At 37.4% G+C, this 57,671-nt stretch carries 56 protein-coding genes (2 of these 56 running past the window's edge); 50 read left to right on the top strand and 6 right to left on the bottom strand.

What is annotated here, in order from left to right:
* From PGP85_RS14055 to PGP85_RS13970, 18 genes are all read left to right on the top strand, one after another.
* Window positions 1-180 carry the 3' portion of a LicD family protein gene (locus PGP85_RS14055; RefSeq protein ID WP_090402065.1) on the top strand. The gene continues 693 nt to the left of window position 1, outside the view, so only the last 180 of its 873 coding nucleotides appear in the window; its start codon lies off the left edge, out of view; it ends in the stop codon at window positions 178-180.
* Window positions 181-882: an IspD/TarI family cytidylyltransferase gene (locus tag PGP85_RS14050; protein ID WP_090402067.1), complete on the top strand. Its 702-nt coding sequence runs from the start codon at window positions 181-183 to the stop codon at window positions 880-882.
* 10 nt (window positions 883-892) lie between these two features.
* Window positions 893-1,948 (top strand): NAD-dependent epimerase/dehydratase family protein, encoded by a 1,056-nt coding sequence (locus tag PGP85_RS14045; protein WP_408639899.1) that lies wholly within the window; start codon window positions 893-895, stop codon window positions 1,946-1,948.
* Window positions 1,948-2,925 (top strand): glycosyltransferase family 2 protein, encoded by a 978-nt coding sequence (locus tag PGP85_RS14040; protein ID WP_270328109.1) that lies wholly within the window; start codon window positions 1,948-1,950, stop codon window positions 2,923-2,925. The genes PGP85_RS14045 and PGP85_RS14040 overlap by 1 nt, the downstream gene beginning before the upstream one ends.
* 25 nt (window positions 2,926-2,950) lie before the next feature.
* On the top strand, window positions 2,951-4,489 hold the full coding sequence (locus tag PGP85_RS14035; RefSeq protein WP_270328107.1) for a lipopolysaccharide biosynthesis protein: 1,539 nt from the start codon (window positions 2,951-2,953) through the stop codon (window positions 4,487-4,489).
* 55 nt (window positions 4,490-4,544) lie between these two features.
* A complete protein-coding gene (locus PGP85_RS14030; RefSeq protein WP_270328105.1) occupies window positions 4,545-5,624 on the top strand; it encodes a glycosyltransferase in 1,080 nt (359 codons plus the stop codon).
* Between the two features lie 15 nt (window positions 5,625-5,639).
* Window positions 5,640-7,016, top strand: a complete 1,377-nt coding sequence (locus PGP85_RS14025; RefSeq protein WP_270328102.1) for an O-antigen ligase family protein — start codon at window positions 5,640-5,642, stop codon at window positions 7,014-7,016.
* Between the two features lie 47 nt (window positions 7,017-7,063).
* The gene (locus PGP85_RS14020; RefSeq protein ID WP_270328100.1) at window positions 7,064-8,011 is read left to right on the top strand and encodes an NAD-dependent epimerase/dehydratase family protein; all 948 of its coding nucleotides are present in this window, start codon (window positions 7,064-7,066) and stop codon (window positions 8,009-8,011) included.
* A gap of 145 nt (window positions 8,012-8,156) precedes the next feature.
* Window positions 8,157-9,089: a glycosyltransferase family 2 protein gene (locus PGP85_RS14015; protein ID WP_270328099.1), complete on the top strand. Its 933-nt coding sequence runs from the start codon at window positions 8,157-8,159 to the stop codon at window positions 9,087-9,089.
* Window positions 9,090-9,249: 160 nt separating this feature from the next.
* Window positions 9,250-11,082: a DUF6020 family protein gene (locus PGP85_RS14010; RefSeq protein WP_270328097.1), complete on the top strand. Its 1,833-nt coding sequence runs from the start codon at window positions 9,250-9,252 to the stop codon at window positions 11,080-11,082.
* 819 nt (window positions 11,083-11,901) lie between these two features.
* Entirely contained in the window at window positions 11,902-13,044 is a 1,143-nt protein-coding gene (mltG, locus tag PGP85_RS14005) for an endolytic transglycosylase MltG (RefSeq protein ID WP_167545852.1), read from the top strand.
* Window positions 13,045-13,139: 95 nt separating this feature from the next.
* Window positions 13,140-13,619, top strand: coding sequence for a transcription elongation factor GreA (gene greA, locus PGP85_RS14000; RefSeq protein ID WP_010740431.1), 480 nt, complete (start codon window positions 13,140-13,142; stop codon window positions 13,617-13,619).
* Between the two features lie 174 nt (window positions 13,620-13,793).
* Window positions 13,794-14,516, top strand: coding sequence for a cell wall-active antibiotics response protein LiaF (liaF, locus tag PGP85_RS13995; RefSeq protein ID WP_010740430.1), 723 nt, complete (start codon window positions 13,794-13,796; stop codon window positions 14,514-14,516).
* Window positions 14,513-15,607: a sensor histidine kinase gene (locus PGP85_RS13990; protein WP_270328095.1), complete on the top strand. Its 1,095-nt coding sequence runs from the start codon at window positions 14,513-14,515 to the stop codon at window positions 15,605-15,607. The genes liaF and PGP85_RS13990 overlap by 4 nt, the downstream gene beginning before the upstream one ends.
* A 66-nt stretch (window positions 15,608-15,673) precedes the next feature.
* Window positions 15,674-16,306, top strand: a complete 633-nt coding sequence (locus PGP85_RS13985; RefSeq protein WP_010740428.1) for a response regulator transcription factor — start codon at window positions 15,674-15,676, stop codon at window positions 16,304-16,306.
* Between the two features lie 110 nt (window positions 16,307-16,416).
* Entirely contained in the window at window positions 16,417-17,082 is a 666-nt protein-coding gene (locus PGP85_RS13980) for a potassium channel family protein (RefSeq protein ID WP_090402091.1), read from the top strand.
* 11 nt (window positions 17,083-17,093) lie between these two features.
* Window positions 17,094-17,387, top strand: a complete 294-nt coding sequence (locus PGP85_RS13975) for a HesB/YadR/YfhF family protein (RefSeq protein ID WP_270328093.1) — start codon at window positions 17,094-17,096, stop codon at window positions 17,385-17,387.
* Between the two features lie 11 nt (window positions 17,388-17,398).
* Window positions 17,399-18,331 carry a glycosyltransferase family 2 protein gene (locus tag PGP85_RS13970; protein WP_270328091.1) on the top strand — a complete coding sequence of 311 codons (933 nt, stop codon included), beginning with the start codon at window positions 17,399-17,401 and terminating at the stop codon, window positions 18,329-18,331.
* A 12-nt stretch (window positions 18,332-18,343) separates the two neighbouring features.
* On the opposite strand, the gene PGP85_RS13965 is transcribed toward PGP85_RS13970, so the two are convergent.
* Window positions 18,344-19,291, bottom strand: coding sequence for a phosphoglycerate dehydrogenase (locus tag PGP85_RS13965; protein WP_270328089.1), 948 nt, complete (start codon window positions 19,289-19,291; stop codon window positions 18,344-18,346).
* A gap of 89 nt (window positions 19,292-19,380) precedes the next feature.
* Window positions 19,381-20,196, bottom strand: a complete 816-nt coding sequence (locus tag PGP85_RS13960) for a DUF1189 domain-containing protein (protein WP_010740423.1) — start codon at window positions 20,194-20,196, stop codon at window positions 19,381-19,383.
* A 161-nt stretch (window positions 20,197-20,357) separates the two neighbouring features.
* Between PGP85_RS13960 and PGP85_RS13955 the strand changes: the two genes are divergently transcribed.
* The 3 genes from PGP85_RS13955 (at window position 20,358) to PGP85_RS13945 (ending at window position 22,992) form a co-directional block, all read left to right on the top strand.
* Window positions 20,358-20,825 (top strand): GtrA family protein, encoded by a 468-nt coding sequence (locus tag PGP85_RS13955; RefSeq protein ID WP_010740422.1) that lies wholly within the window; start codon window positions 20,358-20,360, stop codon window positions 20,823-20,825.
* A gap of 72 nt (window positions 20,826-20,897) precedes the next feature.
* Window positions 20,898-21,506 (top strand): superoxide dismutase, encoded by a 609-nt coding sequence (locus PGP85_RS13950; protein ID WP_010740421.1) that lies wholly within the window; start codon window positions 20,898-20,900, stop codon window positions 21,504-21,506.
* A 244-nt stretch (window positions 21,507-21,750) separates the two neighbouring features.
* Window positions 21,751-22,992, top strand: a complete 1,242-nt coding sequence (locus PGP85_RS13945) for an LCP family glycopolymer transferase (protein WP_090402104.1) — start codon at window positions 21,751-21,753, stop codon at window positions 22,990-22,992.
* 38 nt (window positions 22,993-23,030) lie between these two features.
* Here PGP85_RS13945 and rlmD read toward each other — a convergent pair whose 3' ends face one another.
* Window positions 23,031-24,404: a 23S rRNA (uracil(1939)-C(5))-methyltransferase RlmD gene (gene rlmD / locus PGP85_RS13940; protein ID WP_270328085.1), complete on the bottom strand. Its 1,374-nt coding sequence runs from the start codon at window positions 24,402-24,404 to the stop codon at window positions 23,031-23,033.
* Window positions 24,405-24,544: 140 nt separating this feature from the next.
* Between rlmD and recX the strand changes: the two genes are divergently transcribed.
* The 4 genes from recX (at window position 24,545) to PGP85_RS13920 (ending at window position 29,170) form a co-directional block, all read left to right on the top strand.
* Window positions 24,545-25,342, top strand: coding sequence for a recombination regulator RecX (recX, locus tag PGP85_RS13935; protein WP_090402108.1), 798 nt, complete (start codon window positions 24,545-24,547; stop codon window positions 25,340-25,342).
* The gene (gene mutY / locus PGP85_RS13930; protein ID WP_270328080.1) at window positions 25,335-26,486 is read left to right on the top strand and encodes an A/G-specific adenine glycosylase; all 1,152 of its coding nucleotides are present in this window, start codon (window positions 25,335-25,337) and stop codon (window positions 26,484-26,486) included. Before recX ends, mutY begins: the two co-directional genes overlap by 8 nt.
* 97 nt (window positions 26,487-26,583) lie before the next feature.
* Window positions 26,584-27,117 (top strand): nucleoside tri-diphosphate phosphatase, encoded by a 534-nt coding sequence (gene ntdP, locus PGP85_RS13925; RefSeq protein WP_010740416.1) that lies wholly within the window; start codon window positions 26,584-26,586, stop codon window positions 27,115-27,117.
* Between the two features lie 307 nt (window positions 27,118-27,424).
* Window positions 27,425-29,170: a DUF6056 family protein gene (locus PGP85_RS13920; RefSeq protein WP_270328078.1), complete on the top strand. Its 1,746-nt coding sequence runs from the start codon at window positions 27,425-27,427 to the stop codon at window positions 29,168-29,170.
* Window positions 29,171-29,296: 126 nt separating this feature from the next.
* Here the strand turns inward: PGP85_RS13920 and PGP85_RS13915 are convergent, their stop codons facing one another.
* On the bottom strand, window positions 29,297-29,731 hold the full coding sequence (locus PGP85_RS13915) for a GNAT family N-acetyltransferase (protein ID WP_270328076.1): 435 nt from the start codon (window positions 29,729-29,731) through the stop codon (window positions 29,297-29,299).
* Between the two features lie 76 nt (window positions 29,732-29,807).
* Between PGP85_RS13915 and PGP85_RS13910 the strand changes: the two genes are divergently transcribed.
* The 4 genes from PGP85_RS13910 to PGP85_RS13895 all read left to right on the top strand — a co-directional run bounded on the left by PGP85_RS13910 (window position 29,808) and on the right by PGP85_RS13895 (window position 36,113).
* The gene (locus PGP85_RS13910) at window positions 29,808-30,932 is read left to right on the top strand and encodes an AI-2E family transporter (RefSeq protein WP_010740414.1); all 1,125 of its coding nucleotides are present in this window, start codon (window positions 29,808-29,810) and stop codon (window positions 30,930-30,932) included.
* Window positions 30,933-31,045: 113 nt separating this feature from the next.
* On the top strand, window positions 31,046-32,422 hold the full coding sequence (locus PGP85_RS13905; RefSeq protein WP_090402114.1) for a hemolysin family protein: 1,377 nt from the start codon (window positions 31,046-31,048) through the stop codon (window positions 32,420-32,422).
* 306 nt (window positions 32,423-32,728) lie between these two features.
* Window positions 32,729-34,306 carry a peptide chain release factor 3 gene (locus PGP85_RS13900; protein WP_270328075.1) on the top strand — a complete coding sequence of 526 codons (1,578 nt, stop codon included), beginning with the start codon at window positions 32,729-32,731 and terminating at the stop codon, window positions 34,304-34,306.
* Window positions 34,307-34,328: 22 nt separating this feature from the next.
* On the top strand, window positions 34,329-36,113 hold the full coding sequence (locus PGP85_RS13895; RefSeq protein ID WP_270328074.1) for a hypothetical protein: 1,785 nt from the start codon (window positions 34,329-34,331) through the stop codon (window positions 36,111-36,113).
* Between the two features lie 15 nt (window positions 36,114-36,128).
* On the opposite strand, the gene PGP85_RS13890 is transcribed toward PGP85_RS13895, so the two are convergent.
* Window positions 36,129-36,425: a DUF1827 family protein gene (locus PGP85_RS13890; protein ID WP_010740410.1), complete on the bottom strand. Its 297-nt coding sequence runs from the start codon at window positions 36,423-36,425 to the stop codon at window positions 36,129-36,131.
* Window positions 36,426-36,577: 152 nt separating this feature from the next.
* Window positions 36,578-38,800 (bottom strand): ATP-dependent Clp protease ATP-binding subunit, encoded by a 2,223-nt coding sequence (locus PGP85_RS13885; protein WP_090402119.1) that lies wholly within the window; start codon window positions 38,798-38,800, stop codon window positions 36,578-36,580.
* A 436-nt stretch (window positions 38,801-39,236) separates the two neighbouring features.
* Here PGP85_RS13885 and PGP85_RS13880 point away from each other — a divergent pair, with 436 nt between their 5' ends.
* The 21 genes from PGP85_RS13880 to PGP85_RS13780 form a co-directional block, all read left to right on the top strand.
* Window positions 39,237-39,503 (top strand): phosphocarrier protein HPr, encoded by a 267-nt coding sequence (locus tag PGP85_RS13880; RefSeq protein ID WP_010740408.1) that lies wholly within the window; start codon window positions 39,237-39,239, stop codon window positions 39,501-39,503.
* Window positions 39,503-41,230: a phosphoenolpyruvate--protein phosphotransferase gene (ptsP, locus tag PGP85_RS13875; RefSeq protein WP_010740407.1), complete on the top strand. Its 1,728-nt coding sequence runs from the start codon at window positions 39,503-39,505 to the stop codon at window positions 41,228-41,230. Before PGP85_RS13880 ends, ptsP begins: the two co-directional genes overlap by 1 nt.
* A 169-nt stretch (window positions 41,231-41,399) precedes the next feature.
* Entirely contained in the window at window positions 41,400-42,443 is a 1,044-nt protein-coding gene (locus PGP85_RS13870; protein WP_178981997.1) for a glycosyltransferase, read from the top strand.
* 15 nt (window positions 42,444-42,458) lie between these two features.
* Window positions 42,459-43,697, top strand: coding sequence for a glycosyltransferase family 4 protein (locus PGP85_RS13865; protein ID WP_270328072.1), 1,239 nt, complete (start codon window positions 42,459-42,461; stop codon window positions 43,695-43,697).
* A 48-nt stretch (window positions 43,698-43,745) separates the two neighbouring features.
* Entirely contained in the window at window positions 43,746-44,627 is an 882-nt protein-coding gene (locus tag PGP85_RS13860; protein ID WP_270328070.1) for an NAD(P)-dependent oxidoreductase, read from the top strand.
* Window positions 44,628-44,731: 104 nt separating this feature from the next.
* Window positions 44,732-44,962 (top strand): YkuJ family protein, encoded by a 231-nt coding sequence (locus tag PGP85_RS13855; protein WP_010740403.1) that lies wholly within the window; start codon window positions 44,732-44,734, stop codon window positions 44,960-44,962.
* Window positions 44,963-45,125: 163 nt separating this feature from the next.
* A complete protein-coding gene (locus PGP85_RS13850) occupies window positions 45,126-46,289 on the top strand; it encodes an SAM-dependent methyltransferase (RefSeq protein WP_090402129.1) in 1,164 nt (387 codons plus the stop codon).
* 198 nt (window positions 46,290-46,487) lie between these two features.
* Window positions 46,488-46,928: a fatty acid biosynthesis transcriptional regulator FabT gene (fabT, locus tag PGP85_RS13845; protein WP_010740401.1), complete on the top strand. Its 441-nt coding sequence runs from the start codon at window positions 46,488-46,490 to the stop codon at window positions 46,926-46,928.
* Window positions 46,925-47,887, top strand: coding sequence for a beta-ketoacyl-ACP synthase III (locus PGP85_RS13840; protein ID WP_010740400.1), 963 nt, complete (start codon window positions 46,925-46,927; stop codon window positions 47,885-47,887). Before fabT ends, PGP85_RS13840 begins: the two co-directional genes overlap by 4 nt.
* Before the next feature lie 51 nt (window positions 47,888-47,938).
* Window positions 47,939-48,166 carry an acyl carrier protein gene (locus PGP85_RS13835; RefSeq protein ID WP_010740399.1) on the top strand — a complete coding sequence of 76 codons (228 nt, stop codon included), beginning with the start codon at window positions 47,939-47,941 and terminating at the stop codon, window positions 48,164-48,166.
* A 64-nt stretch (window positions 48,167-48,230) separates the two neighbouring features.
* A complete protein-coding gene (gene fabD, locus PGP85_RS13830; protein WP_270328065.1) occupies window positions 48,231-49,175 on the top strand; it encodes an ACP S-malonyltransferase in 945 nt (314 codons plus the stop codon).
* On the top strand, window positions 49,159-49,890 hold the full coding sequence (gene fabG, locus PGP85_RS13825) for a 3-oxoacyl-[acyl-carrier-protein] reductase (RefSeq protein WP_010740397.1): 732 nt from the start codon (window positions 49,159-49,161) through the stop codon (window positions 49,888-49,890). The genes fabD and fabG overlap by 17 nt, the downstream gene beginning before the upstream one ends.
* Window positions 49,891-49,907: 17 nt before the next feature.
* Window positions 49,908-51,134: a beta-ketoacyl-ACP synthase II gene (gene fabF, locus PGP85_RS13820; protein ID WP_010740396.1), complete on the top strand. Its 1,227-nt coding sequence runs from the start codon at window positions 49,908-49,910 to the stop codon at window positions 51,132-51,134.
* A 3-nt stretch (window positions 51,135-51,137) separates the two neighbouring features.
* Window positions 51,138-51,614, top strand: a complete 477-nt coding sequence (gene accB, locus PGP85_RS13815; RefSeq protein ID WP_090402137.1) for an acetyl-CoA carboxylase biotin carboxyl carrier protein — start codon at window positions 51,138-51,140, stop codon at window positions 51,612-51,614.
* A gap of 15 nt (window positions 51,615-51,629) precedes the next feature.
* Window positions 51,630-52,052, top strand: coding sequence for a 3-hydroxyacyl-ACP dehydratase FabZ (fabZ, locus tag PGP85_RS13810; protein ID WP_270328060.1), 423 nt, complete (start codon window positions 51,630-51,632; stop codon window positions 52,050-52,052).
* 6 nt (window positions 52,053-52,058) lie between these two features.
* The gene (locus PGP85_RS13805; RefSeq protein ID WP_270328058.1) at window positions 52,059-53,423 is read left to right on the top strand and encodes an acetyl-CoA carboxylase biotin carboxylase subunit; all 1,365 of its coding nucleotides are present in this window, start codon (window positions 52,059-52,061) and stop codon (window positions 53,421-53,423) included.
* Window positions 53,424-53,434: 11 nt separating this feature from the next.
* On the top strand, window positions 53,435-54,301 hold the full coding sequence (gene accD, locus PGP85_RS13800) for an acetyl-CoA carboxylase, carboxyltransferase subunit beta (protein ID WP_270328056.1): 867 nt from the start codon (window positions 53,435-53,437) through the stop codon (window positions 54,299-54,301).
* Window positions 54,301-55,086: an acetyl-CoA carboxylase carboxyl transferase subunit alpha gene (locus tag PGP85_RS13795; protein ID WP_178982017.1), complete on the top strand. Its 786-nt coding sequence runs from the start codon at window positions 54,301-54,303 to the stop codon at window positions 55,084-55,086. Before accD ends, PGP85_RS13795 begins: the two co-directional genes overlap by 1 nt.
* A gap of 136 nt (window positions 55,087-55,222) precedes the next feature.
* On the top strand, window positions 55,223-56,029 hold the full coding sequence (locus tag PGP85_RS13790; protein ID WP_178982019.1) for a transporter substrate-binding domain-containing protein: 807 nt from the start codon (window positions 55,223-55,225) through the stop codon (window positions 56,027-56,029).
* 153 nt (window positions 56,030-56,182) lie between these two features.
* Window positions 56,183-57,022, top strand: a complete 840-nt coding sequence (locus tag PGP85_RS13785) for a transporter substrate-binding domain-containing protein (protein WP_090402147.1) — start codon at window positions 56,183-56,185, stop codon at window positions 57,020-57,022.
* Window positions 57,023-57,034: 12 nt separating this feature from the next.
* A protein-coding gene (locus PGP85_RS13780; protein ID WP_010740388.1) for an amino acid ABC transporter permease crosses the window boundary here: on the top strand, window positions 57,035-57,671 show its 5' portion. 53 nt of this gene lie beyond the right edge of the window; only the first 637 of its 690 coding nucleotides appear in the window; its start codon is at window positions 57,035-57,037; its stop codon lies off the right edge, out of view.

The following is a 57,671-nucleotide window of genomic DNA, read 5'->3' as shown; positions in this document are numbered from 1 at the left end:
ACAGAATTACCGATACCAATTGGTTATGATAACTATCTATCGAATGTTTTTGGAGATTATATGAAGTTGCCTCCGGAAAAACAGCGAGTGACGCATCATGAAACGGTATTTATCGATCCGGATAACTCATATAAAAAATATAAAGGTATTTACTATTTGACTAATAAGGAGGATAAATAAGTGATTACAGCATTAATTATTGCCGGTGGTGTAGGGAAAAGAATGGGGCAGGATATCCCTAAACAATTTATAACAATTGAAGGAAAGCCTATTATTATTTATACGTTAGAGTCATTTGAGCATCATCCTCTAGTAGATCGCGTTTTAGTTGTGTGTAAATCTGGTTGGGAAGAAACCTTATGGGGATATATTAAAGAGTATGATCTGAAAAAGGTTCAATGGATCATTTCTGGCGGGTCTAAGGGACAAGAGTCTATCAACAACGGAGTTCAATTCCTTAAGGACCATTCTGACGAAAACGATACAATTATTATTCATGATGGTATTCGTCCATTGGTAGACGAGATTGTTTTATCTGATGTAATCGTAAAGTGTCAAGAGCATGGAAATGGTGTTACTTCATTACCTTATAATGAACAGATTTTCCTGAAAGATACAGAAGAGACAACGAAGCAATATATCGATCGAAATACTTTACGGCGAGTTTCTACTCCGCAAGCATATCAGTTTGGGAAACTAAGTTGGGCTTATGACAAAGCAGTCAAAGAAGATATTGGGATGACAGATTCTTCTTATACAAATACTATGATGGTTGAACTTGGAGAGACATTATATTTTGCGGCTGGTTCAGATAAGAACATTAAACTAACAACGCAGGATGATTTAGAACTCTTCAAAGCATATTTGAAAATGAAGGATTAGAGGTGAAAGTGTGTTATTGGACAATGAAATCTATTTAGCTGAGTTAGATAAGATTAATCACGCGAAAAACGAGTGGATTAAGATTGATAACCATTCCTTCTTGATTATTGGTGCGACTGGAATGATTGGTTCGTATATGATCGATGTTTTGATGAATCGAAATAAGAATTACAATTCTAATATTCATGTCTATGCGATGGGAAGAAGCATAGAACGTATGGAAAAACGCTTCTCCATGTATTTAAACAATACTTGTTTTCATATGGTTGAAGGTGACGTAACTCAGCCGATTAATCCTAACGAAGAAGTGGATTATATTTTTCACGGAGCTAGTAATACACATCCAAGAGCATATTCCTCAGATCCAATCGGTACTATTATGACCAACTTAATGGGAACACAGCAGGTATTGGATTTTGCAGTTAATACTAATCCAAAGCGAATAGCATTTCTTTCAACCGTTGAAATCTATGGTGAAAATAGGGGAGACGTTGAGAAATTTACAGAAGATTACTGTGGCTACATTGATTGCAATACTTTAAGAGCTGGTTATCCGGAGGGGAAACGAGCCAGTGAAAGTCTGTGCCAAGCATACATTGCTAAGTATGATTTAGATATTGTTATCCCTCGTATTTGTCGTACCTTTGGACCTACTATGTTGCTAAATGATTCAAAGGCTTCATCTCAATTTATTTTGAATGCTGTGAATAATGAGGATATCGTTTTAAAAAGTGAAGGAAATCAATACTTCTCTTATGCATATGTTGGAGATGTGGTATATGCATTACTTTACTTACTCGCAAACGGAAAAAATGGGGATGCGTACAATATCGCTGTTCCAGAATTTGATTTGCATTTAAAAGATTTAGCCAAAGGATTAGCTAATCTCAACAAGAAGGAAGTAATTTTTGATTTACCTGATGAAGAGGAAAGTAAAGGATTTTCGACGGCTAGTCAGGCAGTTTTGGATTCGGTAAAAATTGAATCCATAGGCTGGAAACCACTATTCGACTTGAATGAAGCATTAAAAAATACAGTAGAGTTAATCAGAAATGAGCGAGTTTAATGTGTGAGATTAGTATTATTGTTCCAGTCTATAATGTAGAACAATATTTAGAGAAATGTGTTGATTCCATCCTGAATCAAACTTTTAAAGATTTTGAATTGATTTTAGTTGATGACGGATCTCCTGATAACTCGGGAGCAATTTGTGATCAATATGCTGAGAAGGACTCTCGTGTTAGAGTAATCCATAAAGAGAATGGTGGACTGAGTGACGCGAGAAATGCCGGAATTGAAGCAGCTAGAGGAAAATATTTAGGTTTTATTGATAGTGATGACTATATCGCAGAAGATATGTATGAACTTCTTTATAAAAATATTATTAGGGAAAATGCAGATTTGTCAATTTGTGGAATCTATGATGTTTATAAAGAAAATGCACCAAAAATTTTACCTGAGTTCAGGAAGGTTTGTACTAAGGGTGAAATGATAAAAATGATTTTAGAAGCTAAGTTGGTTTCTGTTCATGCAGTAAATAAATTATACAAACGGGATATTTTTAAAACGATTAGGTATCCAGTTGGAATCATTACAGAAGATGCAGCAATAATTTTTCAAGTATTAGATCGTTGCAAAAAAATAATAGTTGATACTAATCAAAAATATTTTTATTTTCATAGAGATGAAAGTATATCTAGTAAAAAATTTTCTATCAGTGATTTAGATACTATCGAAGTTTGGAAGATTAATGAAGAATGGATATCAAAAAATTATCCTTTATTTAAAAACGAAGTACATACTCGTGTATGTTGGGCAAATTTTATTGTTCTTGATAAATTGGTACTTTCAGATAAAACGGAAGAAGCCAAAAATATTTCAAAAAGTATTCGAAAGTTTTTACTCAATAATTTTTCATTTATTATGAGTAATGACCGATTAACAAAGGGGAGAAAGATATCATTAATATTTTTATTGTTTGGAACAACAATGTACAAACTTCCTGTAAAGTATCAGTATAATTTACTGAAGATCAAGAATTAAAAAAGAAAGTGGATAATAATTTTTTATGAAAAAGAGCAGATTAGAATATTCAATCCTTAATTCATCTATATCGATGTTCATTTATATATTAAGACTATTAATACAATTTGCGGCTAGAAGTTTTTTTATTCATTATCTAGGTGCTGAGTATCTGGGACTTAATGGACTATTTAGTAATATCTTGAGTTTCCTTTCTTTAGCCGAATTAGGTATAGGCACTTCGATTGTCTTTTCTTTATACAAACCATTGGCAGAAAATGATGAGAAGCATATAGTATCACTCATGAGGCTGTATAAAAAAGCCTATGAGATGATAGGGATAGCAATAGGTATTATCGGACTAATTATTATCCCACTTCTCCCGTTCATAATAAAGGATAGCAATAATATAGAAATGACAAACGTTTATCTTTATTATATTCTATTTTTGATGAATTCTGTTGTGAGTTACTTTTTTACATATAAACGTTCTTTAATTATTGCGGATCAAAAAAACTATTTGGTGGCATTGAACGATTTTGTTTTTCTATTTGTACTAAATGTTATCCAAATCATCTGTTTATACTTGTTTAAGAATTTCACTATTTTCTTGGTCACTCAGATTGTATTCACACTGATCGGAAATATCAGTATTTCAATTATTACAGATAGAAAATACCCATTTTTAAAAAAGGTTTCCCCAGATAAAATCGAACCTGAATTAAAGCAAGAGATAAAGAAGAATGTTATAGGAAATATGTCCTCAAAACTTGGTGGGGTTATTGTGATGGGGACTGATAATATTCTAATTTCGGGTTTTGTAGGTTTAACGGCGGTTGGGATATACTCTAATTATTCATTAATAATAGTCAGTATACAGAACTTATGTAAACAGATTACAAATTCAATTACTGCAAGTTTAGGCAATTTTGCTATCTCGGGTGAGCGGGAGCGAGCGTTTGATCTATTCAAACGCCACCTGTTTGTCAATCATTCCCTGATATATTTTTCATCAATTATTTTACTTATCGTAATTAACCCATTTATTAGTATTTGGATAGGTTCAGAGTATGTGTTATCTGATGTAACTATTTTTTTGATAATTTTCAATTATGTAATACAAGTATACAGAAATACAAATTTCATTTTTATAGAGTCTTTTGGTCTATACTGGGAGCAAAGATACAAACCAGTAATTGAGGCTATGATGAATCTAGTTTTATCGCTAATTTTTTTAATGGGTTTTGATTTAGGTATTAATGGAGTGCTGTTAGGGACGATTTTTTCATCTTTAGGATTTGTTGTGTGGTACGAAGGGTTCGTAATATTCAAGAATGCTTTGAATCGGCCCTTCAAATCATTTGTCGTGTTATTTGTAAGGTATATTTTAGAGCTTTTGTGTAGTGGACTAATCGTTAAGAAGATAATGATGATATTTTTTAGCAGAAACAATGGTGTTTTGTTTCTTATTTTTGAAGTTTTTATAACTGGACTGATATCCCTAATCATATATATTTTTTTGTATAGAAAACGAACAGAGTTCCAATTTGTATTATCGGTAGGAAAAAAAATCTTAAAAAGGTAGTGGTTTTTTGAATATAGGAATTGTCAGCCCCTCGTTTGGTCAGGGGGGGGCTAATATGGTTGCATCAATTGTGGGAAAAGAACTCTCAAAAACAAATACTGTTTATTTTTTGCCTTTTTTAGAGGACGATAATTTTTTGAGCTTGGATCAAAAAAAAATGATACCGATTAATGCTAATCGTTCTATTTTTGAAAAAATGTGGATTAAATCAAGAAAGACTATAGAGTTTCTGTTTAATGATAAATCTTTTACACCAAGCAAATATACCAAAAAGGAGTTGAAAAGCCTAATATCAATAATAAAAGAAAAAGAAATTGATATTTTAATTTTAAACTCATATATTTCTGTCGCATTTTTCTCTACGTCGATAAAAAAAATATTTCCCAATATCAAGATCATTTCATGGATGCATGAGGATACGGATTATTGCTTTAATGATATTACTAAAAATTATCATCTTGCTTTTATAGCTGCTATCAAATCATCTGATTCTATCGTATGTCTCTCGCAAAAAGCTTATGAGGTATACAAACAAATTAATCCGAATTCATTTATAATATATAATCCCATGGTATTAAATTCTGATAGAAAAGCAAATTTAAAGGAAAATGTAATTTCGTTTACTTCTCGTCTAGATATAAAAATAAAGGGATTGGATTTTTTGGTAGATGTAGCTAAAGGAATATCTGATGGTTGGACTATTAGGGTTGCGGGGCAGGGAACACCTGAAGAAGAAGAAGAATTTTTTAGACTAATAAATAAAAATGGGGTTTCAACTAAGATAGAATATGTAGGACCTTTATCAGGTGATGAATTGAAAGCACACTACTTGTCCAGCTCCATATTCTTATCTACTTCTAGAACTGAAGCGTTACCTTTAGTCATTATAGAGGCTTTATCATATGGCCTTCCAGTAGTTAGTTTTGATCACTCTGGTGCAATTGAGTTATTAAATCAAGGTGAAAATGGGATACTAGTAAGTGATTTCGATACAGATGAGATGGCTGATAAAGTAAATTCTTTGATTGAAAATTTTGATCTCAGAGAGTCATATCAAAAAAAAGCTTTGAAAAAGGCCAAATCGTTTGAAATGTCTAACATCTTAGAAAAGTGGAATATTGTATTAAATAGTTAGAAAGAAGTGTTATTTGTGAGAAAACTCAATTTAAGTATGATAAAACAGTTTTATTTTTTTACATTGTTGGCAGGTCTTCTATTACGTTCTATAAATATTTATAGTCTTATGCCTTCTAAATATGACGGTATGTTTTTTACCTTTCTGGCTCTGTGGGGTGGTATTTTATTAGGAATTGATTTTTTTAGTAATTTAAAGAAAAAAAGGTTCCCTTACGATAAATTATTAATTTTATTTTCGACAGTTATTTTGCTTTCAAGTATATTTAATAGACAATATGGGATTATTCCAAATATAAAACTACTTATTTGGAGCTGCATTTACTATTTCTTAGCTTATGAGTTTGCAAAGGAACACTTTAAAGATAATCGTTTTTTTAAAAGTATTGATTTTACTTTAATTATTACATGGTTTGTTCTTACATTTTCATCATTAGTTATGTTCTTTCTGAATTTTGGATTTGAAAAATTTTATTCTCCAAGAGACAGGATTCGAGTAGGCTTCTTAGAGTCTAGATTATTTGGTTTATATGGAGATCCAAACTATGCTGCAACGGGTGCAGTGATAGTTATCATATTGTCGCTATATTATATTTTTAAAATAAAAAGGACCAGTCTTAGAGTCTTTTTGATTGCTAACATTTTCATTCAATTCATCTACATCGTATTAAGCGGATCTAGAACTGGTGAGGTAGTTGGTTATATTTTATTTTCACTTTCAGTATTTATATTTGTATTAGATAACAAAAGATTTGAGAATAATAAAATTGTTGGCGTCTTCTTGGGGATTGCAGTTGCTATAGCTGGTATTTTTTCATTGCACATATTAATAGATTTTACTAAAGATTTATTTAATAATATTCTAAACATACTGAGTCTTCATGAGATGAATGGAAAAATTATTTCTAATTCTCAATCAAATACAAGTTTAGTAAGAAAAGATGTTGCTGAAAGTGATGATGTTTCCAATTTAAGATTTTCTATTTGGAAAAGTGCTTTAGATATTTTCAAATCTAGTTGGCTAGTAGGAACGTCCCCTAAAAATATGATCCCTTATGCTAGGGAACATTTGCCATCAACGTTTATCGCACAGAATGGGTTTATTGTTCATAATTCGTATCTTAATGTACTTGCCTCTACTGGTATTTTAGGAGGACTCACTTTTTTTAGCTTTTGTATTAGGAGCTTTTTTGAAGTTGTTAAGAGTATAAATTGGAAAGAAGCTATGAGTAGTAGTTACAAATATATCTATTTTCTAGTCGTTTTTGCTTATGCGTTATTTGGATGTATTAATAGTGAATTTGTTTTGGAGCATACAATAGGTAGTCTTATTTTCTGGTTGTTTCTTGGAAGACTGATTGGAAGTTATAAAAATATACCTAAAATTAAATAGTATTTTTTTGACAAATATGAGCACGTAAATTTTTTAGGAGGATTAATATGAACTATCTCATTACAGGAGGCGCAGGTTTTATAGGGTCTACGCTAGCAAATCACTTATCTAAGGAAAATTCAGTAATCGTAGTGGATGATTTGTCTATGGGAAAAGAAGAGAATTTAGATAGCAATTCAAATCTCAAATTTATCAATGGTTCAGTTACAGACGAATCATTAATGGAAGAAGTTCTTTCAAATAATACGTTTGACTACATTTTCCATTTAGCAGCAATTGCTAGTGTGGCTGATTCGGTTGAGCGTCCCGTGGAGACGCATCAAATCAATTTTGAAAGTGTTCTGATGCTGTTAGAGTTAATCAGAAAATACCAAAAGGATTTGAAGCGGTTAGTCTTCAGTTCCTCAGCTGCAGTGTATGGTGACGAGGCCACGTTACCCAAGAAAGAAGAATCAGTCATTCGCCCATTGACTCCGTATGCAGTTGACAAATTTGCTGCTGAGCAATACGTGTTGGATTATAATCACCTATATGGTGTAAATACAAGCGCGGTACGCTTCTTTAATGTCTACGGGCCAAATCAGAATCCAGAATCTCCATATAGTGGAGTCATTTCAATTCTGGTTGACCGCTATAAAAAGATACAGAACGAAGAGAATGCATCGTTTATGTTATTTGGTGATGGCTCGCAATCTCGTGATTTTGTTTTCATTGAGGATGTCATTCAGGCATTGTTACTCGTTGCAAGTAAAGAGGAAGCTCTGGGTAAACAATTTAATGTTGGAACCGGTAGTGCGATTACTTTAAACGAGTTGATTGAAGTTATTGATGAGGCATTAGGCGTAAGGTTAAGTGTTAAGAACGAATCTGAGAGAGAAGGCGACATTAAAGATTCAGTTGCTGATATTTCTAGGTTGAAGGGATTAGGCTATAAACCTAACTTTAGTGTTCAAGAAGGCATGAAGAAATATTTGGAATCTGAAAACTTGATTTAATGTGGGAGGTTAACTTGAATTAGTCCATAATTTCAGGTTAATGTCCTTTTTTTATGGATACGTCAATTTCGTTTAATTACGTATAGAAATAATTAGGGAACTCTTGTATTCTAGTATTAGCGTATATTTTAAGGAGATTAGTGAAATGACAGACAGTATTGCAATATTGCTTCCTTGTTATAACGAAGCTATGACAATTAAAAAGGTAATTAATGATTTTCAAAAAGAACTACCAAGTGCAGATATCTATGTTTATGACAATAATTCAACGGATGACACGTATCAGATTGCTTTGAATGAGGGGGCAATCGTTCGAAAGGAACCAAGGCAAGGTAAAGGAAATGTAATTCGTCAAATGTTCTTTGACATTGATGCAGATTTCTATCTAATGGTAGATGGCGATGATACTTATCCAGCAGAAGCCTGCCACGAGTTATTAAAAGCTTTAAAAGAAAACCGTGCAGACATGGTAATTGGTGATAGATTATCTAATGGAACATACTTTAATGAAAATAAGAGAGCTTTCCATGACTTTGGAAATAACTTAGTTAAAAATTCAATTAATTGGCTTTATAAAGCTAATATCAAAGATGTGATGACTGGCTACAGAGGTTTTAATAGGTTATTTGTTAAAAGCTTCCCGGTCATGAGTAGCGGTTTTCAAATTGAAACTGAATTTACGATTCATTCTTTAGATAAGAGATTTAAATTAGTTGAAATACCTATTGATTACCGAGACCGGCCAGAAGGAAGTGAATCTAAACTAGATACTTTTTCTGATGGAATTAAAGTTTTGATGACAATCTTTAAAATGTGTAAAGACTATAAACCACTTTTGTTTTTTTCAATGTGGTTTGCTCTATTCTTTGTTTTGGGATTAATAGTTGGTTTACCAGTTGTAATAGAGTTTGTGAAAAGTGGATTTATCAACAAAATACCTTCCGCAATTTTAGCAACAGGTTTAATGACATTTTCTATGTTACTGTTGGTTACAGGATTAATTCTTGATACAGTTGTGACGGCTGATAAAAAAATGTATGAGTTAAACCTGTATAGTATATATAGTCGAGATAAATAATATTAAGAGCTAATTTTCTTAAGCAAGTTGCATTTGAAGTAAAGATGGGCATTATAATAATTATGATTAAAGTGAATTTAATCTGTATGAAGTCACTCTATGTAGAATTATCAGAAGCTTAAGGTGGCTCTTTTTAAATGTTGGGAAAGTGGGGAGAAATTTGTCAAAATATTTCAAAACGCGGGTTCAAAAAGGATGCATATTTTTTTGTATATCATTGGCATCTCTATCCATATATTATCAAACCGGAATAAAAACAAAATTATTTTTTTCAATAATTTTGAGTTTAATCTATCTTTTTTTGTCAAAAAAAACTCCTAATAAATCAGTGATGCTTTTGTCTTTTTTTGTTTCAATCTTTGTGTCTGTAAGTACTAATAGTCAAGGATTTAGTTCAACACTTGTCTTTATTGTTGGACTCGCTTTGACTGTTCTGATGTATACTATTTTATTTAGTAGTTTTATATTGTTTTGTGTTTCAATCAAACCAAAGCATGTTTCGTCAAGATTAGTTTATGTATTCTCAATAGTTAGTTTTTTAATTATTTTTGGATCATGGTTCTATTATTGGTTGTCTTTTTATCCGGGGCTGCTTACAAATGATTCTTATAATCAATGGGGGCAAGCAAATGGATATCAATTGTATTCTGAATGGCACCCATTGATTCATACATTTCTTATAAAATTTGCATCATTCTTTTATCATTCACCAGCATCATTCTTATTATTACAATTGATTTTTGGGGCTTTTTCAATAGTTTTTGTTTTAGGAAAATTATTGAAAAAGGGAGTTCCAATTATTTTATGTAGTCTAGTCAGTTTGCTATACGCGTTTTATCCTGTTAACGGAATCTTCATGGTAACCTTATGGAAAGATATACCGTATTCAATTTTATTGTTATTATTTTTTTATATGACGAGTGAGCTAGTGCTAAATGAAAAAGTATTCTTCAAAAAACCTGCAACTATTATTTCTTTTACCTTAATTTCATGTTTCACGGCCTTATTTAGAAAGAACGGCCTTATGGTAGTTATAATTACGCTACTTTTGTTGCTAGTCTTCTCTCGAAAAAAACAATTTCTTATCTCTGTACTAGTTACATTTATATCAATCTTTTCATTCAATTTTTTTACAAATACTATTTTACATGCGGAAAAGTCTCCTGTTTACGAGGCACTATCAATTCCGTTACAGCAAATCTCTGCTACTTATAAAAAAAATGGAAAGGTTCCATTAGAAGAGAAAGTTTATTTTAATGAAATATTGCCAACGGACCTTTGGAGCGAACGATACAATGATAAAACTGTTGACTACATAAAGTATGATTCGAGTTTTGATGGAGAAATGATTGAGGACCAACCTAAGATTTTTATTCTTCATTGGTTCAAATTATTAAAATTGAATCCTAAAATCTTTATTGTTTCTTTCTTTAATCAAACGGCTAGTATTTGGAGATTCACTACACCGACTGAATATAAAATCAATATTCATGGTCTGGAAATAACTGGAAACCGTGAAAATTACTATCGTGAATCTAAAATAAACCCATCTGAAGTGGAAAAAGAAATAAAATTAGAATATCAAAAATATAAAGGAAAAGCCAAAGCAATCAGTGTTGTTCCAGTAAAATATGAGATATTTAAAAAGAGAATTTTGAATGCTTATATCCCTCTTAACAATGACTCTAAGTCAATTCGAGGGCAACAATTTATTGAAAAAGTTTATCATGTTATGGATAATAATCAACAACAGTTTTTAATTAGAGGAGCTGTTGCAGTATTAATTTTACTTTTAGCAACAGCTGTTAGTATAGTTAAGTTCGGTCTAATAAGATCGTTTCTTATCTTAGTTATCCCCTACCTTAACTTGTTTTCATTGATTATTTCAGCTCCAGCAACAGACTTTAGATATATTTACAGTCTTTTTTTCTCAATGATCCCTATTTTTTTGACAGTCATATTCCAAAAAACTAGCTTGAATGAAGATGATTGAATTTTATGAAGTATAATCATAGTAATGAGATAAATCGTAGTAAGTCATTTTTTATTCATTATCAATATCTGATAGTGGATCAATTTCATGTCTATCTCGGTTCGACATACTTGTAAAAGAAAAAAATATAATTTCCTTAACTAAATAAATTTTACATTTCCCTCCTCTTTCATTTCATGTATAATGATTTAAGTTATGACATGAAGTAAGGAGGAGTTGTTTTTGTCTGAGGATCAAAACCAACACTCAGAAGAAGGATCGTTTAAAGAGCAGATCATGCGGGCTTTAGAAGAGGGTCGAAAGAATCGTGAAGTAGAGTCTACGAAAAAGCCTACTAAAGGTTCTAGCACCTCTGAAGCAAAAAAGGACACTGACGATGATGTCGACTTAGCTTCGTCTTATGAGCGTTTATTTGGCAATAGGCAAAGTAAGAAAGACACTACTGCCTCTGAGCAGAAGTCTAAACCAATTGAAAAAGAAGTTAAAAAAGAGGAACCTCCGAAAGAGAAAGAGCTTTCGATAGATAAGAGTTCCAATAGTGAGCCTAAATCAAAAGCTGAGATAAAGAAAAAGGTAGAAAAAACTGCAGCTGAAGATAAGAAAACTATTAATAAGAAAGAGCAAAAGACAGAACCTTCAAAGGCTGAAACTAAGCAGCCAACTGTTCGTCATTCAGGTACTAAAAAAACAACTAAAGCTGTTCCTTCTGTAGAGGAATCAAAGGCTAAAGATGTTAATGAGCCTAAAAGTGATGGACAAGTTGAGGAAGAAGCATCAATTTTTCATCGTTTAGGAGAGAAATTTGAGGAACTTCGTCATATGGATGAGGAGTTTGAAGGGGATTTAAGTGAGGAGAGCAACTTGAAACGAGCAGAACGTCGCAAAGAGGATCGAGTCGTCCGTAAAATTGTTTATATATTGACGATCGGTATTTTGATTGTCGCTGGAGTCTTGGCAATCTCAGGCTATAATTATGTAAGTGCTGGGTTGAAGCCGTTAGATAAGAATGATAAAAAATTAGTTCAGGTGGAAGTGCCAAGTGGTTCGTCTAATCGTCAAATTGGGGATATTTTACAAGATGGCGATGTCATTCGTGATGGAATGGTCTTTAATTTCTACACCAAATTTAAAAATTTAACGAATTTTCAGGCAGGCTATTATCAGTTTTCTCCTAATATGACATTGGATCAAATTAGTAAGGAATTGCAACAGGGCGGGAGTGCCGAACCATTAGATGATGCTTCGAAACTAACGGTTCCTGAAGGCTATGATGTTGATAAAATTGCCGGTTTGGTCGCTAAGAAGACGGACTTCAAGAAGGAAGATTTCATCAAAGTAATGAAGGATGAAAAATTCTTCGATCAATTGAAAGCACAATATCCTGATCTATTGGGAGATGCTGCTAATGCCAAAGATGTACGTTATCGTTTAGAAGGCTATTTGTTCCCGGCAACCTATAATGTACACAAGAATAGAAGTCTGGAAGATCTTGTGACCCAAATGGTTGATACGACGAATCAAATATTAACCCCTTATTATAGTCAAATTAAAGAAAAAGGGTTAACGGTTCAAGAAGTGATGACTCTAGCATCGTTGGTAGAAAAAGAAGGGGTCACGCAATCCGACCGTAAGAAGATCGCACAAGTCTTCTTTAACCGAATTAAAGCGCAGATGCCTTTACAATCAGATATTTCGATTCTTTATGCGTTAGGTGAACATAAAGAGGTTGTAACAATCAAAGATACTGAAGTAGACTCACCTTATAATCTGTATACGAATGCGGGTTATGGGCCTGGACCGTTTGATAATCCGAGTCAGGAAGCAATTCTTGCAGTTCTTGATCCAACCGAGAATGATTATATCTATTTCGTCGCAGATATCTCAACTGGTAAAGTTTATTATGCGAAGACTTACGAAGAGCATATGGAATTGGTTGAAAAATATGTCAATAAAGAGAAATAAACAATTTACAATATAGTAATTACGTGGTAATCTTTTGTGGATTAAATCTATAAAGGATTACCTTTCGTAATTTTGTTGATTGAAGGAGAAGAAGAATGGTAGAAAAAACATTTCCAATGACTCTGGAAGGAAAAGAAAAACTAGAGCAGGAATTAGAAGAATTAAAAACAGTAAAACGTGGAGAAATTATTGAAAGAATTAAAATCGCTCGCAGCTTTGGCGATTTATCTGAAAACTCCGAATATGAATCTGCTAAGGATGAACAAGCGTTTGTTGAGGGACGTATCAACACTTTGGAAAATATGATCCGCTTCGCACAAATTATCGATAACGAGAATGTTGACTCGGATGAAATTTCAATCGGGAAAACCGTTACCTTTGTTGAATTGCCTGATGATGAAGAGGAAGAATACACTATCGTAGGGAAGGCGGAAGCAGATCCGCTAACTGGTAAAATCTCAAATGATTCACCAATCGCTCAAGCGTTGATTGGCAAAAGCGTTGGAGATGTTGTGACAATCGCGACTCCAGGTGGAAACATGGAAGTTAAGATCACGAATGTGAAACAAAACTAAGAATACGGTAAAGAGGCGCTGGTCGCCTCTTTTCTTTTTATTAGTGTTTGAGGGAATAGGCGATAACGAATCCGCTTCAGATTAGGAATCGTTTTGCGACTTTAGACCGATAGTATTTGATTCTTAAAAAAAGTAGAATAAGGTATAGATAAAAAAGTTGGGAGGAAAGACAAAATGAAAAGTCCATGGCGCTTTTTCATTGTAATTGAAGCCTTACTTGCAATTTTCTTATTATGGCAATTATCTTCAAATCCTGCGATGTTAATCATGCTGCTCTTTGGTGTATTAAATATATATTGGGCATTGCGAAAACATCGTCGTCGAAAATTTCAATTGATCTTAGGCTCAGTAATTCTAATCATTTGTTTAGTAAACAGTCCTGCGACTTGGTTGATGTTGATTTTTGCAGTAATATTCCTTGGCCTCAAGGGATTTGAAATTGCAGGGATTTCCATGCCAAATCATTCTTTGAAAAATAAAAAGAGTATTGTGATGGTTGAGACAACTGATCCAACTAGTCACAATGGTGAACGAAAAAAACAAAGCTGGATTGGAAATGATCGGATCGGCACACAAGTATTTGAGTGGGATGATATCAATGTGGCGATTTTAGCTGGAGATACAATTGTTGATTTAGGAAATACCTTATTACCGAAAGAAGATAGCATCGTGATCGTTCGTAAAGGATTTGGCCGGACACGGATTTTGGTTCCTTATGGTATCGGAATTCTTTTTGAGCATGCGACATTATATGGAAAAGTCGATTTTGATGAGGATACGCAAGTTTTACGTAATGAAACGTTCAAGATTTATAGTGAGGATTATGATGAAAGTCCTCGTAGATTGAAAATAGTGACCAATACATTGGTTGGAGATGTCGAGGTGATTCGTGTATGATGGGGAAATACTCTCGTTTACAAATTTCCCTCTACTCTGGACTCATCTCCTTTCTATTGATTCTAACGACACTCTTTTTATATATGTATGCGATTGGAAAACGGCAATTATTTGGTCAATTGTTTATTGCACGAATTTTCTATATTCCTTTATTCGTTCACATCATCGTGATTTCTCTAACTGTGAGCGCAGTCGTCTATTTTCTTGTGACTTTTTTGGAAAAACGGCAACTGGGAAAAATTGAAGGAAAATTGCAAAGTCTGGCTTCAGGCAACTATGATCAGCCCTATTTAGATGTGGCAATCTCGCAAAACAAAGAGATGCTTTTGGTGGATCATGATATCAAACGAATCAAAGAAAAACTAGTGAGTATGTCGCGAGAGCTGCAGCAACTGAGCAGTCAGCCTCAAATAGTAGATGGTACAACGAAGGAAAAGATTTTAGAGGAAGAACGGCATCGTTTAGCCAGAGAGCTGCACGATTCGGTCTCACAGCAGCTGTTTGCGGCGATGATGATGATGTCAGCCCTAAATGAGCAGTCGCAGTATTCAGAAGAGCTAGAGCCTTATAAAAAGCAATTAGCAATGGTGGCTGATATTATTAACGCTGCTCAATCAGAAATGCGTGCGTTGTTACTTCATCTACGCCCAATTAGCTTAGAAGGAAAAAGTTTGCGTCAAGGAATTGAGCAATTATTAAAAGAACTGCAAACGAAGATTCAAATTCAGTTAAAATGGGATGTACAAGATATTTGTGTTTCTGCCAGCATCGAGGATCAATTATTCCGAGTGGTCCAAGAGCTGCTTTCTAATACGTTGCGTCATGCAAAAGCAAATGAATTGGAAGTTTATTTAAAAATTGTAGGACAAAGTATTTTATTGCGCGTCATTGACGATGGCGTTGGTTTTGAGGAGAAAGACGAACATGCCGGCAGCTATGGATTACGGAATATTCGTGAACGTATAGCTGGTGTAGGTGGTTCAACAAAAATTATTAGTTTCAAAGGTCAAGGAACAAGTGTTGAGATCAAGGTACCTGTTGTAGAGGATGCCACTCCAACCAGTGAGAATTCTTTGACTATGAACGAGTAGACAAAAAAATCAGATTAACTTCTGAAAGGGTTAATCAATACATTATTAGGAATTAGGAGGCAGAGGATGATACGAGTGTTATTAGTTGATGATCATGAAATGGTTCGTTTGGGCGTTTCTTCTTATCTATCGATTCAAGCGGATGTAGAAGTCGTTGGAGAGGCCGAAAACGGCGAGGAAGGTTACGAGAAGGCCATGGATCTTCGACCAGATGTCATATTGATGGACTTGGTGATGGAAGTAATGGATGGGATCGAATCAACCAAGAAAATTTTAAAAGAATGGCCAGAAGCAAGAATCTTAATCGTAACCAGTTTTATTGATGATGAAAAAGTCTACCCAGCAATTGAAGCTGGTGCATCTGGTTATTTATTAAAAACATCGACAGCGCACGAGATCGCCAATGCCATCCGCAAAACGTATAATGGTGAACGGGTCTTGGAACCGGAAGTAACGACTAAAATGATGGAACAACTGTCCAATCGTAATCGTCACGTCCTTCATGAAGAATTGACGAATCGAGAACAAGAAATCTTGTTGCTGATTGCCCAAGGAATGAGCAATCAAGAAATTGCGGATGAACTATTCATTACACTGAAAACAGTAAAAACGCATGTTTCGAATATTTTAGCGAAACTAGAAGTAGAAGATCGTACACAAGCAGCAATCTATGCATTCAAACACGGGTTAATAAAATAGAGAGTCCATCTCTGTTTTATTAACCCGCTCTTTGTTATACTGAGAATTGTAAGTTTTAGGGTGTTAGTAGCAGGCAATGTAAATACAATATTAATACACGAGGAGATATCATGAAGCAAAGTTTTGTCATTATTGGTTTAGGAAGATTCGGCGGGAGTATTTGTCGGACATTAGTCGAATCTGGTCAAGAAGTTTTGGCGATTGACAGCAGTGAAGATCGAGTAAATGAGTATATGAATATTGCGACTCACGCGGTTGTAGCCAATGCACAAGATGAGATGACGTTACGGTCATTAGGAATCCGTAACTTTGACCATGTGATCGTTGCGATCGGTGAAGATATTCAAGCAAGTATTTTAGTGACGTTGATGGTCAAGGAAATGGGTGTGCCGAACATTTTAGCAAAAGCGCAAAACGAGTATCATGCTCGTGTTTTAGAAAAAATTGGCGCTGATCGTGTGGTCCATCCAGAACGTGATATGGGGCAGCGAATTGCTCATAATTTAGTCTCTAAAAATATTTTGGATTATTTAGAGCTTTCAGATGAATTTTCTTTAGCTGAGATTAACGTAACCAATCGAAAATTTTATGGCAAAACCTTGGATGAACTTGATTTTCGTCAGCGATTTGGCTTAAATGTAGTAGCTATTCGACGTGACCATCAAGATCCTATCGTTACGCCTCCAGCAGAAGAAGTCGTACTGAAAGACGATCATTTAGTAGTGATTGGTCGTGACGAAGACGTAGACTATTTAGATGAAAAAATGAATGGATAGGTGATTATCAAATGAAATTGACTATAACGCCAAAAGCTCAAGAGTGGTTCAAACGCGAACTCGAATTAGGTGAGGGTCAAGGAATAAAGTTTTATGGAAAAGTATATGGCAAGACTCAAGTTCACGATGGTTTTTCAGTTGGTATGTCGGTAGATAGTCCAGAGAGTCCATTGATAGAAGAAAATGTAAATGGTATGATATTCTTTGTGGAAGAAGTAGATGAATGGTTTTTCAAAGGATATGACCTAGTTGTTGATTACGATACTGAATTAGATGAACCTAAGTATGACTTTAACCAAATTTAGGAGTGACTTGAATGATATCAGTAATTGTCCCTTGCTTTAATGAAGAGGAAGCCATTCCTCTTTTTTTTGCAGAGATGGAAAAAGTAAAGAGAAAAGTCTCTCATGGCTTTGAATATATTTTTATCAATGATGGATCAAAGGATAGGACATTAGAAGTATTGCGGGAACTTGCACGCGACAATGATTTTGTCCGGTACATTTCATTTTCTAGAAATTTCGGTAAAGAAGCGGCACTTTATGCAGGCTTGCAAGCGGCTAAGGGAGAACTGGTTACTGTGATGGATGTTGATTTACAGGATCCACCAGAGTTGTTACCACGTATGGTTGAAATGATCGAATCTACAGATATTGAGTGTGTAGGCACTCGTAGAGCAGACCGAAAAGGCGAGCCGCCTATTAGAAGTTTCTTTGCTAAGAAATTTTATCAATTGATCAACCGTATAAGTGAAACTGAAATGGTTGACGGCGCAAGAGATTATCGATTGATGACCAGGCAAATGGTAGATGCAATCTTAGAATTAACTGAGCATAATCGTTTTTCAAAAGGGTTATTTAGCTGGGTTGGATTCAAAACTGAATATATTTCTTTTGAGAATCGGGAACGCGCTGCAGGAGAAACATCATGGTCCTTTTGGAAATTATTCAATTATTCAATTGATGGAATTGTTAACTTTTCAGATGCTCCGTTGAATATCGCTTCATTTGTTGGCGCCTTTTCTTGTATTGCTTCGGGAATTGCGATGCTGTTCATCATCGTTCGTGCGTTGATTTTTGGCGATCCAACATCTGGCTGGCCGTCATTAGTGACGATTATACTTTTTATTGGCGGTGTTCAACTATTGTGTATCGGTATTATTGGAAAGTATATTGGCAAGATTTTTATGGAGACGAAAAAAAGACCGGTTTATATTGTTAAAGAGACTGAAAAAAAGTTGGAGCAATAAGCTCCAACTTTTTTAGTACCCTCGCGTCAATTTCACTTGGTTAACAGATAGTTCTCTATCAGATAGATAACTCTTCAAGTTAGCTAAAAATATCTTCATAAATTTATTTTGAAAATCTACTGTCATACCAGAGATATGTGGTGTAATCAGAACATTATCAAAGGTCCACAATGGGTTGTTTTCCGGTAAGGGTTCTTCCTCAAAGACATCAAGAGCAGCGAAAGCGAATTGTTTTTCTTCAAGGGCAGAGATCAGTTCTTTAGTGTGCACGGTATCACCGCGGCCGACATTGATGAAAATGCCGGTCTTTTTCATTTTTCCGAAAATATCACTGTTGAAAATATGATAGGTTTCGTGAGTTCCTGGCAAAATTCCTACTACAATGTCCATTTCAGGGACGATTTTTGCCATATTTTTAATGGAATAGGTCTCGACGAATCCTTCGGCAGGATGTCCAGTCGTATTAATCCCGTACACGTTCACACCTAGACTACAAATCGATTTCGAAAGTTGTTGACCAATGTGTCCAGTACCAACAACGAGTAAATTTTTTCCTGATAGTTGATCATAATGGATTGATTCTTGTGCCCATACTTTTTGTTCTTGCTTTTTGACTGATTCATTTAATCCGCGGTAATAGCCAAGCAAGACTCCAATGATATGCTCGCTGATGGAAAGAACATGGATACCGCTGCCGTTTGATAATAAAACTTCTCGTTTAGAAAAATCATTTAAGGGCAGATAGTCTACGCCAGCTGAAATGGACTGGACCCATTTTAGCTGATCAGAAGATAGAAGCTGTTCACTGAATTTTTTTGGCCAACCGACTGAAATTTCGACAGAAGGAAGGTCATCCTCTGTTAATTCTGTTTTGATTTGATAATCAGGAGCGAGGGTTTGGATTTTTTCGATAAATTCATCGCGAAACTCTCTTTGCAAGAAAATAATTGGTTTTGTCATGGTGATCCCTCATTTCTTTTTTTACTGGAAATCTCGGCTCTATTCTAACAAAATTTATGAAAAAAAACTGCTTACAGAATCGTAAGCAGTTACTTAGTCGGCAATTCGATCTTCGGAAAATAATGAGTCACACGAAAGAAGATGAACATACTAATGAATGTGATCAAAATACTTGAATCGAAATTAGGCTGGAACAATAAAACAATCGTTGCTAAGATAGTTGGAATTGTCGCACAGAAAATAATCGTTTTGAAGCATTCAAAGAATGTAACCCGCCGCAATCTCAATTTTGCTACGATCATCCCCGCAATCCCTGCAAAGACGAGTGTAACAAATAGATTGATAAAGGAGGGATAAACACCGGCTAACAACATCACTAGCGGTGTCCAAACCGGTAGTTTTAAATCTTCTAAACCAGCTCTCAATTTGTCGCCCGTCATACCTTTTAACGGTGCTTGTTTGTAAGAAAATTTCAACACGTTATCGCCAAACATTGCTGAACTAACCCCGCCATAGTCTGGCAACACAACTATTGCCTGATCTTTCAATAGTCCAACGCTGAAATAATTTCCAACCAGATCCTTTTCGACATCTTGCTGGGTACGTTTACCTTCAGGATCGAAAGTTAAAATAATTGAATTGGTTTGATAGATGAACCCTTTTTCAGGTTTTGTTGTTTCAATCTCGCCGTTTTCAATTTTAAAATCGGGAATCTTTTCTACGATCTTCAAGCTGTCTGTTTTCATTTGATTCATTACTTGAAGGGCTTGATAAACACTCGGAATCGCCAGAAGCAGACTTAGACCGATTAAATAGACTATCGATTTCCAAAAGGGCGTATCTTTTGCTGATTTTAGATCCTCAAAGCGAAAAAGGGATCCTTTGATTAATTGACGAAAAGTCATGTGATCGCTCCAATCTTTTATACAAGAGCCATTGTAGCGAAATGAGCTTGAAATAACAAGGCGATCTGTAAAAATGTAAAAAGATTTCAAGAAAGAATTGACTATTTTTACGGGCTTCGCTATCTTACTTTAAGAAGAGTAGAATAAGAAAGCGAGTAATCATGAAAATCTATCAGCAGTTTAAAGGGTATTTGGAAGAAAAAAAACTTTGGGAAGTATTCATTTACTTATTTTTTGGTGGGCTAGCGACCGTTGTGAATATCGTGACCTTTGCGTTGGCCTATCAGGCCTTTCATTTGAATTGGCCGGTTTCTAACGCGATTTCTTGGATTTGTTCGGTACTATTTGCCTTTGTAACGAACAAACTTTGGGTTTTTCAATCGAAAACCGAGGGCTTTCAGGCGTTGGCTTGGGAGTTTGGTAAATTTATCTTTTATCGAATCCTTTCATTTGGGATGGACATGGCTTGTATGTTCCTATTTATCGATATGCTGCATACGGGAAACCTGATCGCGAAAATCATCACGCAAGTCGTCGTAGTTGTTGCGAATTATGCCTTCAGTAAGTTGTTTATTTTTAAAAAGGTCGAGATCATTGAAGACGAGAAAACGAATTCTTCTTCACAGTAGGCATATCTTTTGAAGAACGGTGCATTGTTTGATACAGTTGATTTGTAAGATATTTTAAGGAGGAAATGAACTATGGCTTATACTTTACCAGATCTACCTTATGGCTACGATGCGTTGGAGCCTTATATCGATGTTGAAACGATGCATTTGCATCATGACAAGCACCATAACACTTATGTAACCAATTTAAATGCTGCGATTGAAAAATATCCAGAATTAGCAGAACAATCAGTGGAAGAACTAGTAACGAACTTGAATGAAGTGCCAGAAGATATTCGTACGGCTGTTCGCAACAATGGCGGAGGTCATGCAAATCATAGTTTCTTCTGGAAAATCATGGCGCCAAATGCTGGTGGAAAACCAACAGGTGCGATCAAAGATGCAATTGATGAAGCATTCGGCAGCTTTGAAAAAATGAAAGAAGAATTCAAAACAGCTGCAACTGGCCGCTTCGGTTCTGGCTGGGCTTGGCTAGTCTTGAATAATGGTAAATTAGAAATTACTTCAACACCAAATCAAGATAATCCATTAACAGATGGTAAAACACCAATTATTGGTTTAGATGTTTGGGAACATGCGTATTACTTGAAATATAAAAATGTTCGTCCTGACTACATCGCTGCTTTCTGGGATGTTGTGAATTGGGATCAAGCAAACGAAAATTTGGCAGCAGCTAAATAATTGAATCGAATGAGTTATAATGGAAAGACTGATAATATTGGTCTTTCCATTTTTTTGTATAGATTTTTCTGGACCTTCCAAAAATCTTCATATTTTTATGGTATAAATCGTGATTAAAGGGTAGGATTGAAATTATTATTTTTTAAGTTTCCATTATATAAGATTAATTGTTTTTAGCTGCGGTTGAACAGATGCCCAATTTATGAGAAAATGAAACGTAAAAAATCGTTGATAGAGGTGTACTATGAGTCGTTGGAAAAAGATTGTCGTAGGATTGCTAGTCCTACTGAATTTGTTTATAGGTGGAATAACCTACTACGCTGTTCAAGTGACGAATGATGCGAGTAAGATGGTCGATAACATTCGCCAGACAGTTAAACGAACAAGTTTGAAACGAGATAGCGGAGACAAGCCTAACATCGACAACGCAGAACCTTTTTCAATTTTGCTTGCCGGAATTGATACAGGAGACCTTGGCCGTTCGGATCAAGGCCGTTCTGATAGTATGATGGTCGTTACCATCAATCCGAAGCAAAAAAAATCAACGATTGTCAGCCTCGACCGAGATATTCTTACTAAGATCGTCGGATATGGTTCTAACGATAAATTGAATCACGCGTATGCTTTTGGCGGCGTGAAGATGTCGATGGACACGATTGAAACACTGCTGGACATTCCTTTGGATCATTATGTCTCGATCAATATGCGCGGATTAAAGGATTTGATTGATGCCGTTGGTGGGATCGAAGTTAATAATAAGATTGACTTTACTTTAGATGGTATTCACGTAGAAAAAGGAAAGCAGACGTTAAACGGAGAAAAAGGTTTGGCTTATGCTCGGATGCGCTATGAAGATCCAGAAGGTGATGTTGGCCGGCAAAAACGGCAACGTGAAGTAGTAACAAAGATTCTACGCAAGGCGATGTCTATTAACGGTGTAGGAAATTACAAGAAAATTTTAAAAGCTGTCGAAAAGAATATGAAGACAGATTTAACCTGGGACGACATGATGGATATCGGAACCAATTATCTGCCGGCTTTCGATACGATCAAACAAAAGCAATTAGTTGGTAAGAGCCAAATGATTGACGAAGTTTACTATCAGATTTTAGGGACAAATGAATTATTATCTATCCAAAATACTTTGAAGAAACAACTGGGAATCACCACGGCGGAAACATTGCCTAATTTGAAGGAAACTGATGCAAACAGTCTGTTTTACGATGACTCTGATGGCAAGGCTAGCGATGACACTAGTCAATTTGCCCCTGGGTATGATAGTGCCGACAATTATGATAATAGTGGCGCATATGGGAACTCATCAACTGCCGGTGATGGCACACAGCAATACGATGATACGACTCAAAATAATCAAGGTTACACTGATCCAAATTATGTCGATCCGAATCAAGGCGGGTACGGCGGAGCGACAGATCCCAATGCGGAGCAGCAAAATACGTATGGACAACCGGCAACCGGTTATTAAATGAAAAAGGCGTGACCATTTTTGGTCACGCCTTTTAGCTACTTACGGGTTAGTTTTACGACGACTTCACAGCGAGCAGTCTGTGGAAACATATCAACAGATTGCAAATAGTCGATCGTATAGATTTTCGTGAGGCTAACAAGATCACGCGCTAAGGTAGAAACGTTACAAGAAATATAGACCATTTGCGGACTAGGTGATTCTTGGATCGCTTTTAGCAGCTTATTATCTAATCCTGTTCGTGGAGGATCGACTACGATTGCATCAGGTGCAAATCCTTCGCTCAACCATTTAGGCAATAAGCTCTCAGCCGTTCCAACTTCGTAATGGGTATTGGTCAGGTTCATCGCTTTGGCGTTTGCTTTCGCATCGTCGATTGCCTGTGGGATGATATCCATTCCTCGAACTTCTTTAGCTTGTTTGGCCAGTGAAAGACCGATTGTTCCGACACCGCAATAGGCATCCACCACTGTTTTAGGAGTCGTTAAGTCTAAGGCTTGAATGGCTTCTTGGTAAAGCACCTTGGTTTGTTGCGGATTTAATTGGAAAAAGGCTCTCGGAGAAAGTTCAAAGCTTACTTCATTGATTTTCTCATTGATAGCATTTTTGCCCCAAAGATGAATCGTTTCATCGCCCATGATGACCGAAGTCTTTTTGTCTTGAACATTTTGCATAATGGAAACGACCTCTGGCAAGCGATTGGTGATTTCACGGATCAAGGCATTTCCTTGCGGCAATTTTTTTGTTTTAGTAATCAAAACTAACTGGACCTCGCCGGTTTCGATTCCAATACGAACCATCAGGGTGCGTACGATACCGGAATTGCTACGCTCGTCATAAATTGGTGTATCGTATTTTGTTAGCAAATTCGTTACGGTATTAATGACTTTTTGAGTAGTAGGCTCTTGAACAAGGCAGTCTTTGATAGGCACCAATTGATGGGACTCCGCTTGATAAAGCCCGGCTTCTACTTGTTGGGTCTTTTTATTTTTGCGTAATTGGAATTGCGCCTTGTTGCGATAATGCCAGGGTTCATCCATGCCAAGCGTGTCTCTCAGTTCAAATTTTTGATAGCCATCAGGTTTATATTTTTCCAATGCCTGCCGCAATAAATCTTTTTTGAAGTCCAGTTGTTTGCTATACGCGAGGTGCTGTAATTGGCAGCCTCCGCATTCTTCATAAACAGGACAAGGGGGCGTGATTCGATCGGGACTTTTCTTCGTAATTTTAACTAGGACCGCTTCCGCAAAACGCGGAGTAGCTTTGGTGATTTTTGCGACGACCGTTTCATTGGGAAGAGCGCCAGTGACGAAGATGATTAAGCGTTTATAATAAGCGATACCCTCGCCATTAATGCCGAGAAGTTTTATTTTTAACGTTAACGTTTGATTTGGTTTAAGTTGAACAGCCATGGGTGGCTCCTTTCACATTTTTAGAAAGTAATGGGATATATGTAAAATCAAGTGATTTTCGTACGCGTATCATTTTAGCATATTTTTAGCGATCAGTCGGTTTTCTATGATAGAATTAATCTTTGCGAGGAGGGGTTAACATGTTGACGGTAGTAAAGATCAGCCAAGGGCGCGGCCCTTATTATCAAGTAGAATTCTCCAATGGTGATAAGCTGCGGCTGTCGGAAGATACAGTTGTGCGTCATCGTTTGCTCAAAGGCCAAGAGTTGGATGAAAAAACGCTGGATGAAATCAAACAGGAAAGCAAGGAAGATTTAGGATTTCAGCTGGCTCTAAATTATTTAAGTTATCAATTACGAACGGAGAAAGAAATTCGTACCTATTTGAAAGACAAGGAAATCGAAGGATCGGATCGGCAAAAAATCGTTGCTCGTCTGAAAGAAATGAACCTGGTAAATGATCTTGTTTACGGTGAAAGCTATGTACGCACACAGATGCGTTTAGGGGACAAAGGCCCTCGAGTCTTACAACAGAAATTGAAACAAAAAGGGTTGAAGGATGAGGATATTCAGCAGGCTCTTTATCTATATGAGGCGGAGGAACAGTTTCAAGTCGCTTTGCATACGGCTCAAAAAGCGTTAAGGAAGTTTCATCACAGCAGTCAGCGAGAAGTACAGCAGAAAATTCAACAGCTTTTAATGACTAAAGGTTTTAATAGCGATACGAGTAAAAATGTCTTAGCTGAGATTGATTTTTCTGATATTCAAGAGCAGGAAAGCGATGCGCTGACATTGCAAGGAGACAAATTATGGCGCAAAAACCAGCGATTTGAACCTGCCAAACGTAAACAAAAGGTCAAGCAAAGTTTGTATCAGAAAGGTTTCCAATTTGATCAGATCGATGCCTTTATTCGCGGAAAAGAGGCAGAGGATGAGTAAGGGGTGGGAACATTGGTCGGAACAAGAAGTAAATGCATTTCAAACAGATTTTCTCACATGGTATCAGCAGGAAAAAAGAAATCTGCCTTGGCGCTATAATCAAGATCCTTATCGAATTTGGATCTCAGAAATCATGCTGCAGCAAACACGCGTTGATACGGTGATCGACTATTTCTATCGCTTCATGGAAGAATTTCCCACGATTCAGAATTTAGCTGATGCACCTGAAGATAAATTACTGAAAGTCTGGGAAGGTTTAGGTTACTATTCGCGTGCGCGGAATCTACAAGCGGCCGCGAAGCAGATCGTGACAGAATTTGGTGGGAAATTTCCGACAACTGTAGAGCAAATCCGTTCTTTAAAGGGGATCGGACCTTATACAGCCGGCGCCATCAGCAGTATCGCATTTGAAATTCCCGAACCGGCAATCGACGGCAATATGATGCGCGTAGTCAGCCGATTATTTTGCATCGAGGCTGATATCGCCAAAGCTAGCAGTCGTAATGAGTTTGATGAAGCGATGCGAAGGATTATCAGCCAAGATCAGCCGGGCGATTTCAATCAAGCGATGATGGATCTGGGATCAAGTATTTGTACGCCGACAAATCCGCAATGCGAAATTTGTCCAATTCAGAAGTATTGTCAAGCTTATCGTGAAAATCGCCAAACGGCTTTTCCAATTAAATCGAAAAAACAAAAACCCAAAGATGTTTATTATATCGCAGGGGTTATTGAAAATAAGCAGCAAGAAATCCTTCTTCAGCAACGAGCTGAAAGCGGTCTGTTAGCGAAGATGTGGCTGTTTCCATTAGAAGAAGTCACTGAAGTGCATTTCAACGAGTTGAAAAATCAGTACGATCCTGCAGCGTGGGATTTGTTTTCCAGTACGCAAGTAGCCGAAGACAGTCCTGATTTTTTTACAGAAGAAGCGATCGTGTGGCAGAAAAAAGTGCTTGGAGAGGTCAAACATGTTTTCAGTCATCTACGCTGGCACATCCTTGTTTTCTACGGCCGGAGTGCCGCACCGTTAACGCTCAAAGGGGATTGGGTTAAGCCAGCTGAATTTCCGAAGTATGTTTTTCCAAAACCACAACAAAAAATGTTGGAAGTTTTTGAAAATAATCTAGCAGACGACAAAGATTAGTAGGCAATCTTAAATTTTATTGCTATAATAATTCTGATGTCGGTGTGATAACACCCAAACAAATGCGAAAGTCATTTTCGCTGAGGGAAGGGTAGCTATGGGAGTTCCAAAAGAAGGAGAGTTTGTAACGATCAAAAGTTACAAGCACGACGGCAGTTTGCATCGAACGTGGCGTGATACCATGGTATTAAAAACAAGCGAGTGTTCACTGATCGGCTTGAATGACCACACATTGGTCACAGAATCGGATGGCAGAAGATGGGTCACTCGCGAACCAGCGATCGTTTATTTTCATCAAAAATACTGGTTCAACATAATAGCAATGATTCGAGAGAAGGGAGTTTCTTATTATTGTAATCTAGCATCACCTTATGTATTAGATGACGAGGCACTAAAGTACATTGATTATGATTTGGATGTCAAGGTTTTTCCGGATGGCGAAAAACGCCTATTGGACGTAGATGAATATGAAGCCCATAGTCAACAGATGCATTATTCCAAAGAAATTGATTATATCCTCAAGGAAAATGTCAAGATCTTAGTGGACTGGATTAACAATGAGAAGGGGCCTTTTTCCCAAGGCTATATTGATATCTGGTATGATCGTTACAAGCAATTGTCGCGAAAGTAGAAAGAAAAGGCCATACCCAATAAAATGGTATGGCCTTTTTTGATAGTTCGAGTTAAAAACTGCAATTGTTGACCATTAAGAAGTTACATACTACGAATATCTCATTACAATACTCAGGATAATTTACAAGATATCGATGGTAATAGAAATTTTAGTATCAGTTTTCAAATGACTGTTTTCATTGAACCACACCAACACCTAATCCTTTTACTTATCTAAATGTCTCAATTTTAACATGCCCATTGGTTTTTGCGTATTTCTTTGTTAAACTAGAAAGCAGAATATTTTAAATTTAGGAGAGTACATTTTGAAACATTTAAAAAGAAGTAAAATTACAGGTCTCAGTTTAAGAAATAGTAAGAAAAAGGGCATTATTCTTTGTTTAGTTATCTCATTTGTTCTAGTACTTATCCCAATAGTATTTACCCCTGTTTCAAGCGATGACTTTATTTATATAACAAGGAATCCGACATGGTCCAATTTAGCTTGGCGTTATATGAATTGGTCGGGACGAATTGTTGCAGATGCAGCTTCATTAATAATGCTACAACTTCCTCCGATAATTTATAATTTTTTTAAAGCAACTATTTGGGTAGGATTGATTACACTAATTGCTCAACTCCCCTCGATTTTAAATAAAGAATATAAATGGGAATTCAAAAATTTTGTGATTATATTTCTTCTTTATTGGATTGCTAATCCTAATTTAGGACAAACGTCATTTTGGACAGTTGGGTATTCGAATTATCTTCTTACTAACTTCTTTATAGTTGCATATTTTTCTTTAATTTTCTTTTTAAAAGGAGAAAACTTAAAATTCTGGCATATTCTCTCAATCTCAATTCTGGGACTATTAGCAGGAAATTCTAACGAAAATACCTCTATAGTTGTTGTATTACTAACACTAGTATTTATATTGTTAGAAAAACAGAAAAAGGTTTTTCTAATTGGCTTACCTTTTACACTTATCGGAACATTGAGTTTACTTCTTTCGCCAGGACAGAATGAACGGCTTCAATATCCAGCTTTTCAGGTTCCTCGTGAGCAATCACTGTTTCATAGACTTTGGAATTTTTTCTCATCACCTTGGTTTATAGATACATTTAAAAGCTTCTCATGGATTTTTGTAACCTTCATTTTTATTGGATTTATTTATTTTTTTAAGCGTCAGTATCCCAAAAAGCAAAATATAGTTTATAGTTTAGTATTCTTTTTTTCTGCAATTGTTGCTAATGCTGCATTTGGTGGTTCATATGTTTTTCCGGTAGCATTGCGTTCGTTGAATGGAGCTCTGGTACTATTTTTGATTTCGATTTCATTCTTTTTAAAAGATCTGTCATATTTTAAAAGTTCATTGTTTAAAAATGAGGTCTTTTATCTTATTCTACTCCTATGCATTCCTTTTACTTTTAGCTATTTCTATGCAACTAAAAGTGTTGTTTCATTACGAGGGCAATTTCAAGTGAGACAGGAAGCTATTCTCTATGGAAAAAAGCATAACCAAAAGAGTATTCATATCCCAAACTATTACGTTGGAAAGTTGTATACTCCTTCTGATAGCATAGATTTGTATCAGGGGAATCTTGGTGATTACTATGATGTTAATGCATCTGTTGGAATTATTCCTTTTAATAAAGATTTTAGTTTTGACTATAGTAATAAAAAATTAGTTAATGCTGAGCAGATTCCATTGGACGAATATTTTGGTACGAAGGTTCATTTAAAAGCATTAAATATTTTTCCAGATGATCGTAGTCCTAATAGTTATAGTATTAACTTAACTTTTGACAACAGTCTATTAAAGGATTACTCGGCGGATGATTCAATATTGTTCATTCATGTTAACTGGAAAAGAGAATCCCAACAAAGTATAACATTGCTTAATGCAGACACCTCGTTAAATAATCAACTTTCGGTTGATGGAAAATATATTTTTTCTTCTCCAATAGGAAATGTTCGACCTCAGGATATAGTGAGTGTTGATATTGGTATCTATAATACGAAAACAAAAACCAATTCTGTACAGACTACGGTCGACATGAGCAAGAAATAGTTTTAGTATTTTTACAAAAAAGACTTGGAAAACACTTATTATGTATATAATAAGTGTTTACTCAAGTCTTTTTTTTTAAGATATAGGATTAGATGGTTTTCTTATACACTTAATACATATAGTTTCTTACAACACTTTCTTCATATGCACATGATCAATTCCTGCATCTTGAAATACTTCGCCATAGAAAATGTAACCTAGTTTTTGATAAAATTTTTCTGCGGTTAATTGTGCTCCAAGCTCGATTTTTTTGAATTGCTGTTGTTTAGCAAACAGTTCTGCTTCTGCGATGATTTCTGCACCAAGGTTATTTCCGCGGTAATCTTTTAATACCGCCATGCGTTGCAATTTGAATGTCTGGTCATCTAGCGGTAATAAGCGCACAGTAGCTGCCGGCTTCTGATCATCCGTATAAAGAACGAAATGAACGGAATAGGCTTCATTTTCGTCGATTTCTAAATTAGCAGGAACGCCTTGCTCCTGAACAAAAACTTTTTGCCGGATTCGAACCGCATCTAGATATATCTCGCTCATCGTATCCTTAGTGATTAAAATTTTCATAATGACACCTTCCTCAAGGGGATTTTTCTCCACATGATGTATACTATAAACTAAATCTAAAAAAAGGAGTAGATGGATGTTTGAAAAAATAAAAAATTCAAAATTAATGTTTTGGTCAGTCGAAATTTTGATCATTGCTACATTGATTTTGGTTTCATCAAAAATTGATTTTGTCTTTCAACCGATTGGAACATTCTTTACCACGTTATTTGCGCCAATCTTGATTGCCGGCTTTTTGTATTATTTATTAAATCCTTTGGTAAATCTATTGATGAAGATGGGCGTTAAGCGATTGTTTGCGATTCTGCTGATTTTTGTCTTGCTGATCGGAATTATCGTGTTGATCTTTATGAGTGTTATTCCTAATCTAGTTGAGCAGCTGGTTTCTCTGGCCAAAAATATTCCTGGGTTCATTAGCAATATGCAGGACTGGCTGCAGCAGGCTGCGGATAATGCGACACGTTTTCCGCTTTTCAAAGAATTGGATGTTGATAAATATATCAATAATCTGGATGTTTCAGCAGGAAGCATTTTACAAAAATCATTAGCTGGGGTAACGAATGGTTTGGGTTCTGTGATAGGCAAGATTACCACGGTGGTCTTATTATTAATTACAGTGCCTTTTATCCTGTTTTATATGTTGAAAGACGGGGACAAACTGGTTCCCAATGTTGAGCGGCTGTTTCCTGAGAAACAGCGGGATAATATTAAGGGACTCTTGAAACAGCTGAATAAGACGTTATCGGATTATATCAGCGGTCAAGCGATCGAATGTTTATTCGTCGGAACATTTACTTTTTTAGGTTACTTGCTGATTGGGGTCGACTACGCCTTCTTATTTGGAGTAATCGCTGGATTGACGAATCTAATTCCTTACTTAGGGCCGTATTTAGGTCTGGCACCCGCATTGGTGTACACCTTTTTCGATTCGCCGTATAAAGCCTTATTATGTATCGTAATTGTATTAATCGTTCAGCAAGTCGATGGGAATGTGATCTATCCAAACGTAATTGGTAAATCATTGAACATCCACCCATTAACGATCATTTTGATTTTACTAGTGGCAGGAAATCTTGCTGGGATACTGGGCGTATTTTTAGGTGTACCAGTTTATGCCATTTTGCGTACGGTGATTGTTTTCATAGTGAAAATAGTTAAGCAAAGCAATCAAGAAGAGCGAGAGCAGGAGTTCTTAAGTTAGACAGCTTCTTTATCATTCGGAAATGATTGCATAAAAACAAGTGATGTGATACGATTTTATCGTGGCCTTTGTGCCACTTTTTTTACACTTTAAATTAAGGAGCGAATGCAATTATGAATGCTGACCCCGATAGTCAGTCGTTATTCTTACAATTGGGTTTATTAGTAATTTTAACGTTAATCAACGGATTTTTGGCTGCGGCTGAAATTGCGGTGGTGTCGGTTAATAAAAACCGAGTAGAACAAAAGGCAGAAGAAGGAAACCTGAAATCACAAAAATTATTAGCGGTCATCCAAAACCCGAATAATTTCTTGTCTACCATTCAAGTAGGGATTACTTTAGTCAACATTTTGTCAGGGGCATCCTTGGCTGATAGTCTATCTGCTCGTTTAGCACCATTATTAGGTGGAAGTACGATTGCACGAACGGCTGCGGCTGCGATCGTCATGATTTTATTGACCTATGTTTCGATTGTATTTGGAGAATTATATCCCAAACGGATTGCCATGACCAAGACCGAAGAAGTAGCGCAATTTACTTCCGGTGTGGTACGTAAAATAGGAGTAATCACAAAACCATTCGTCTGGTTGTTGACCGCTTCTACGAATTTATTGGCAAAAATCACGCCAATGACCTTCGATGATGAAGATACAAAAATGACCCGTGACGAAATGCGTTATATGTTAGAAACTGAAGGCGTATTGGATAACGACGAGATCGAAATGCTGCAGGGTGTTTTTTCATTAGACACAAAGGTAGCACGTGAAGTAATGGTTCCTCGAACCGATTCTTTCATGATCGATATCAATGATCCGGTATTAGAAAGTATTGATGAAATCTTAAATGAAAGCTATTCAAGAATTCCCGTATACGATGAAGACAAGGATAAAGTTGTTGGAATATTGCATACGAAGACATTGTTAAAAGCTGCACGTCATTTTGGTTTCGAAAATGTTGAATTGCGTAAAATTTTGCAAGAACCATTATTCGTACCAGAAACGATTTTTATTGATGACTTACTATATGAATTGAAGAAAACCCAAAACCAAATGTCGATTCTGCTTGATGAATACGGCGGTATGGTAGGGCTCGTTACGTTAGAAGACCTATTAGAAGAAATCGTTGGAGAGATCGACGATGAATCTGATGAGGTTGAGAAGCTTTATGAAAAAGTCGGTGACAATGAATACTTAATCAACGGAAAAATGTTGATTGAAGATTTTAATGAAGAATTCGACTTAAACTTGCACATGAGCGATGTCGATACGATGGCCGGCTACTTAATTACTGCTTTAGGAACGATTCCTGATGAGGGAGAGAAACTTTCCTTTGATGTGGATGATTTAACGTTGATTTCTGAAGAAATGGAAGGCTCTCGTGTTTTAACGCTGCGTGCAATTTTTCATCCAGACGAACATGAAGACGCTGAACCTGAAGAAGGTCGCCGTTTATTCACCAAAGACTTTGAAGATGATGAACCTCGTCGTTAAGAATTTTTAGAAAACATTCTGCTTTGCAGGGTGTTTTCTTTTTGTCAGCTGCCTATTTATTTTACAGTTTAGTCTGATTGGAAAATGATGAACAGCCAGACTCGTTAATTTTTACATAATGAATCATGATAACTTGTGCTTTTGCGAATAAAATATTCGGGCGAATTAATGAGATGAACCACTCCAAATGAGCAGTAGTAAAAAGAGTCAGTGCAAGAGCGATTCAACTTTCCAACCAAGTAAAATCCATGCTATACTGATTGGGTTGAAATTTTAAAGATATTAGATAATGAATGGAGCAATAGAATGAATAATCCTGATTTAAAACAACAAGTCGACAGCCGCCGTACTTTTGCCATTATTTCCCATCCGGATGCCGGTAAAACAACGATTACTGAGCAATTATTACTTTTCGGCGGAGCGATTCGCCAAGCCGGAACTGTAAAAGGGAAAAAGACAGGGAACTTTGCGAAGTCTGACTGGATGGATATTGAAAAACAACGTGGTATCTCAGTAACGAGTTCTGTGATGCAGTTTGATTTTGACGATAAACGAGTAAATATTTTGGATACACCCGGACATGAGGATTTCTCTGAAGATACTTATCGAACCTTGATGGCCGTTGATAGTGCAGTGATGGTTATCGATAGCGCGAAGGGGATCGAGGCACAAACAAAGAAGCTTTTCCAGGTTGTTAAACGCCGGGGCATTCCGATCTTTACCTTCATCAACAAATTAGACCGTGATGGCCGGGAGCCATTAGAATTGCTGGAAGAACTGGAAGACTTATTGGATATCGAATCGTATCCAATGAATTGGCCAATCGGCATGGGTAAAGGGTTAGAAGGTTTGTATGATATTGACAATGAACGGATTGAGTTTTATCGCCCAGAGCAATATGAAGGCGAACGATTTGTAAAATTGACTAACGGTGAGATCGCAGGTGACCACCCATTAAAAGAAAAGTCGATTTATGAAGATGTTTTAGGAGAGGTAGAATTAGTTCGTGAGGCTGGCGATCAATTCGATCTCGAAAAAATTGAACGTGGTGACCAAACGCCGGTCTTCTTTGGTTCAGCGTTAACAAACTTTGGAGTGGAGACATTTTTAGAGCGGTTTGTCGATTTAGCACCAAAACCACATGCTCATAAAACCGAAACTGGAGAAGCAGTTTCTCCATACGAAGAAGAATTCTCAGGCTTTGTTTTCAAAATCCAAGCCAACATGAATCCGAACCATCGTGACCGTATTGCTTTCGTACGTATCTGTTCAGGAACTTTTGAACGTGGAATGGATGTTATGCTTGGCCGTACTGGCAAAAAGATGAAGTTGAGCAATGTGACTCAATTTATGGCGGATGCACGGGAAAATGTTGAAGAAGCAGTTGCGGGAGATATCATTGGCGTTTACGATACAGGAAACTATCAAATCGGTGATACTCTGTATGAAGGGAAATTGAAAGTCGCTTACGAAGAGCTGCCGTCATTTACCCCAGAATTATTTATGAAGGTCACTGCTAAGAACGTGATGAAACAGAAATCCTTCCATAAAGGAATCTATCAATTGGTTCAAGAGGGCGCAATCCAATTGTACAAGACATACTTAACGGATGAATATATTATCGGTGCTGTCGGGCAGCTGCAGTTTGAAGTTTTCCAACACCGGATGCTGAATGAATACAATGCTGAAGTTGTGATGACTCCAATGGGGAATAAAATTGCTCGCTGGATTGATCCAGAACAATTAGATGAACGAATGAGCTCAAGCCGCAATATTTTGGCTAAGGATCGTTTTGACCAGCCGCTGTTCCTTTTCGAAAATCAATTTGCGATGCGCTGGTTCGCGGACAAGTATCCTGAAGTAGAACTAAAGAGCTTGATGTAAAATGTTAAGAAAGGGAACTTTGATGCAGAGACTAAAAAGTGACACAGCAAGTATTTTAAAAAAGATCAAGCGGCCAAGTAGTTTAATTTTACTAGCTATAGTGATCGTTTTGACCGTGTTTCGTTTAGTATTGAGCGCGAAGGCCCCTTATTTCACCAACTTATATGCTGGTTATGATGACCAATTGTTCATTCATTACAGCGAAGAAATGCTAAAGGGAAATTGGTTAGGGGAGTATTCAACGAAAGCTCTATCTAAAGGAATTTCCTACTCGCTATTTATGGTGTGGGCTAATAAATTACATCTGTCGTACGGAATCCTTTTAGGAATTTTCAACATAGTGGCTAGTTCAGTTGCGGCAATCGTACTTCGGCCGCTAGTTAATAATCGATGGATGCTAACTTTTATTTATACATTCTTTTTATACTCGCCAGTAGCTTTGACGAGTGAATATAGTACACGTATTTATCGAAATACTCTTGTCGTTCCGGCAGTATTATTAGTAATTGGTTGTCTGGTAGGATTGTATTTTAGAAGAAATGGCCGGCTCAAGCCATTTCTTCTATGGAGTTTTGGATTGACAATAATTTTTCCTTTTTACTGGTACATACGCGAAGATTCTTTGTGGCTTTTACCGCTAATGATTGTCGGTCTGTTGGTAATTGCGGGTTCGGTTATTTTTGAAAATGATCCAGAATTTAAACTGAAAACTCTTCGTGCTTCCATCAAAAAATTCTATTTTACGAAGAAACAGTTAATAAAGCTGATCATGTGTCTTCTGCCATTCTTAATGCTTATTTCATCGACTAAGGTTTTGCAGAAGCTCAATAAAGAGCATTATGGCATTTCGCTAGTCAACGATCGAACTGGTGGAGCTTTTGGCGATGTTTCGAAACAATTGATTCGAATGGATGACGGGACAGAAATAAACCAAACCAATAGTAAAGTTTGGGTTTCAAAAAGGTCTTTGGAGAAAGCGGAGGCTGTTTCGCCAACGCTTAAATCAATTGCGAAAAATATCGATTGGATTTATCATGGCAGTCCTTGGAGCGGTGGCGAGGATATTGCTGGTGATATTATTTTTTGGGCGTTAAGGGACGCCGCGGCACAAGCGGGTTACTACAAAGATGCAGAGCAGACAGAAGCGTTTTGGCGAAAGGTTGATTCAGAATTATCGACAGCTTATAAAAATGGCAAGCTGAAGAAAAAGAATGAAATTTATCTGACTGCCACTGGTGATGGAAAATTAAGAAAAGATTTGCCGCTTGTCGGTGAATTTATGAAAAGCGGATTTGACTATAATATTTTTTATAAAAATTATGGTCAAGGGACAGACAGAACACTGGGACCTAAAGAAGATATAACAAGAGCAGAGAATTTGCTAAGGCATTCATTCTCCGAAAATTGGCGAGATGTGAATGTTGCTCAATCTAAACCAGTCGAACCCACTAGAACTGCGAGGGTGTCTAATCACATCATTACAGTCTATCAAAAGCTAACACCAATTTGGATTGTTTTTTGTGGGATAGGCTTTTTAATTATCTTAATTGGCAGTCTTTTTTCAAAAAAGCAGTTAAAAATGTTTCGAGGAATGTTGCTGATTTTGTTTGGATTGATGTTATCTTATTTAATCTTTTTGATTGGGGTGTCGTGGTTTTGTTCATGGGCACCAGAACGAAAAGAACTTTTTATGATGATCTATACTGGGGCAGGGGTGCCGGTCATTCAGTGGATAGAAGTTCTTGCTTTTGTTGGAATTCTCCAACTGCCTATTATTGCAAAAAAAATAAATAAAAAAAATAGTTGAAGCATTTCGCTTCAACTATTTTTTTGTTATCGACATTTCAATCAGACCAGGAGATTCAAGATAAGAAATATTTGCGAAATCATACGTACCCTCATCTAGTTTACGTTTAAAGTATTTATGTACAAAGTCAATCTCTGAGGGCATAATGTTTCGATTATCGTTTTTTAATACGATTTCTGCATGCTTATAAGCATCAGTATATATTACGGTAGTATTGCCGATCGTATAAACCTTTATCATGTTAGCATCAGTGTTCTCTAGCTGATTATAAACCATTTGTGAATGACTATTAGTCACATTGATAAGTTTCATCCCGAAACACCTTCTTCCTAAAACCTTACTTCATAGTGTAATTATATAAGAAAGATTAGGAAAAAAGAAGGATGTTGCTCATTTTAATTAGAAAATTTAGATAATTTGGCGAAAGGAAAAGGCCCCTCGAAAGAAACGAGGGGCCTAAATTATTATTTTTTCGATTCTTTGACCAAACGCTCAGGTTTTGACGTGATAACGATGTGATCTTCTTTATCAAGTTTTGCCTTCAGATCTGTAATTGCGGGATGATCTAGATAGAATTCAGCGATTCCATCTTCAATGGTTTCTTGGATCGTCCGACGAAGCGGGCGAGCGCCCATTGCAGGATCATAACCTAAATCAACTAGTTTTTCTTTTACGTTGTCTGGAACATCAATATGAAGTTTTTGAGAGGCTAACATTTCGTTAACGTCATCCAACATCAAGGATACGATATTCATTAAGTTCTCTTTCGATAATTGACTGAATTCGATAATTCCGTCAAAACGATTTAAGAACTCTGGCGCAAAGAAATCTTTTAATTGACCTAAGACAGAACGAGTGACACCGTCTCTTGCGGCACCAAAACCAACGTTGGCTTCAATTTTACCAGTTCCAGCGTTACTGGTCATGATAATGATCGTGTCTTTGAAGCTGACTGTCCGTCCTTGTGAATCTGTTAGACGGCCATCATCAAGGATTTGCAGGAACATGTGAAGCACATCTGGATGAGCCTTCTCGATTTCATCCAATAAAATCAAGCTGTATGGATGACGACGAACTTGTTCCGTTAATTGGCCAGCTTCTTCATAACCAACATAACCTGGAGGTGAACCGATCAATTTTGAGACACTGTGTTTTTCCATATATTCACTCATATCGAAACGAATCATGGATTCACTTGAGCCAAATAATTCTTCAGCTAGTTGACGAGCCAACTCTGTTTTACCAACTCCTGTTGGTCCTACGAATAGGAATGAACCGATTGGACGATTTTTCTTATTCAAACCGACCCGGTTACGACGAATCGACTTCGCAACTTTATCAACGGCCTCATCTTGACCGATAACATGTTTCTTCAAATCAACTGCAAGATTTTTCAATTGTGTTTGTTCTTTTTCTTTCAACTCGCCGACAGGGATACCAGTCCGTTTTTCAACGATCTTTTCCATATCCTTTTCGGTAATGACGGGTGTTTCTTCATCCGTTAATTGACGGTCCTTCATTTTTTGCAGCTTATTGATTTGATCGCGATAGTAGGCAGCTTTTTCAAAATCTTCTTCTTGAGAAGCTTGTGATTTTTGCTGTTCAGCCTCTGCTAATTTTTTGTCGATCGTTTTTGGATCAACAATTTGAATCGTCAAGTTTTTCTTCGAACCTGTTTCATCTAATAAATCGATGGCCTTATCAGGTAAGAAGCGATCTTGGATGTAACGATTTGAAAGTTCGGCCGCAGCTTTGATTGCATCATCGGTGTATTTCACATGATGATAGTCTTCATAACGAGGTTGCAAGCCTTTCAAAATCTCAATCGTTTCTTGAACAGAAGGTTCTTCGACCCGGACAGGCTGCATCCGACGTTCTAAAGCCGCATCTTTTTCAATGATTCGATATTCATTAAGTGTTGTAGCACCGACCATTTGTAGCTCACCACGAGCCAATGCTGGTTTTAGAATGTTACCAGCGTCCATGTTGCCATCTCCAGCAGCACCGGCACCGACGATTTCATGAACTTCATCAATGAAAAGAATAATGTTTTCTGATTGACGAATCTCTTCGATCAGTTTTTGCATCCGTTCTTCGAATTGACCTCGGATTCCGGTTCCTTGAACCAGAGAAGCGACATCTAATCGAATAACTTCCTTGTCCATCAATTTTTGCGGTACATCGCCATCAACGATTTTTTGAGATAAACCTTCAACAACAGCTGTTTTACCAACACCAGGTTCACCAATAAGAACTGGATTGTTTTTTGTTCTACGATTTAAAATTTCGATGACGCGTTGAATTTCATCATCGCGCCCAACAACTGGGTCGATATTTCCTTCGCGAGCTAAACCAGTAATATTGATACCATATTCATCTAATAAACCGCCACCGCCATTTCCGCGAGGGGGTTGATTATTCATACCATTTCCACCGCCGAATTGAGTCGGTGGCGTTTGATCTGCAGCGCCTTGTCGTTGTTGCATTTGTTGTGACATTGAACGGAACAAATCGTCTAAACTTCCAAAACCAAAAGGATCATTTCCTGCCATTTGTGGCGCACCTCCAGCTTGATTCTTTAATTTTTGATAGCAACTTTGACAATAATCTAGTTGCTTTCGTTGACCATTAACGTTTGCATATAAATGAATCGTTGCTTCATTTTCATGACAATTTTGGCAAAGCATCTTTTTCACCCTTTCAATAGTTAATTGTTTCTTCCATTGTACATCGAGTAAGCGAATCTCGTAAAAAGATACGCTGGTCAAATGTTTGACTATCACTGACCTTAAAATTATTATAGCGAGAATTCTGATAAAAGCAAACAGTTTGTTTCACTTTTTAGCAATCAACCTTTTCGAGTGCTAAAAAGAACATTTTGTGAGTGTCAGCGACAGTTGTTGTTATGGAATAAAAATGAAAACGGAAGAAATAAGGAAGTTTAACGATCAAACCAGATATTTTAAGAAAGGGCATACATTTCGCTGGAATAAATCGATTAAAATTGTTGTATCCACTGCGAAAAAATGGTAATCTAAGGAAATGAAGGGCTCAAAATGATGGTTGTTATCATTAAAGCCCTAACATAAAAAAACATTTTTTTTATAAAGGAGAACGGTCAATATGGAAAAAAAAGATTTTCACGTAGTAGCAGAAACGGGGATTCATGCACGTCCCGCAACTTTATTAGTGCAAGCTGCAAGCAAATTTAACTCTGATATTAACTTAGAGTATAAAGGAAAATCAGTTAACCTTAAATCAATCATGGGAGTTATGTCTCTAGGTGTTGGCCAAGGTTCTGACGTTACTATCTCTGCTGAAGGTGCTGACGAAAAAGAAGCAATGGAAGCAATCGTAGAAACAATGAAAAAGGAAGGATTATCTGAATAATGGTTGAATTACTAAAAGGTATTGCCGCAAGTGACGGGGTTGCCGTTGCGAAAGCTTATCTGCTAGTACAACCGGATTTATCTTTCAAACAAAATACTGTAGAAGATACTGCTGCCGAAGAAAAGCGTTTAGACGACGCTTTGGCGGCTTCTTCTGCTGAATTAGAAAAAATTCGGGATAAAGCAGCAAAAAGCTTAGGTGAAGAAGAAGCACAAGTTTTTGATGCTCATTTAATGGTTCTTTCAGATCCAGAAATGATTGGTCAAATCAAACAACATATACAAGATAATAAAGTGAACGCTGAAAGCTCACTTAAAGAAGTAACAGATATGTATATCGGCATGTTCGAGGCAATGGATGATAACGCTTATATGCAAGAACGTGCAGCGGATATTCGCGACGTTACTAAGCGTGTAATGGCGCACTTGCTAGGCGTATCTTTACCAGACCCATCAATGATCGATGAAGAAGTTGTGGTTGTGGCGCATGACTTGACTCCAAGTGATACTGCACAATTAGATAAAAACTTCGTTAAGGCCTTTGTTACTGATATTGGTGGACGCACGTCTCACTCAGCAATTATGGCTCGTTCATTAGAAATTCCAGCAATCGTTGGTACAAAAGAAATCACTTCTAAAGCTAAAGAAGGCGATTTTCTTGCAGTTAACGGGATGACTGGTGAAACAATCGTAAACCCAACTGACGAACAAGCGGCTGATTTCAAAAAAGCCGGCGAAGCATATGCGGCGCAAAAAGCAGAATGGGAAAAATTGAAAAATGCTGAAACAGTGACAGCTGATGGCAAGCATTTTGAATTAGCAGCAAATATTGGAACACCTAAGGATCTTGAAGGCGTTCATAACAATGGAGCTGAAGCGATTGGTTTATATCGTACGGAATTCTTATACATGGACTCTTCAGATTTCCCAACAGAAGACGATCAATTTGAAGCTTATAAAGCCGTTTTAGAAGGCATGGGCGACAAACCTGTCGTTGTTCGTACAATGGATATCGGCGGAGACAAAGAATTACCTTACTTAACTTTACCTCATGAAATGAACCCATTCTTGGGATACCGTGCATTGCGTATCAGCTTATCTGAACTAGGTGACGATATGTTCCGTACACAATTACGTGCGTTATTACGTGCTTCTGTATACGGAAATCTACGCATCATGTTCCCGATGGTTGCAACCTTAAAAGAGTTCCGCGCAGCGAAGACTTTGTTCAACGAAGAGAAAGAAAAGCTTGTTAACGAAGGCGTGAAAGTTTCTGACACAATTCAAGTCGGAATCATGATCGAAATTCCTGCAGCAGCTGTTTTAGCGGACAAGTTTGCTAAAGAAGTTGACTTCTTTAGTATCGGAACAAACGATTTGATCCAATACACAATGGCAGCTGACCGTATGAACGAACGTGTTTCATACCTTTACCAACCATATAACCCATCAATCTTGCGTTTGATTAAAAATGTGATTGATGCAGCGCACGCTGAAGGCAAATGGGCTGGCATGTGCGGCGAAATGGCCGGCGATCAAACTGCGGTTCCATTGTTAATGGGTATGGGATTAGATGAGTTCTCTATGAGCGCAACATCTATTCTTAGAACTCGTAGCTTAATGAAACGTCTAACAACGACTGACATGGCCGAATTGGCTGATAAAGCGTTGAAAGAATGCGACACGATGGAAGAAGTCGAAGAGCTAGTTAAGCAATACGTTAAATAAAGCCTAACATCAAGACCATTGTCTATTTTTAGACAATGGTCTTTTTTTGTTAAATGGTGTTATACTTAATTGGTTAAAAAATAATCAATTCGGTATAAAATCAGACTATAGGTTGAGAAAAAGCTCTGAGGCTTATGATATAATTGATTTGTTTTAAAGGAGGCTGCATATGAAAGTATTACTTTATTTTGAAGGTCAGAATGTTATTGGTAAGTCGGGTATTGGTCGTGCTTTGAGTCATCAAAAAAGAGCTCTGGCATCAATGGGAATTGATTACACGCTTGATCCCAAGGACACAGATTATGATATATTACATATTAATACTTATGGGCCGAAAAGTTTAAGATTAGTCAGAAAAGCGAAGAGGCTTGGAAAAAAGGTTGTTTTTCATGCGCATTCTACTGAAGAAGATTTTCGCAACTCGTTTATTGGGTCAAATCAGCTTGCGCCATTATTTAAGAAATGGCTGGTTGCCTTGTATCAGCAAGCGGATCATTTGATTACACCAACACCTTATTCAAAAAAATTGCTGCAAGGATATGGATTGTCACAACCGATTGCGGCGATTTCTAATGGAATTGATTTAAAAAAATATTATCCTGACGAAAATAAGGAAGCGGCTTTTCGCAAGTATTTTAATTTATCTGAAACACAAAAAGTAGTCATTTGTGTAGGCCTGTTTTTTGAACGTAAAGGAATTCTCGATTTTATTGAGATCGCAAAAAAAATGCCTGAATATACGTTTATTTGGTTTGGCGATGTACCGATGATTTCGATTCCAGCTAATATCAGAAGAGCTGTAAAAAAAGATCATCCAGACAATGTCCTTTTCCCAGGCTATATAAATGGTGATTTGATTGAGGGAGCTTATTCTGGGGCAGATTTGTTCTTCTTTCCTTCTTATGAGGAAACCGAAGGAATCGTCGTATTAGAGGCCTTAGCTAGTCAACAACAGGTTTTATTGAGGAATATTCCGGTATATGGCGGTTGGATGAATGACCGTGTGAACTGCTATATGGGAGAAAACAATCAAGAATTCGAACAATTGATTCGAAAATTAGCTAATCATCAGCTGCCGAATCTTTCCATGGCTGGATTTAAAACGGCGCAAGAAAAAAGTATTACACAGATTGGTGAAGAATTGAAATCTGTTTATCAAGCAGTCTTAGATCTGCCGTATGATCATCAGGTTTATGCAAAAGTCACAAAATAGTTTGGAGGAGCAGACGTGCGGATCGGTTTTTTCACAGATACCTATTTCCCTCAAGTAAGTGGGGTAGCAACATCAATTCGAACATTAAAAAATGAACTCGAAAAGCAAGGTCATGAGGTCTATATATTTACGACGACAGATCCAGAGGCTGATGAGTTTGAAAAAGATATCGTACGAATGCCTAGTGTTCCATTTGTATCGTTCACGGATCGCCGAATCGTTGTGCGAGGAATTTGGTTTGCTTATCAAATCGCAAAGGAATTAGAATTAGAGATTATCCATACCCATACAGAGTTTGGCGCGGGCTTTTTAGGCAAAATGGTCGCAAATCGTTTGCGTATTCCTGTGGTTCACACGTATCATACGATGTATGAGGATTACCTTCATTATATTGCTAATGGGAAAGTGGTCAGACCGACACATGTAAAACATTTCATAAAAATGTTTGTCAATCACTCAACTGGAGTAGTTTGTCCAAGTAAAAGGGTAGTAGACACATTAAAACGTTATGAAGTAGACGTTCCAATGCGGATCATTCCAACAGGAATTGATGTTTCGCATTTTGTCCGTTCAGATATCACTGAGGAAGATACGAATCTTTTGAGAACGAAATTAGGAATTCAAAAAGATGAGTTAATGATTTTATCACTGAGCCGTATTTCTTATGAAAAGAATATCCATATTATCGTACAGCAATTTCCAGAGATACTTATGAGCTATCCTGCTGCTAGATTAGTGATTGTTGGAAAAGGACCTTATCGAGAAGATTTAGAAAAACTGACACAAGAATTAGGCATAGAGGAGTATGTTCAATTCACTGGTGAGGTTCCGCATGAAGAAGTTGCCTACTATTATCATGCGGCTGACTATTTTGTCAGTGCTTCGACCTCAGAAACACAAGGGTTGACCTATGCCGAAGCGATTGCTTCAGGAACACAATGCATTGTTGAAGGCAATGATTACCTAGAACAATTATTAAGCGATGACTCTTTAGGAATTACGTTTGAAAGGGATACTGATTTTAGCGATGCATTTGTTCGTTATGTGCAACAACAGATCCCGATAAGTTCAGAAGTTCAGCAAAATAAGCTGATCGAGATTTCTGCGGAACGATTTGGCAGTGAAATACTGAATTTTTATCAAGAGATGTTGGTTTACTATGATGAAAACCACACAGAAACGAGATCACCTGCTCGAACGGTTCAAAAAATGCGGGTGCGAATTAATTCACTTAGGAATAGCGATGATAAATAAAGCCGAAATCCATCTCTTCATGTATACTGGAGGTGGATTATTTTTATTTTGGAGGTTAGTAGAATGAAGATAGGATTTATCGGAACAGGCGTGATGGGAAAGTCGATCGTTAAGCATTTTTTAACTGCTGGACATGAAGTAGCGGTATATAACCGTACGAAGAGTAAAACAGATGAGTTAGTTGAAAAAGGCGCAACCTGGCAAGAAACACCAGCGAAAGTAACAAATGCCAGTGAGATTATCTTTTCAATGGTAGGATATCCTAGTGATGTCGAAGAGATTTATTATGGCACGGATGGTATTTTTTCAATAGATGTCGCGGGGAAAACTCTAATCGATCTGACGACATCCACTCCGACGCTGGCAGAAAAAATCTATCAAACAGCGAAAGAAAATGGTGCGGCAGCAATGGATGCTCCGGTCTCCGGCGGTGACCTTGGCGCGCAGAATGCAACACTGACTATTATGGTAGGTGGAGATCAAGCTACTTATGATCAAGTCGTTCCATTATTTGAAATAATGGGGAAAAGCTATTCCTTGCAAGGAGCGGCAGGTTCTGGTCAACATACTAAAATGGCAAATCAAATTATGATCGCGGGAACAATGACAGGGATGACGGAAATGTTGGTGTACGCAAAAGCAGCAAACCTTGATGTGCCGAAGGTTTTAGAAACATTAGGGGGCGGTGCAGCCCAAAACTGGTCAATGACAAATTATGCACCGCGAATTTTAAAAACAGATTATTCTCCAGGGTTCTTCGTCAAACACTTCATTAAGGACCTTAAGATAGCGCTAGATGAGGCAGAAAAAATGCAACTTGATTTGCCAGCAACTAAATTGGCAACAGAGCTTTATGAACGATTAGCCGATCAAGGATTCGAAAATGATGGGACACAAGCCCTGATTAAATTATGGTGGTCAGAATCTTAAGTTAGTTTTAGTAAAAAAATCATAATTTTATTGATGAAAATCAATGCAAGATACGGTCGGATTTGATACAATAAGACAGAATTGAGAAGAAGGGGGGCACCTAGATGAAACATTCACAATTAGTTGCCATTATTAAACGCTTAGAAGCAATGACTGAATCGACTGATAATGAAGTACAATTGCGTCGTTTTGAAAAAGAAGGCGTAGAAAAATGTACTGTAACTTATGATAATACGACAGAAACATTTGAGCTGACAGAAAGCGACAGCAAACAATCTTATCAATTTGATAACATCGACATTGTTGCGATGGAAATTTATGATTTGATTCAATAAAACGGGGCGACCCGTTTTTTTTTGTGCCCTTTTTTTGTTAAGGGGTTACATATAATTTTTGATTATAATTTTATGAGGAATTCCTATTTTTACGGCCAACTCAGGGCAAATCTTTTGAAATAATCAAGATTTAGTCAGAAGATGTTATGAGGGAGGCTACAACATGTTAGACAAAGAAGTATATCATCAATTATTTAAACCATCATTTTCTAAAAAGACGCAAGTTACTTTTTGGGACGGTTCTGTTAAGGAATACGGAGACTCTGAAGGCGACATCGTCTTTAAAATTATTTTCAACGAAAAAATTCCAGTGAAGGAATTACTTAATAATGCTTCTTTAGCACTTGGCGAAGCATATATGGAAAAGAAAATCGAGATTGACGGAAATTTGCAAGCTTTGATTTATGACGTTTACAATCAAGCAAATGGTTTTTTCCACAATACGAATTTTAAAAAATGGATGCCGAAAGAAAAGCATACAAAAAAACAATCGGCTCATGACATCCATAGTCATTATGATTTAGGTAATGATTTTTATGAAATGTGGTTGGACCGTACGTTGACTTATTCTTGTGCTTTTTTTGAAACACCTGAGGATACTCTGGAACAAGCGCAAATTAATAAAGTTCACCATATCTTAGATAAATTGTTTATTCAGCCTGGTGAAACCTTACTGGATATCGGTTGCGGTTGGGGCACACTGATTTTGACTGCTGCGAAGGAATATAATGTAAAAGCCAAAGGAATCACTTTGAGTGAAGAACAATATCAACACATTCAAGCGATTATTGCAAAAGAGCATTTAGAAGATACTGTTTCAGTTGAGTTGATGGACTATCGCGACTTAGACGGAACGTTTGATCATATCACAAGCGTCGGTATGTTCGAGCATGTAGGCGCCGAAAATTTACAAGAGTATTTTAAGGTTGTTGAAAAGCATTTAGCACAAAATGGAACAGCATTGATTCATGGTATTAGCCGTCAACAAGGCGGTGCCAAAAATGCGTGGATTAATCAATACATTTTCCCAGGCGGCTATATCCCTGGAGTTACTGAATTAGTTGGACATATCACGGAAAATGAGTTGCAAGTGATTGATCTTGAAAGTTTGCGTCGTGATTACCAACTAACGCTAGAACACTGGACGAAGAACTTCCATCAGGTAGCAGATAAAGTGATTGACCAAAAAGATGAAGCGTTCTATCGAATGTGGGATTTATATTTGCAGGCATGTGCGGCCTCATTCCAAGCAAGTAACATTGATGTTATTCAATATTTATTGGTTCATCCAAATAATAATACGATTCCGATGCATCGGAATGTTTAATAAGCGGGTTTCCCGCTTATTTTTTTACGAAAAAAATCCTTTGATAACCAAAGTAATTTTATGCTAGAGTAGATAGAACGGGTTCAGGATTAATCATTAATTTTTGGTTAATTGAAAAAATATTGTTGCATTCAGAAAAAAAATAAGATATAGTTTGATCATCAAATGATTTGATAATCAAACTAATTAGGTGAGGACATGGAAAGAAACTGGGAAGAATTAAATACCTATTTAGTCTCAATTTTCAACGACGTTTTGTCGATTGAAGAAAACGAACTAAAAAAATCACAATTTAGCGATTTGACGATTACAGAGATGCACACCATTGATGCAATCGGGATGTATAAAAAGAAAACGACAACAGAAGTTGCTAGAGAATTATTGGTAACAGTCGGAACTCTGACAACGTCCATCAATCGTTTAGTGAAAAAGGGCTATGTAGAACGGATTCGCAGCGAAGATGATCGCCGAGTTGTCAAATTAGGTTTGACAAAGAAGGGACGATTAGTCTTTCGAGTTCATCAACATTTTCATCATGAAATGGTTAAAAGTGCCATTAAGGACTTGGATGCGAATGAACAAGAAGTGTTCTTGAAGGCACTAGTGAATCTGTTTAATTACTTAGAGGAGATCAAATGAATATGAGCTTCGGAAAAATAATTGCGACAGCACGCTATTTACCTGAAAAGATTGTGACAAATGATGACTTAGCCGAATGGATGGATACTTCAGATGAATGGATCCAATCGCGGACAGGAATTAAACAGCGTCACATAGCCGAGGCAGAAAATACTTCGGATATGTGTTTGCAGGTTGCAAAAAAACTGGTTGATAAAGCGGCAATTGATCCTTTGAGTTTGGATTTTGTAATTGTAGCCACGATGTCACCTGATTACACATCCCCTTCAGTAGCTTGTCAGGTTCAAGGACAGCTTGGAGCTAAACAAGCGATGGCTTTTGATGTGGCAGCGGCTTGCGCCGGTTTTGTCTACGCGTTAGCGACAGCAGAGAATTTTATGCGTAGCGGAATGAAGCGTGGAATTGTCATTGGCGGAGAGAAAACCTCTAAGCTGTTAGATTGGCAGGATCGTTCTTCAGCCGTGCTTTTCGGAGATGGAGCGGCGGGTGTTTTATTAGAAGCAAGCGAAGAACCTTCTATTATAAAGCAGATGCTGCGTGCGGATGGTGAACGAGCGAGTTCATTGACCTCTGGCTTCCGAAATAACTGCAATGTTTTCTATGAAGGATCAGAAACTAGTACGGCTTTGGCAATGGATGGTCGTGGTATTTGGAACTTTGCCCTAAATGATGTCACTAAAAGTTTGAAAGAATTTATTGGTGACGAATCAGTAGACTATTATTTACTGCATCAAGCTAATAAAAGAATCATTGAAAAAATGGCTCGTAAAATGAATGAGCCAATTGAAAAATTTCCTATGAATCTGATGAATTATGGGAATACTTCAGCGGCGAGCATTCCAATCTTATTGGATGAGCTTGTTGAGGCAAATATTTTATCTTTAAATAGCAATCAAAAAGTGGTATTGACAGGCTATGGCGGTGGATTAGCGTGGGGCAACCTGCTGATTCAGCTATAAGCATGTTAAAAATATAAAACTAAAACTTAAAATTATCGGAGGAAACAACTTATGACATTCGAAAAAATCCAAGACATTATCGTAGAAGAACTAGGTGTAGAGAAAGAAGCAGTAAAAATGGAAACAAACATCCAAGAAGATCTTGAAGCGGATAGTTTGGACTTATTCCAAATCATCAACGAAATCGAAGACGAATTTGATGTGAAAATCGAAACAGAAGACGGCATCACAACAGTTAAAGATTTAGTTGAATATGTTGAAAAACAACAAAACGCTTAATTAATAAAATTCCGGGAAAAGGCTAGGCGTAAGGCCTGGCCTTTCCTGCTATTAGGAGACGATCATGAAAACAGCATTCTTGTTCAGCGGGCAGGGCGCTCAATATGTCGGAATGGGCAAAGAGTTGTACCAGCAAGAGAAAATTGTCAAAGAAACGTTTGAAGAAGCTAGCGATTTACTTGGTTTTTCTATGGAAGACTTGTGCTTCGAAGAAAATGACTTGCTTAACGAAACAAAATACACTCAACCAGCAATTTTAACGGTCAGTACGGCTTTTTTACGTGTGTTGACAGCCAATGGATTTCAGGCTGACGCCGTAGCGGGATTAAGTTTAGGTGAGTATACAGCGTTAGTGGTTTCAGGTGCGTTAACTTTTAGTGATGCGGTACAGCTTGTTCACAAGCGAGGCCAGTTTATGAGTGAAGCCGCGCCTACTGGCAGCGGAAAAATGGTGGCCGTAATGAATACCTCAGCAGAGATTATTGAGGATTGCTGCAAGCAAGCTTCAGTATTAGGGATTGTATCGCCAGCTAACTATAATACTCCGCAACAAATCGTAATTGGCGGTGAAGTTGCCGCAGTTGAAAAAGCGGAAGAATTATTGCAAGCTGCCGGAACAAAACGCATGATACCTTTGAAAGTCAGTGGTCCTTTCCATACAGCATTATTGAAACCCGCAAGCAAACGGTTGAATGAAGTGTTACAGACAATCTCATTTGGCGAGATGCAAGTGCCAGTTATTTCAAATACGACTGCTGAAATCATGCCGCAAGATGAAATTGTTGCTCTATTGACTAAGCAAGTAATGTCGCCGGTTCGCTTTAGTGATAGCATTTTAACACTTAAGGAACAAGGTGTTGCTCAATTGATCGAGATTGGCCCTGGAAAAACGTTGACCGGTTTTATTAAGAAAATTGATCGCGCACTTACGACCAATCGAGTTGAAGATGCAAAAACGTTGGCAGATACAATCAGCTTTTTAGGAGGTTCGAATGGAACTAACGAATAAAACGGTTTTTATTACAGGCAGCAGTCGCGGGATTGGTTGGGGAATGGCTAAAGCTTTTGCTGAGGCCGGCGCCAATATCGTCCTAAATGGTCGAAAAGAAATCTCAGCGGATAAAATAGCTGAAATCGAAGCCTTTGGAGTAAAATGTACAACTATTTGCGGAGATATCAGTTCGTTTGATGATGCAGGAAAAATGATCAAAGAATGCGAAAATTCTTTAGGTTCGATTGATATCTTGATCAACAACGCTGGTATCACCAAAGATCAATTACTTCTACGTATGAAGCCTGAAGATTTTGATGCTGTTTTGGATATCAACTTGAAGGGAACATTTAATATGACCCAGCAAGTTTTGAAAAAAATGATGAAAAAACGTGCGGGTGTCATTATCAATCTTTCCAGCGTGGTAGGCCTAATCGGGAATGTCGGTCAAAGCAACTACGCAGCGAGTAAAGCTGGAGTGATTGGATTTACTAAGGCAGTAGCAAGAGAAGTCGCGCCGCGCGGGATTACCTGCAATGCGATCGCTCCTGGCTTTATCAAAACAGATATGACAGATGAACTGAATGAAACAATTAAAGAACAGATGGAAGGGCAAATTCCGCTAAAATGTTTTGGCAGCGTGGAGGATGTGGCAAATGCCGCATTGTTCTTAGCCCAAAATAGTTACATCACCGGTCAAGTATTGAACGTTGATGGCGGAATGGTCATGTAAAGAAAGGACGGAATAAAATGAATCGTGTCGTAATTACAGGCTTTGGTGTTGCCTCACCAATTGGTAATGATAAAGAAACATTTTTAAAGAATTTAAAAGAAGGAAATCATGGATTTGGCCCAATCACTCGATTTGATGCTAGCGAAACAGGTATTACTATTGCAGCAGAAGTCAAAGATTTCCCTTTGGAAAAATATTTTGTCAAAAAAGATACAAAACGAATGGAGACGTATTCTCTGTACGCGATTTATTCTGCATTTGAAGCACTAAAAATGAGCGGTATCAATACTGAAGAAGAAGATATGGAACGCTTCGGTGTAATGATCGGATCAGGTGTTGGCGGCTTAGGAACAATTCAAGATCAAGTTCTAAAAATGGACGCAAAGGGTCCTGCTCGAGTATCTCCAATGTTCGTCCCATTAGCAATCGTAAATATGGCGGCAGGAAACGTTGCCTTGCGTATTGGCGCAAAGGGTATTTGTACGAGTACCGTAACCGCATGTGCCAGCGGAACCCATTCAATCGGTGAAGCTTTCCGCAATATCAAACATGGTTATTCTGATGTTATCATTGCGGGCGGTGCGGAATCATGTATCAACAAGATCGGAATCTCTGGCTTCGCTGCACTAACAGCCTTAAGTACTTCAGAAGATCCAGCTCGTGCTTCGATTCCATTTGACACGGACCGCAATGGTTTTGTCATGGGTGAGGGTGCAGGAGTCTTGGTCTTGGAATCATTGGAACATGCCCAAAAACGTGGTGCGAATATTCTTGGTGAAGTTGTTGGCTATGGTGCGACTTGTGATGCTTACCATATGACGGCACCATCACCAGATGGCGAAGGCGCTGCGAGAGCAATTAAAGAAGCAATCAAAGAAGCTGGAATTGAACCAGCTGACGTGAATTATGTGAATGCTCACGGAACAAGTACTCAAGCGAATGACAAGGCCGAAAGTAAAGCAATCGAGTCTGCATTGACCGAGAATGCTTATGTCAGCAGTACTAAATCCTTAACCGGACATTTATTAGGTGGGGCTGGTGGTGTAGAAGCCGTTGCATCATTAATGGCTTTGCAACATCAATTTATTCCGCCAACCGCAAATATTAAAGAAGTCGATCCAGAAATCAAAGCAAATGTTGTAGTGAATGAAGCAAAAGAAACGACAGTGAATTATGCGGTAAGTAATTCTCTAGGCTTTGGTGGACACAACGCTGTGATCTGCTTAAAACGCTGGGAGGATTAACCAATGGAAATCAACGAAGTCAAAGAACTGCTGCATCAATTTAATGATTCGAACTTAACCGAATTTGATTTGCGAGAAGGCAGTTTCGAATTATATATGAATAAAAATCAGACGAGCCGTCAAACAGCAGCACCTGTACAAGCGGAACAAGCGATAGAATCTGCACCAGTTGCACCGACAACATCCGCGGCTCAAACAGCGACTTCGGAAACAGAAGCAGCTCCAATTGTCTCAAGTAACACTGAGGGTCAAGTGATCACTTCGCCAATTGTGGGTATTGTATATTTACAGCCAACCCCAGAACAAGCGGCCTACAAATCTGTAGGTGATTCTGTGAAGCAAGGCGAGACTGTATGTATCATAGAAGCAATGAAGCTATTAAACGAAATCACCAGTGAATTTGACGGAACAATCACCGAAATCTTGGTGGAAAACGAAGATGTTGTGGAATACGGACAGCCATTGTTCCGTATCGGCTAATAGGAGGATTTATAAATGTTAACGATTGAAGAGATCAAAGAAATTATTCCGCATCGCTATCCAATGCTATTGATTGATCGCGTGGAAGAACTAGAACCAGGAAAAAGTATTAAAGCTAAGAAAAATGTTTCTGTTAACGAACCATTTTTCCAAGGACATTTTCCTCACGAACCGGTTATGCCTGGCGTATTAATCGTTGAAGCAATGGCTCAAGCAGGTGCAGTTGCCCTATTATCAATGGAAGAATTTAAAGGGAAAACGGCTTATTTTGGCAGTATCGACAAGGCAAAATTCCGTAAGAAAGTTGTACCAGGTGATACTTTAGTTTTAGAAGTAGAATTAACAAAAGTTCGTTCTTCAGCGGGTTGCGGAAAAGGCATCGCTTATGTTGATGGCAAAAAAGTCGCTGAAGCAGAACTAACTTTTATGATTGGATAGATGTCTATGTTTTCGAAAATTTTGATCGCTAACCGTGGCGAAATCGCCGTACGGATCATTCGTGCTTGTCGTGAATTAGGGATTCAAACAGTCGCGGTCTATTCTGAAGCTGATAAAGAAGCCTTGCACACAGAGATGGCTGATGAAGCCATCTGTATCGGGCCGGCTCGATCGAGCGAATCTTATTTGAATATGCAAGAAATTCTAAGTGCTGCAATTGTGACCAACGCTGAAGCCATTCACCCTGGCTTTGGCTTCTTATCAGAAAATAGTTTATTTGCGACAATGTGTGCTGAATGCAATATTAAGTTTATCGGTCCCAGCGAAAAGACTATCGATGCGATGGGAAATAAAATTCACGCGCGTCAATTAATGCAGGAAGCTGGTGTTCCCGTAATTCCAGGGAGTGACGGCGCTATTGATACACTGGAAGAAGCAGAAGCTTTAGCTGATAAAATCGGTTATCCAGTAATGCTGAAAGCAGCAGCTGGCGGTGGCGGAAAAGGAATTCGTAAAGTTCCCGCTAAGAGTGAACTTGAAAAGCATTTCTTATCTGCAAAATCAGAAGCTAAGGCTGCTTTTGGTGATGACGCGATGTATATGGAAAAAATTATTTATCCAGCGCGCCACATCGAAGTTCAGATTCTTGGAGATCAGCATGGAAATGTGATTCATTTAGGTGAACGTGATTGTTCGCTGCAACGGAACAATCAAAAGGTTTTAGAAGAAGCACCTTCTGTCGTGATCGGTGAAGAAACCCGTAAAATGTTGGGCGATATTGCCGTTAAAGCCGGAAAAGCTGTGAATTATGAAAGTGCCGGAACGATTGAATTTTTACGTGACGAGGATGGAAGTTTCTATTTTATGGAAATGAATACCCGTATTCAAGTGGAGCATCCAATCACTGAGATGGTTACAGGCATCGATATTGTTAAAAAACAAATCAAAATTGCCGAGGGTGAACCTTTAGGCCTGAAGCAATCTGACGTTAAATTTAAAGGGCATTCGATTGAGTGCCGAATTAATGCCGAAAATCCCGCCTTTAATTTTGCGCCTTCACCAGGTAAAATCAAGACGCTGCTATTACCTAGCGGCGGTTTAGGCTTACGAGTTGACAGTGCTATGTATAGCGGCGTGACAATCCCGCCGTATTATGATTCAATGATTGCAAAGATTATTGTTCATGGCGAAGACCGTTTTGATGCCTTGATGAAGATGCAGCGAGCGTTAGGTGAGTTCGTCTCTGTTGGCGTTATTACAAACGTTGAGTTCCAGATGGATTTGATTAGTCATCCAAGCGTTTTATTTGGAGATTACGATACAAGTTTCTTACAAACAACATTTTTACCTGAGTGGCAGCAGAGCGAGTAGGAGGAATTTAGGTGGGACTTTTTAATAAGAAAAAAAACTACATTCGCATCAATCCTAACCGCGATAGTTTACCGACAAAGAAGCCAACTGTACCTGATGATATGTGGGCAAAATGCCCAAATTGCAAACGGACGTTGTACAAAAAAGAAATCGGAGCCGAAAAGGTTTGTCCTCATTGTGGTTATAGTTTCCGTATTAGTGCGTGGGAACGATTAGCGTTAACGATCGATGAAAAAAGTTTTACAGATTGGGATAACCAATTAGAACAGAAAAATCCAATCGATTTTCCTGACTATTTAGCAAAAATCGATACTAACAAAGAAAAGACTGGTTTAGATGAAGCTGTATTAACAGGAAAGGCAACGATTAATGATATAGCTTTTGCTATTGGCGTAATGGATGCCAATTTCATTATGGGAAGTATGGGTACGGTCGTTGGAGAAAAAATCACTCGACTTTTTGAAAAGGCAACGGTTGATAAATTACCAGTTGTTCTATTTACGGCCTCAGGCGGTGCTCGGATGCAGGAGGGAATTTTCTCACTGATGCAGATGGCAAAAATTTCAGCGGCGGTCAAACGTCATAGTAATGCCGGTTTGCTTTATATCACTGTTTTAACGGATCCTACAACTGGCGGTGTAACTGCCAGCTTTGCGATGGAAGGTGATATCATTTTAGCTGAGCCGCAAACCTTAGTTGGTTTTGCTGGTCGAAGAGTGATCGAGCAAACCATTCGTCAACAATTACCAGATGATTTTCAAAAAGCAGAATTCCTTTTACAACATGGATTTATTGATCAAATTGTTCCAAGAATGGCTTTGCGTGATCGTTTGACAAAATTGTTGGCTTTTCATCAACAGAAAGGCTGGTGTGAATAATGAGTCTAACTGCTGGAGAAATCGTAAAACTAGCTAGACATCAGGATCGGTTGACCAGTCTGGATTATTTCGAAAAGATTTTTACTGAATTCCAAGAATTTCATGGAGATCGTTTATTTGGTGATGATCCTGCAATCGTAGGTGGTATCGCAGAATTAGCCGGCAAACCAGTCACTGTTATTGGGATACAGAAGGGCGCAAACCTTAAGGAAAACATGGATCGTAATTTTGGACAACCAAATCCTGAAGGCTATCGAAAAGCATTGCGACTTATGAAGCAAGCAGAAAAGTTTAAACGTCCGATAATTTGTTTCGTGAATACGCCAGGCGCTTTTTGTGGTGTTGAAGCGGAAGAGCGTGGGGAAGGCGAGGCGATTGCCCGCAACCTTTTAGAGATGTCTGATCTGAAAGTTCCGATCATTTCTATTGTTACTGGTGAAGGCGGCAGCGGCGGAGCGTTAGCGTTGGCTTTGGCTGATGAAGTTTGGATGATGGAATACAGTATTTATGCGATTCTATCACCAGAGGGTTTTGCCTCAATTCTTTGGAAAGATGGCAAACGGGCCGATGAAGCGGCGGAGTTAATGAAAATTACCGCAGCTGAGTTATTAGAACTTGATGTAATCGATCGCGTGATTCCCGAAACCTTAAAAGGCAACAAGCTCAGTGAAGATAAAATCATTCGTATGATGAAGAAATCTTTGATTGAGAAAATCACTGAATTATCAAAATACTCTAAAGAAGAACTGATCGAAAAAAGATATCAACGTTTTCGTAAGTTTTAATTCGATGAACAACGACAGCTGAGGCTGTCGTTTTTTTTATACGTTCATAACCGGAAATGTAAATAAATATACATAAAAACGTCGTTTCTTTGAAATAATATGCTATACTGTTAAAAATGATTTTGGAGGGTTATGTATGAAAAAAGGATTGAAGGTTGTTTTGGCGGCTCTAACTTTATTGGTATTAGCCGCATGTGGAAGTAAAGAGGAAACAGATAAATTAGACACGATTAAAAAGGATGGAGTTATTAAAGTGGCAACTTCACCGGATTATGCTCCATTTGGATTTCATACAACGATTGATGGAAAAGATAAGATTGTTGGGGCTGATATTGAAATGATGGAAGCCATTGCGAAGAAAATGGGTGTGAAGGTCGACTGGATAGATATGAGTTTTAATGCAGTATTGGCAGCAGCAAAAGAAGGCAAAGCAGATGTTGCAGTTTCTGCCATTTCTGTTACGAGTGAGCGGGAGAAGAGTTTTGATTTTACTACGGATTACTATACATCGCCACAGGTAATTGTTATCAATAAACAGCAAGCGGACAAATTTACTGCTATTGATACTTTTGCCGATAAACAGGTTGGCGCACAAAAAGGGACGATTCAAGAAAACATTGTAAAGGAACAAATGAAGGATGCGAAATTAGTATCGATTGAAAAATTACCGAATATTTTTGTAGAAGTCAAAAATGGATCGTTAGACGGGTTAGTCGTTGAGAAAACAGTAGCAGATGCCTATGTAAATAAAAATCCGGAGCTGATGATTGCTAACATTCCATTAAAAAGTATGAAGGAAGATTCATTATGTATCGCAGTTCCAAAAGGAAATGAAAAGTTAGTCAAGGAACTAGATAAGCAGATCAAGGAAATGAAAGAAGCAGGAGACATTGAAAAAATGGTCAAGGAAAACAATGAACTGGCACAGCAAGGTGGAGAATAAGATATTTATTCATAGTAAGACTGAATATATGCATTATACAAACTTATATTCAAAAAACATTTAATATTTATACATCAATTTGCTTGTTTTATGAAAATTTCATGCTATAATAAATTCATTGAAAAAAAGATTCAACATTTAGGAGGAAACAGGATGAAAAAGATTACCGGCTTAGTTATGACATTAGTAGCATTATTTACTTTAGCAGCATGTGGCGGAGGCAACGATAAAACTTCCGATTCGTCATCAAATGCAAAATCAGAAGATCAGTTAGCAGCAATCAAAAAAGCGGGCGTTTTAAAGGTTGCAACGTCAGCTGACTATGCGCCGTTTGAATTCCATACAATGGTGGACGGCAAAGACAAAATAGTCGGAGCCGATATTGATTTAGTGAATGAGGTTGCGAAAGAATTGGGTGTTAAAGCAGAAGTATCTGATATGAGCTTCAACACAGTTTTAGCATCATTAAAAGAAGGCAAATCAGATATCGCGATTTCGGCGATTTCAGCAACTAAGGAACGTAAAGAACAATTCAACTTTACAGACAATTATTACAATCCGCCACAAGTATTGATTATTAACAAAAAAAATCAAGATAAACTGACGGATCTATCATCTTTAAAAGACAAACAAGTCGGAGCCCAAAAAGGTTCGATTCAAGAAGACATCGTTAAGTCACAAATCAAAGATGCCAAACTTGTTTCTATCGAAAAAGTACCAAATATGGTAGTCGAAGTAAATAGCGGATCATTAGATGCAATGGTTGTTGAAAAGACAATTGCTGAATCATATGTCCAACAAAATCCTGACCTGATGATTGCAAACATCGATTTGAAACCATCAAAGGATGAAGCTTTCGCAATCGCTTTGCCAAAGGGCAGTGACAAACTACAAACAGAATTGAACAAAATCATCAAGAAATTAAACGATGAAGGCAAGATTGATGAATACGTCAAACAAAATCATGAGTTAGCAGAAAAATCAGCAGAATAGAGGGTCAGAGCATTGAACTTTTCATTTTTAGATAAATACTTATCTTATTTTGCCTCAGGTGCTGGTATCACGGTAATTATTTCACTCGTTACAGTTGTGTTAGGAACGTTAATCGGGTTAGTAATGGCTCTTTTAAAACTTTCTAAACACAAACCGTTAAATTGGTTGGCTAATATTTACATCGAAGTACTTCGCGGTACTCCGATGTTGTTACAAATTATGATTGGTTTCTTAGTTTTACAAGGCTTCTTTCCTTCTAAAGATTTGGAGGTTGGGGTGTTAACCGTTGATCTTGGACGTTTGATTCCAGGGATGATTGTTTTATCATTGAACTCAGGCGCCTATGTTGCCGAAATTATTCGTGGCGGTATTACGGCAGTGAACTACGGTCAAACAGAAGCAGCGCATTCGCTAGGTTTGCGTCCGGCGCAAACGATGCGATATGTCATTTTGCCTCAAGCATTAAGAAATATTTTACCGCCATTAGGGAATGAATTTATCACACTGATCAAAGACTCATCATTATTGACTGCGATCGGGATCAATGAATTGATGGGGTCTGCCCAAATCGTTATTTCAAATTCTTATATTCCTTTGGAGCCCTATTTTGTGGCAGCAGCGCTTTATTTTGTGATGACTTTCGTCACCT

It is taken from the genome of Enterococcus malodoratus (genome assembly GCF_027659535.1).
GTDB lineage: Bacteria > Bacillota > Bacilli > Lactobacillales > Enterococcaceae > Enterococcus_A > Enterococcus_A malodoratus.
This window is presented reverse-complemented; position numbering and strand designations above follow the sequence as displayed.

Excerpts from the sequence above, each read along its gene's own strand:
- fabF (WP_010740396.1), top strand. The coding sequence starts at position 49,908 with ATGAATCGTGTCGTAATTACAGGCTTTGGTGTTGCCTCACCAATTGGT.
- PGP85_RS13945 (WP_090402104.1), top strand. The coding sequence starts at position 21,751 with ATGAGTCGTTGGAAAAAGATTGTCGTAGGATTGCTAGTCCTACTGAAT.
- PGP85_RS13955 (WP_010740422.1), top strand. The coding sequence starts at position 20,358 with ATGAAAATCTATCAGCAGTTTAAAGGGTATTTGGAAGAAAAAAAACTT.
- fabZ (WP_270328060.1), top strand. The coding sequence starts at position 51,630 with ATGTTAACGATTGAAGAGATCAAAGAAATTATTCCGCATCGCTATCCA.
- PGP85_RS13905 (WP_090402114.1), top strand. The coding sequence starts at position 31,046 with ATGAATGCTGACCCCGATAGTCAGTCGTTATTCTTACAATTGGGTTTA.
- PGP85_RS13975 (WP_270328093.1), top strand. The coding sequence starts at position 17,094 with ATGAAATTGACTATAACGCCAAAAGCTCAAGAGTGGTTCAAACGCGAA.
- accB (WP_090402137.1), top strand. The coding sequence starts at position 51,138 with ATGGAAATCAACGAAGTCAAAGAACTGCTGCATCAATTTAATGATTCG.
- PGP85_RS13785 (WP_090402147.1), top strand. The coding sequence starts at position 56,183 with ATGAAAAAGATTACCGGCTTAGTTATGACATTAGTAGCATTATTTACT.
- PGP85_RS13990 (WP_270328095.1), top strand. The coding sequence starts at position 14,513 with ATGATGGGGAAATACTCTCGTTTACAAATTTCCCTCTACTCTGGACTC.
- PGP85_RS13895 (WP_270328074.1), top strand. The coding sequence starts at position 34,329 with ATGCAGAGACTAAAAAGTGACACAGCAAGTATTTTAAAAAAGATCAAG.
- ntdP (WP_010740416.1), top strand. The coding sequence starts at position 26,584 with ATGGGAGTTCCAAAAGAAGGAGAGTTTGTAACGATCAAAAGTTACAAG.
- PGP85_RS14015 (WP_270328099.1), top strand. The coding sequence starts at position 8,157 with ATGACAGACAGTATTGCAATATTGCTTCCTTGTTATAACGAAGCTATG.
- PGP85_RS13795 (WP_178982017.1), top strand. The coding sequence starts at position 54,301 with ATGAGTCTAACTGCTGGAGAAATCGTAAAACTAGCTAGACATCAGGAT.
- PGP85_RS14040 (WP_270328109.1), top strand. The coding sequence starts at position 1,948 with ATGTGTGAGATTAGTATTATTGTTCCAGTCTATAATGTAGAACAATAT.
- PGP85_RS13885 (WP_090402119.1), bottom strand. The coding sequence starts at position 38,800 with ATGCTTTGCCAAAATTGTCATGAAAATGAAGCAACGATTCATTTATAT.
- PGP85_RS13900 (WP_270328075.1), top strand. The coding sequence starts at position 32,729 with ATGAATAATCCTGATTTAAAACAACAAGTCGACAGCCGCCGTACTTTT.
- mltG (WP_167545852.1), top strand. The coding sequence starts at position 11,902 with ATGGATGAGGAGTTTGAAGGGGATTTAAGTGAGGAGAGCAACTTGAAA.
- PGP85_RS13850 (WP_090402129.1), top strand. The coding sequence starts at position 45,126 with ATGTTAGACAAAGAAGTATATCATCAATTATTTAAACCATCATTTTCT.
- PGP85_RS14035 (WP_270328107.1), top strand. The coding sequence starts at position 2,951 with ATGAAAAAGAGCAGATTAGAATATTCAATCCTTAATTCATCTATATCG.
- PGP85_RS13890 (WP_010740410.1), bottom strand. The coding sequence starts at position 36,425 with ATGAAACTTATCAATGTGACTAATAGTCATTCACAAATGGTTTATAAT.
- PGP85_RS13880 (WP_010740408.1), top strand. The coding sequence starts at position 39,237 with ATGGAAAAAAAAGATTTTCACGTAGTAGCAGAAACGGGGATTCATGCA.
- fabT (WP_010740401.1), top strand. The coding sequence starts at position 46,488 with ATGGAAAGAAACTGGGAAGAATTAAATACCTATTTAGTCTCAATTTTC.
- PGP85_RS13870 (WP_178981997.1), top strand. The coding sequence starts at position 41,400 with ATGAAAGTATTACTTTATTTTGAAGGTCAGAATGTTATTGGTAAGTCG.
- fabG (WP_010740397.1), top strand. The coding sequence starts at position 49,159 with ATGGAACTAACGAATAAAACGGTTTTTATTACAGGCAGCAGTCGCGGG.
- PGP85_RS13910 (WP_010740414.1), top strand. The coding sequence starts at position 29,808 with ATGTTTGAAAAAATAAAAAATTCAAAATTAATGTTTTGGTCAGTCGAA.
- ptsP (WP_010740407.1), top strand. The coding sequence starts at position 39,503 with ATGGTTGAATTACTAAAAGGTATTGCCGCAAGTGACGGGGTTGCCGTT.
- liaF (WP_010740430.1), top strand. The coding sequence starts at position 13,794 with ATGAAAAGTCCATGGCGCTTTTTCATTGTAATTGAAGCCTTACTTGCA.
- PGP85_RS13835 (WP_010740399.1), top strand. The coding sequence starts at position 47,939 with ATGACATTCGAAAAAATCCAAGACATTATCGTAGAAGAACTAGGTGTA.
- PGP85_RS13840 (WP_010740400.1), top strand. The coding sequence starts at position 46,925 with ATGAATATGAGCTTCGGAAAAATAATTGCGACAGCACGCTATTTACCT.
- greA (WP_010740431.1), top strand. The coding sequence starts at position 13,140 with ATGGTAGAAAAAACATTTCCAATGACTCTGGAAGGAAAAGAAAAACTA.
- PGP85_RS13980 (WP_090402091.1), top strand. The coding sequence starts at position 16,417 with ATGAAGCAAAGTTTTGTCATTATTGGTTTAGGAAGATTCGGCGGGAGT.
- PGP85_RS13790 (WP_178982019.1), top strand. The coding sequence starts at position 55,223 with ATGAAAAAAGGATTGAAGGTTGTTTTGGCGGCTCTAACTTTATTGGTA.
- PGP85_RS13970 (WP_270328091.1), top strand. The coding sequence starts at position 17,399 with ATGATATCAGTAATTGTCCCTTGCTTTAATGAAGAGGAAGCCATTCCT.
- PGP85_RS14030 (WP_270328105.1), top strand. The coding sequence starts at position 4,545 with ATGGTTGCATCAATTGTGGGAAAAGAACTCTCAAAAACAAATACTGTT.
- PGP85_RS13985 (WP_010740428.1), top strand. The coding sequence starts at position 15,674 with ATGATACGAGTGTTATTAGTTGATGATCATGAAATGGTTCGTTTGGGC.
- mutY (WP_270328080.1), top strand. The coding sequence starts at position 25,335 with ATGAGTAAGGGGTGGGAACATTGGTCGGAACAAGAAGTAAATGCATTT.
- PGP85_RS13960 (WP_010740423.1), bottom strand. The coding sequence starts at position 20,196 with ATGACTTTTCGTCAATTAATCAAAGGATCCCTTTTTCGCTTTGAGGAT.
- PGP85_RS13950 (WP_010740421.1), top strand. The coding sequence starts at position 20,898 with ATGGCTTATACTTTACCAGATCTACCTTATGGCTACGATGCGTTGGAG.
- rlmD (WP_270328085.1), bottom strand. The coding sequence starts at position 24,404 with ATGGCTGTTCAACTTAAACCAAATCAAACGTTAACGTTAAAAATAAAA.
- PGP85_RS13915 (WP_270328076.1), bottom strand. The coding sequence starts at position 29,731 with ATGAAAATTTTAATCACTAAGGATACGATGAGCGAGATATATCTAGAT.
- fabD (WP_270328065.1), top strand. The coding sequence starts at position 48,231 with ATGAAAACAGCATTCTTGTTCAGCGGGCAGGGCGCTCAATATGTCGGA.
- recX (WP_090402108.1), top strand. The coding sequence starts at position 24,545 with ATGTTGACGGTAGTAAAGATCAGCCAAGGGCGCGGCCCTTATTATCAA.
- PGP85_RS13855 (WP_010740403.1), top strand. The coding sequence starts at position 44,732 with ATGAAACATTCACAATTAGTTGCCATTATTAAACGCTTAGAAGCAATG.
- PGP85_RS13965 (WP_270328089.1), bottom strand. The coding sequence starts at position 19,291 with ATGACAAAACCAATTATTTTCTTGCAAAGAGAGTTTCGCGATGAATTT.
- PGP85_RS13805 (WP_270328058.1), top strand. The coding sequence starts at position 52,059 with ATGTTTTCGAAAATTTTGATCGCTAACCGTGGCGAAATCGCCGTACGG.
- PGP85_RS14020 (WP_270328100.1), top strand. The coding sequence starts at position 7,064 with ATGAACTATCTCATTACAGGAGGCGCAGGTTTTATAGGGTCTACGCTA.